This is a genomic window from Bradyrhizobium sp. CCBAU 45394 (assembly GCF_028128655.1).
Taxonomy (GTDB): Bacteria; Pseudomonadota; Alphaproteobacteria; order Rhizobiales; family Xanthobacteraceae; genus Bradyrhizobium; species Bradyrhizobium diazoefficiens.
Window position 1 is genome coordinate 1 of sequence record NZ_LBIX01000163.1, and the last position, 56555, is coordinate 56555.

Sequence of the window (56555 nt, forward strand, 5' to 3'; positions counted from 1 at the left end):
CGACACGCGCGGCGCAGGTGGCGGCGTGGGCCGCGCCACGGCCTGGGGCCGCGGGGGCGGTGCTGCTGGCTTGGCCGCCTGCGGCGGGGCCGGCGGGTGAGCCTGCGGCCTGATCGGCTCGTGCACTGCTGACGGAGGCGGTACGACCGGTTTTCCCGCGGCAGCAGGCGGCGGGCCGGCCGGCTCACGGGTTGCGGACTTGGCACGGTCGGCAGGCCCGGCCCCGGGCGGGGTCTGCGCGACCGGGGGCTTGGGCGGTTGGCCGGGCACAACGGCCGGATTTGTCGTGGTGGGCGCACCGGTGGTCGGAGCGGCGGCCGTTGGCGCACCAAGATGGGGCGGCGGCGTTGTGCCGGGCGCAGCCGTGGTCGGCGCCCCCGGATGCGTCGGCAGGGTCGTGCCGGGTGCAGTTGCCGTCGACGGCAAGGGCTTTCCGCCCGGCAGAGTCCCTGCTGCCCCTGCCGGCGGCGCCGGCGGCCCACCATGGGAGCCCGGAACCGGCAGCGTGTTGGCGGCAGGCAACCTGGTCTGCGGCGCGACGTTCGGTGCTGTACCTGGGAGGCCACCAGGTAGCGCACTTGGTCGCGCATTTGGCGCGACATTGGCCGGCGTCCCGGGAGGTATCCCGGGCCTCGCCGTCGGCTGGACCGTCGCGCTCAGCGGCATCGGCGCCTTGCCCTGCTGGATCAGAGCCGCGCGCTGCGTAGCGGCTTGCGGCAACATCGGTGCTACCGGGTTGGCGCGGCCGGCAATCGCCGGCGTCAGATTGCCAGGCCCGGTCCCTCCTCCTCCCCCACCCGCCGGCGGCGGGGCGGGAGGCCGGTTGATCACGGTGTTGATGACCGTGGTGTTATGGATGTTGTTGAAGATGATGTTGTTCGGCGGCGGCGCGACATAGACCGGCGGCCTGACGAACACCGGGATCGGCACGAACATCGGCTGCGGCAACACGAACAGGCCGACCACAGGCAGCGGCGGCTCGAGCACGACGAAATCCGGCGGCGGCGGCGGCAGATAGTAGACCGGCGGCGGTGGTGGCGGCGCGAAGCCAAAATCGGGATCGCTGAAGTACAGCACGGGACGGTCGACATAGACCACCTCCTCCGGCGGCGGCGGCGGCACGTCATAGTCGATCATCGCGAAGCTCGGCGGCGGCTCGGCCGGCGCGGTGAGGATCGCGAGGCGACGGCGCGCATCGCCTGCATGCGGCCCGCGCGGATAGCGGCGCAGATACGACCAATAGGCTTCCGGCGTGTCGGTGCGATAAGTCCGCCGCCAGGTGATCGCCTCGCGGCGCGCCGCAACGATCGCCATCACGCGCTTGGACATCGGATCGGTCGGATAGGCCGCGAGAAATTCCTCATAGGCCGGCAGCGTGTCGCGCTCCAGCGCGGCGGCGTAGGCGTCTTGCACACCGAGATCGCGGATCGGCTTGTTGCGGATCGCGGCGACCTGGGCGGCCGAGGCCTCCGGCGGCGGCGCGTCGGGCCCGCGATCGAAGAATGAGAATGGCGCCGATATCTTCTGCTCGTTCCAGGGCACCTGCGCGCCCTTGGAGGCCTCGTTGACGCGCAGGCGGACGCGATCGAACACGTCAGGCAGCGGCAGGCCGCCGGTGCGGATCATCTCCGCCAGCGACTGCGCATAGATGCCGTAGGGCCCCGGCTCCTCCGGCGCCACCGTGCCGGGCGCGGCATTGAAGGCGATCAACATGTTCTGATCGGGCTCGACCAGCGCCAGCCCGCTCGCGATCGGCTGGCCGCCCTCGATGAAGGGCTGCGCCCGCGCCGCGTCGAGCACCACGATGTTGGCCTTGAGCGGAATGGCCGCAAGCTGGCGCGCATAGTCGCTGATGCGCAGGGCCTCGGTCGGGATGTCGGTGTCGCGGGTGATGTTGGAATCGACCGGGATGAAATAGTTCTCGCCGGCAAGCTGCACGCCGTAGCCGGCGAGATAGACCATCGCGACGGTGCCGGGGCCGGAGGCCTGCGCCTTCTGGATGAAATCGCGAAAGCTCTTGCGCAGCGTGTCGCCGTCGAGATCGCGCGCGCCGACGACGTCGAAGCCCGCCGCCTGCAGCGTCTGCGCGATCAGGCCGGCATCGTTCGCGGTCGTCGCCAGCGGCGACTTGGCATAGGCGCCGTTGCCGACCACGAGCGCGATTCGCTTTTCCTGCTGCTGCGCGCGCGCCGGCTCCAGCGCGCCCGCGGCAAGGAACAAGATCGGCAAGAGGAAACAGAGGAAGGCCTTGTGGGTCCCACGCATGGCTTGCTTGCCCGCTTTGTTGTTGAGCTGCCAACACGCATCAGACGCGCGGCTGGCTGAATGGCGCTTGAACGAAAGGCCCGGATTGAGGCGGCGGCATGACGCAGGCCGCCGCCGAAAGGCGCCTGTCGTCCAGGCGCCTTTCGTCAGGCCCACGTCAGCTTCTCGACCGCCCGGCAACCGCGTTGCGGCCGTCTTGCTCAGCCTTGCGCGATCGGTCCTGCTTGCTCAGCCTAGCGCGATCAGCCTTGTGCGATCAGATCGACCGTTCCCGTCGTGAGCCGATAGATGCCACCCATCACCTTCAGCTTGCCCTGCTCCACGGCCGCATTGAGGATCGGTGCGGCCGACTTCAGCTTGGCGACGTTGTCGATCACGTTCTGCCGGGTCGCCTTGTCGAGCACGTCCCCGCCCTGCTGCATCGCAGCCTTGGCGGCGGGCGCGATCGCATCGATCAGCGAGGGGATGTGGCCGGGCGGCGAGGTGTTGTCCTTGATCGCCTTCAGCGTCGCATCGACCGCGCCGCAGCTGTCATGGCCGAGCACGAGGATCAGCGGCGCGCCGAGCACGGCAACGGCATATTCCATGCTGGCGATGGTCTCGGTGCCGGCAAAATTTCCGGCGACGCGGCAGACGAACAGGTCGCCGCGGCCGGTGTCGAAGGCGTATTCAGGCGCGATGCGCGAGTCGGCGCAGCTCAGCACGGCCGCGAACGGGTTCTGGCCGCCGGCCAGCGCCTCGCGCTCATGCTTGAAATCGTGCCGCCGCGACACGCCTTCGACATAACGCGCATTGCCCTCCATCAGCCGCTTCAACGCCGCATCGGGCGCCAGCACATTCTGCGGCTTGGGCGGCGCCTTGGACCCCTTGGCGAAGGCTGTGCCGGCGAAGGCCAGGCCGATCGCGGAGACGGTGAAGTGGATGAGCGATCTCCGCGAAGGGCGGATGTGGACGCCGCGAACACTGCCGCAATTCTCGCACATGCCGTGCTCCTGCCCATCGAGCCGCCGTCGTTGATGCAGCGGCAATCGTGCCGCGCATCTTACTCGACGGCCTGCAATTCCGCGAGCTTCGTTCGCGCGGTCGCCTCATCCAGCGCAACGAGCTCGGCGGGCCCGGGATTGGCCTCGCCAGCCGTCGCGACGGAAACCACCGCAAGCCCGGCCAGCCCGCCAAGCACCGCCCCGCCCGTGGCGGCATCGTGCCTGGCACTGCTCTTGATGAGGTAGAAGTGCGTTCGGCCGGATTCCATCACGATCTCGCGCTTGGTGTCGCCGGGAAACATCAGCTCGGTCACCAGCACGTCGTGACGGCCGGCCGGACGATCGGCGTAGGCATATTTGCCGGCGAGCACCTTACCCATCGGCGCACCGTCGAGCTTCACCTCGCAGGCGCAAAACGCCATGCTGAGGCCGTTGCGCTTGTCCTGCAGGAACACCACGCGCGACTGCCCCGCGCGCGGAGGTCCGATCTTCTTTGACACGGATGCGAAGTCCGTTCCGACCTGATCGCTCACGCACCCCGCCAACATGACGCCAGCGGTCACCACCAACGCGCCCCATCGCAGCATCGCACACCCCAGTCCATTCCCCGGGTGTATGCTAGCCAAAATCAGCGCAGGGTTGCAACAACATCCGACGACCACTGCGTGGATCGCGCGGACAAGCCACCGGAAAGACGCGCCACCAACCTCAGCCTTGGGCCAGCAATTCGACGGTCCCTGTGCTCAGCCGATAGATGCCGCCGACCACCTTGAGCTTGCCCTGCTCGACTGCCGCATTGAGGATCGGCGCAGCCGATTTCAGCTTGGCCACGTTGTCGATGACATTCTGACGGATGGCATTGTCGAGCGCATTCCCGCTCTGCTGAGCAGCGGTCTTCACCGCCGGTGCGATCGCGGAGACCAGCGAAGGGATATGTCCCGGCAGCGGCTTGTCGTCCTTGAGCGACTTGATCGTCGCGTCGACGGCGCCGCAATTGTCGTGGCCGAGCACCAGGATCAGGGGCGTGCCGAGCACGGCGACGGTGTACTCCATGCTCGCAACGGTCTCATCGCCGGCAAAATTTCCGGCGACGCGGCACACGAACAGGTCTCCGCGTCCGCTGTCGAAGGCATATTCAGGCGCGATCCGCGAATCGGCGCAGCTCAGAACGGCAGCGTAGGGATTCTGACCGCCGACCAATGCCTCGCGCTCGTGCGCGAAGTCGTGACGGCGCGACACACCCGATACGTAGCGCGAATTGCCGTCCATCAGCCGTTTGAGCGCCGCATCGGGCGACAGCACGTTCTGAGGTTTCGGCGGCGCTTTCGCCTCCTTGGCCACCGCAGGCCCGCCAAACGCTGCCACCCCGAGCGCGGAGGCGGCGAAAAGCATCATCGAGCGTCGGGAGGGAGCAACCGATTGATGCAGATTTTCGGAGCATTTGTCACACATGATTCTTCTTCCTTGGTCTCGCGCCGGGAAACAACTGATAGCTGCGCGCGGCAGACTTCGAAACCAGGTGTGAACTTGATAGTTAAGCTTTGGTTTGCGGCGGCGCGTGCAACGTCAGAGCTGCTGGACGTCCACCACGCCCGCGACCGCCTTGATCGCGCCGGCGATCTGCGGCGAGACCTTGAAGCGGCCGGGCAGCTTCATCTCCACCTCGGTCTCAAGGTCGAGCATCATCACCAGCGAGACCTCGCCGTCGCCGTTGGAGCGCGGCGCAATCCCCGGGCTGCCGACCTTTGGCGCGGCGCCGTTCGAGGACGCCATCTCGGGGCCGGCGAGACGCTTGGCGATCGATTCCAGCGCCTTGGTGTCGCGCAGGAAGATGCGCAGGCCCTTCTGCGTCTTGGCCGCGGCATCGTCGAGCGGCTCGGCATGCAGCACGCGGGCGCGCACGTCTTCGCCCTGGAGCTCGGCGCCAAGCTGGAGCAGCACGGCCGCCCCCGGCTCGAGCACGTCGCGATATTGCGCAAGGCCTTCCGAGAACAGCACCGCCTCGAAGTGGCCCGTGGGATCGGAGAGCCCCATGATGCCCATCTTGTTGCCGGTCTTGGTGCGCCGCTCCATGCGCGAGACCACGGTGGCCGCGACCTTGCCGGCGGTGGCGCCGGTCTTCACCGCGCGCGAGAATTCCGCCCAGCTCTGCACCCGCAGGCGCTTCAGCACGGTGGCGTAATCGTCGAGCGGATGGCCGGACAGGAAGAAGCCGATCGCGTCGTATTCGCGGCGCAACCGCTCGGCCGGCAGCCACGCCTCGATCTGCGGCAGCATGATGGTCGGCGCGTCCGCCGACATGCCGAACATGTCGTTCTGGCCGATGGTCGCGGCCTCATGCGCGCGCTGGCAGGCGGCGAGGATCGCGTCCGCGCCGGCGAAGACGCGCGCGCGGTTCGGCTCCAGCGTGTCGAAGGCGCCGGCGGCGGCGAGACTCTCGATGATGCGCTTGTTGATCGCACGCGGATTGACCCGCGCGGCGAAGTCGGCGAGCGAGGTGAACAGCCCGTTCTTGGTGCGCTCCTCGATGATCTGGTCGATCGCCTGGATGCCGACGCCCTTGAGCGCGGCGAGCGCGTAGTAGATGGTCTTCTCTCCGACCTCGAAGGTCGCACCCGACCGGTTGATGTTCGGCGGCTCGACCTTGATGCCGAGGCGCTGCGCCTCGGAGCGGAATTCGGAGAGCTTGTCGGTGTTGTTGAGATCGAGCGTCATGGACGCTGCGATGAACTCCACCGGATAATGCGCCTTCATGTAGGCGGTGTGGTAGGACACCAGCGCGTAAGCCGCCGCGTGGCTCTTGTTGAAGCCGTAGTCGGCGAACTTCGCCAGCAGCTCGAAGATGGTCTCGGCCTGCCCCTTCGGCACGCCGTTCTTCACCGCGCCGGCGACGAAGATGTCGCGCTGCTTGTCCATCTCGGCGCGGATCTTCTTGCCCATGGCGCGGCGCAGCAGGTCGGCGTCGCCGAGCGAATAGCCCGACATCACCTGCGCGATCTGCATCACCTGTTCCTGGTAGATGATGACGCCGAAGGTCTCCTTCAGGATCGGCTCCAGCACGGGATGCAGATATTCCGGCTCCTCGTCGCCGTGCTTGCGCGAGCAATAGGTCGGGATGTTCGCCATCGGGCCGGGGCGGTAGAGCGCCACCAGCGCGATGATGTCCTCGAAACGGTCGGGCCGCATGTCGACCAGCGCGCGCCGCATGCCCTGGCTTTCAACCTGGAACACGCCGACCACCTCGCCGCGCGCCAGCATCTGGTAGCTTTCGGCATCGTCGATCGGCAGCGTCGCGAGATCGACATGGATGTCGCGCGGCTTGAGCAGCTTGCACGCGACGTCGAGCACGGTCAGCGTCTTCAGGCCGAGGAAGTCGAACTTGACGAGGCCCGCCGGCTCGACCCATTTCATGTTGAACTGGGTCACCGGCATGTCGGATTTGGGATCGCGGTAGAGCGGCACGAGCTCGCTCAGGGGGCGATCGCCGATCACGATGCCGGCGGCATGCGTCGAGGCGTGGCGCGTCAGGCCTTCGAGACGCTGGGCGATGTCGAAGGCGCGCGCCACCACCGGATCCTCGTCGCGGAACGCCTGGAGCTTCGGCTCGCTCTCGATCGCGGCGGCCAGCGTCACCGGCGCGGCCGGATTCTGCGGCACCAGTTTCGTCAGCTTGTCGACCTGGCCGTAAGGCATTTGCAGCACGCGGCCGACGTCGCGCAGCACGCCGCGCGCCTGCAGCGTACCGAAGGTGATGATCTGCGCGACCTGGTCGCGGCCGTAGCGCTGCTGCACGTACTGGATCACCTCGCCGCGGCGGTCCTGGCAGAAGTCGATGTCGAAGTCCGGCATCGAGACGCGTTCCGGGTTGAGGAAGCGCTCGAACAGCAGGCCGAACTTGATCGGGTCGAGATCGGTGATGGTCAGCGCCCAGGCGACCAGCGAGCCTGCGCCGGAGCCGCGGCCCGGTCCGACCGGAATGCCTTGCGACTTCGCCCATTTGATGAAGTCGGACACGATCAGGAAGTAGCCCGCGTACTTCATGCGCATGATGACGTCGAGCTCGAACGCCAGGCGCTTGCTGTAGTCCTCTTCCGTGGTGCCCTGCGACAGGCCGTGCACGCGCAGGCGGTTGGCGAGCCCCTCCTCCGCCTGCCGCTTCAACTCGGCGGCCTCGACCGCGGCGGCATCGGAGCTTGCGGCGGCGCCGACCGTGAAGAACGGCAGGATCGGCTTGCGCGTCATCGGGCGGAACGAGCAGCGCTCGGCGATCTCGACCGTCGAGGCCAGCGCCTCCGGAATGTCGGCGAACAGCACCGCCATCTCGGCGCGGGTCTTGAAGCGGTGATCCGGCGTGAGCTGCACGCGATCGCTCTCGGCGATCAGTCGGCCGCCGGCGATACACAAAAGCGCATCGTGCGCCTCGTAATCGTCGGTCGCCGCGAAATATGGCTCGTTGGTCGCAACCAGCGGCAGCCCCTTGGCATAGGCGATGTCGATCAGGCCGCTTTCGACGCGCCGCTCCTTGTCGATGTTGTGGCGCTGCAACTCGATGTAGAGCCGGTCGCCGAACAGCGTGGCGAGACGCTCGCAGCGCGTCGCCGCGAGTTCGGCCATACCGCCGGCAAGCGCCAGCGAGATCGGCCCGTCAGGGCCGCCGGTGAGCGCAATCAGCCCCTCGGTCTCGCCGTCGAACCAGTCGAACTTGATGAACGGGGCATGGCTGTCGGGCGTCTCCAGGAACGCCCGCGAATTCAGCCGCATCAGGCTGCGATAGCCGCGCTCCTGCGCCGCCAGCAGCACCACGCGCGAGGGGCCAATGGCGTTGCGCGCGGTCGGATCCTGGTCGCCGAAGTCGATCGCGAGCTCGCAGCCGACGATCGGCTGAATGCCGGAGCCCGCCATCTTGTCGGAGAACTCCAGTGCACCGAACAGATTGTCGGTGTCGGTCAGCGCCAGGGCCGGCTGATGGTCCTTCTTGGCGAGCTCGGCGAGCTTGCCGATCTTGATCGAGCCCTTGAGCAGCGAATAGGCCGAGTGAACGTGAAGGTGGACAAATCCGGCGCTCGGCATGGTCGCGTGACGGCCTCTTGCAGATGGGATGGAACGGTCGCCGGCCCCAAGGGAATGCTGAGGGGATCATGGCGTATCCTGCACCCACCTCCCAGCCGCCTTTGCCGACTCGCCGCCCAATGGTGGGGCGTCGCCGCCGCGGAGTCCACGCCAGAGCGGCCGATCGGCCGCGTCGTCCCGCTTTTCCCCAGGCGCGCCGAGGAGTTCCCGGCAACGGTTGTCCAAACCCTGGACCTAGAGCTGCGGAATCACCTGCGCCCAGATTGCGATCATCCCGACGAACAGGGTGATCGATGCCAGTGCGGCGGCTTCTTCCACGAAAATCCTGAACATGGCCTGCTCCCTTGCTGGAACGTATGAAGAACATTGTTCTCATTTCGTTCTCGGGAGTCAAGCTGTCCGAACCGTCCCAAAAAGGAATGGTTAACTCGCTGACTTCAAACAACAAAAAAGCCCCGGCCGATGGCCGGGGCTTTCGACAACCGCTCGAAGATGAGCGATTGGTATCAGTAGCGGCCGATGATCGGGCCACCGAACTTGTAGTTCAGGCGGACGAGGCCCATGTCGACGTCCTGACGGATGCGGTCGGTACCCGCGAGACCCGCGAAGGTGACGTCCTTGTCCTGCAGGAAGATGTGGTTGTACTCGACGCCAACCGACCAGTTCGGGGCGAAACCGTACTCGAGGCCGGCACCCACCGTGCCACCCCAACGGGTCTGGTCGTTCGACGACAGCAGCGCGCCCGAGGCCGTGCTGAAGACTTCGTACTTGGTGCCGGCCACAGCCGCACCGCCCTTGACGTAGATAAGCACGTTGTTCCAGGCATAGCCGACCTGACCGGTGATCAGACCGAACGAGTCGATCTTCGATCGGTTGCGAGTCGCGAACAGCGCGCTGACGTTGTCGCCCGAGAAGTCGGCCCAGTTGCCCTGGCCTTCCACGCCGAACACCCACTGGCCGGACTGCCAGCGATAGCCGATCTGGCCACCGACCGTGCCGCCAGTCGCATCGTGCGAACCTTCACGGCCACCGCCGACCAGATCCCAGGTCGAGTGCGCCGAACCGCCGCCGCCGTTGATGCCGATGTAGAAGCCGCTCCAGTCGTAGATCGCGGCGACCATCGCAGGCGCCTTGGTGTACGGCCGAGCCGCGAGATCAGCAGCCACCGCCGGTGCAGCCGCGCTCAGTGCGACGAGGCTCACAGCGGCCAGCAACAAATTCTTCTTCATTTGAATCCCGTTCCAGTTTTCTTCAGTAGGCCCCCGGGCCGTGGGCATGGTCATAACAGTGATCGGCGGAATTGCTGTAACCGCGACGCAACAGTTCGCTCCAAAGGGCCGCGCTTCATTAATGAAGATTTATCGGCGCGCGCTGGAAACCCTTTGAAACAAGAGTTTTCAGCAATTTCAATGTCGACTACACGAGATACACTGCGTACGCGCGTAACATCGTCGCGCGCACATTCGCGTGATTGGAGATTCGAGATGCGTGCATTATTCACCCTCCCCATTTTCGCCACATTTTCGCTCGCAATCGCCACATTCACGCTTGCGTTCATCGCGAGCACACCGGCGCGCGCGTTCGGAACCAGTCATGCGTTCTGCCTGACCGGCGATGAATGGCCGGGGCTGAGCAATTGCAGGTTCGACACCTACGCGCAGTGTCAGGCGAGCGCATCGGGCCGCGCGCTGACCTGTATCGCGAACCCGTATTTCGCCGGCCAGAGCGATGATCTCTACGCCTACCAGAATCGCCCCCGCGGGTTGACGCCGGGCTATTCCTGGCCGCGTTGAGATGCGCCGCGCGTGCCTCACGCTCGTTGCGATCAGCACGCTCCTCATGAGCGGACCTGCGCGCGCGCAGACCTATGATCCGAGCTATCCCGTCTGCATGCAGATCTACGGCCCCGTCGGCTATTTCGACTGCCGCTACACCTCGCTCCAGCAGTGCCAATATCTCGCCGTCGGCCGCTCCGCGACATGCGTCGTGAACCCGTATTTCCCGCAGGAGCGGCCGAGGAGCCCTCGGAAGTCGAGGCGCGCCGATTAGGGCACGAGCTCACAACACCTGCCCCATCCATCGTTTCATCCCCCTGCCCTGGAGCTCAGGGCTATCGCATACGGATTTCACGAGGATCGTCCGGGCTTACTTCGCCTCTCCCGCTTGCGGGAGAGGCCGACGCGCCCCGGGCGATGCGAAGCATCGTCCCGAGCGCGGCGGGTGAGGGCTCTCACCACGCAGGGACATCCTCCGTAATCCTCAACAATCCCGCCGCGGAGACACCCCACCCCAGCCCTCCCCCGCAAGCGGGAGAGGGAGCCGAGTGCGGATGCCGCCGCATCGTTCACACGACATGCGATTGCCCTGCCCTGGAGCTGGACGTTCCGTTGCAGCCCGGCGCGGGTCTCGAACGATCTATTGCCACGGCGGCGCACCTGGCGCGGGCGCGATCTCGATCGCGCCCGCCTCACCGCGCTGCGCGATGCCATCACATTGCGACAGAGCTGCGTCGTCCAACACGCGATGTGGTTCGCGCGCGGCGCACCAATTATCCCATGCCGAGGTCTCGATCCTGGCGAGCGCGAGCAGATCGCGCGCGAGGTTGACCCGCGCAATGAACAGGCCGGTCGTCGTTCCGTGGCCAAGCTGCGCAGGATCGATGGCGCCGGTCCGGGATCATCAGAAGTTGCTCCAGGCGCCGGGCCACGGGCAGCGTATCACGGCTTTGACCGGCGAAGGCCGTGGGATTCGATCCTTGCCTCTCGATCCATGCTTCGTGGATCAGCAGGCCGTGCAAGGCGCGGCACACAATTGCAACATCCGCCGGCAGGTCGCTGATCAACGCGGCGTAAGGACCGGGATCGATGAGTGCGCGATGGCTGGCGTAGCTTGACGTCGCGGGTTCAGTCATCGGGGCATTCCGGCAAGGATGCGCAAATCCTCTCAGCCTCCTGTTCCCGCACAACGACGTGACCTGCGTGCCTGATGACCGTATGTGCGCGAGCAGTGGCACACCCAAATCGGGACACTGATATGCGGCCAGCCTTGCATCGCGTCTCCGGTGTTGACGCAGACCGCTCTCGGTTTAAGTACGACAGACAAATCTTGCAGGGGTGGCGACGTTCGCTGGGCTGGTTCCCGTTGACGCCACCAATGCAGGACACATGTCGATATCGCCTCAAGCGACCTCGCCCCGCGCGACCGCGGCCTCCGCGCCCCCTCACCTCGCCATCGTCCTGTTTTCGCTCGCGATGGGCGGCTTTGCGATCGGAACCACCGAATTCGCATCGATGAGCCTGCTACCGTTCTTCGCCGCCGACCTTCGGGTCGACGAGCCGACCGCGGGACACGCGATCAGTGCCTACGCGCTCGGCGTGGTGCTGGGCGCACCGCTGATCGCCGTGCTTGGCGCGCGCTTCGCCCGGCGCACGCAGCTCCTGGTCCTGATGGCCGTGTTCGCGCTCGGCAATGCGCTCACCTCGCTTGCGCCGGGGTTTGGCTGGATGATCGCGGCCCGTTTTCTTGCAGGGCTGCCGCATGGCGCCTATTTCGGCATCGCCGCGCTGGTCGCAGCCTCGCTCGTTCCTCAACATCGCCGCTCGCGGGCGATCGGCCAGGTGATGCTCGGCCTGACTGGCGCCACGATCATCGGCGTGCCCTTGGCCAACCTGGTCGGCCAGACGGTCGGCTGGCGCGCCAGCTTCGGCCTCGTGTCGCTGCTGGCCGTGCTCACGGTCCTGCTTTGCGCCCTGTTCGCTCCGCGCGACCAGGCCGGCAGGTCGAACCCGCTGCGAGAGCTCGGCGCCCTCAGAAGCGGCCGCGTCTGGATCACGCTGGCGATCGGCGCCATCGGCTTCGGTGGCATGTTCGCCGTCTACACCTACCTCGCAACGACATTGATCGAGGTCACCAAGGTCAGCCCCGCGGTGATTCCGTTCTTTCTCGCCGTGTTCGGCGTCGGCGCCACGCTCGGCAATCTGTTCGTGCCGCGCTTCGCGGACCACGCCTTGATGCCGACGGCGGGCGTCATTCTCTTGTTCTCGGCGGTCGCGCTGCTGGTGTTTCCGCTTGCGGCCGGCAATCCCTGGCTGCTGGCGATCGACATCTTCGCGATCGGCGCCGGTGTCTCGCTCGGCGCCATCCTCCAGACCCGGTTGATGGACGTCGCGGGCGACGCGCAGGCGCTCGCCGCCGCGCTGAACCATTCGGCGTTCAACACCGCCAATGCGCTCGGCCCGTTCCTCGGCGGCCTTGCCATTCGCGAGGGGCTGGGCTGGACCTCCACCGGGCCCGTCGGCGCTGCGCTCGCGCTTCTCGGCTTCCTGATCTGGATTGTCGCCTGGCGCGACGCCAGGTCTACGCCGGTCAGGGTCACCTCAGGACCCGACGCTGCTCCGCTGAAGAACGCTGCCGCAAGACCGTCGCCACCGCTGGCGCCGGATGACCAGCCGTTCGGCTTCTCACAGGGATCCGGTGGCATGACGTTATCTCTAGCCGGGTGACGCATGAGACGTCTCCGGCTCTGGCCTGGGCGGACTTAACCGGCCATCGTAACGATCAAAGGTCCATGTCGGGTGGCGACAACGGTGTGCTCGTACTGCACGGTTGGCGCCTCGGGACTGCTGTAGAGCGTCCACGGATCATCACCATTCTCCGCCCACTCGGCGGCAAAGGACAGGAATGGCTCGACGGTGAACACCAGGCCGTCGCTCATGATGCGACGTTCGGAAGAGTCAGGCCATGTTGCGATCTCTGTCGGCTCCTCATGGAGCGACAAGCCGACACCGTGACTGGCAAGGTTCCTGACAAGGCTGTAGCCGTTCTTCCGCGCAAAGGTTCCGATGGCTTGGCCGATGCCGGCGATCGGCTTGCCAGCCCCGACCTGCCGCAGGCCCGTCCACATGGCCCGCCGGCCATCCCTGCAAAGACGTTCGATCGCGCGGGTTACGGGCGGGACGGCGAACGAGGCTCCCGTATCCGCGAAGAGGCCGTTCTTCTCCGCTGAAACGTCGATGTTGACGAGGTCGCCACGCGCGATCCGTCGGTCACCGGGGATGCCATGAGCGATCTCCTCGTTCACGCTGATGCAGGTCGCCCCCGGGAAGGCATAGGCCAGCTCCGGAGCCGAACGCGCGCCGGCTGTCTCCAGGTATCTTCGTCCGATCTGGTCCAGCTCGGAGGTGGTCATGCCCGGTTCGAGCGCCTTCCCCATCGCCTCAAGGGTATTGGCGACGATGCGCCCGATCTCTTTCAGGCGCGTGAGGTCGTTGTCATCGGAGATTGTCATCTTGGGCGCTCTCGAAAGCCCGGACATAGCGCTTGCGAACTCGACTTGCAAACGTGCGAGCCCCGCGCGAATTCGTAGACCTCGCATGCGGAGCCGGATGAGGTTGCGTTCGTGGACGCAGAATAATCGGCGCTCCGACACGCCACCAAAGGTTGTGATCGCACCGATCTTCGGATAGCTTTCGCGTCTGTTTTCGCCGCGTGTGGTCCCGTCAGTTCATGCTCGCCCGTATTCTGCTCCTCGTAACCTTGCTGTCGATCCAGGGCGCTTTGCGTGCAGAAGGAACGCCGGCCGAGAAGGCCGGATTTGCATCCAGGCTGACGATCTATCTCGCCAAGGGAGCGCCCGACGCGTGCGGGCCGGGTTGCGACCGCTGGATTGCCATCGAGGGCCAGATCGATCAGGACGCCGCGCCGCGCATTCGCCGCTTCCTCGCCGGCGTCAAGGAGACGCAGCTTCCGATCTACCTTCATTCGCCCGGCGGCAACGTGGAGCAGTCCTACGTGATCGGGCGGTTGCTGCGCAGCCGCAAGGCAGTCGCCCGGGTTGGTCACACCACCGCGACCGCGTGCTCAGCGGGCACGCAGGTGGACGCCACCTGCCTGAAGGTGAAGAACGCGGGCGGCGAGGTCGAGGCCGAGCTCACCACGCGCAATGCGATGTGCAACTCGGCCTGCGGTTACCTGTTTCTCGGGGCGACATCCCGCGAGGTGGCGCCCGACGCGGCGCTGGCGGTCCATAACTCCAGGCTGGTCCTGCGCTTTCGTGGGGATCCGCCCCCGCAGGTGGTCGCCGAGGCGAGGCAGCGCCGCATGGCGAGCGCCGATCGCGACCGCACTGCGTTCATCGCGTCGATGGGGATCAGCCGTGAGCTCGACGCCCTCATCCGGACCGTGAAGTACGAGAACCTGCACGTGCTGACGCGCGCCGAGCTCTATCGTTTCGGAATCGACACCCGACCGCTTGCCGAGTCGATGTGGAAGCTGGAGAAGGAAGCGCGCCCGTTTGTCCGCAAGATCGCGGTCTTGAAGAAGGAGAACGGCGCTTCGTTCCGGATGATGGAGTGGCGCCTGTCTTGCGAAAGCAGGAAACGCGTGCCGCTGACGTTCGCGGGAGAAATCGACGAAGCAGCCACCGGCAAGAGCACGATCCTGGTGACGGCGGACGCCGGCACGGACAGGGAGGTCGGAGGGGCTCCGCTACGTTCCGGCAAGGTCGAGATCTGGCGCGGCAGCATCGACCCCGACATGGTCAAGGCGATCCTGGCGTCCCGCTCCCTGCATGTCCGCGAAACCATTTCGATGCCGGACGACAAGACGGACATGACGAAATTCGACATCGACTTGACGGGCCTGGCGTCGGTGTGGACACAGCTCAAATCATCCTGCGCTCTGTCGACGCTCAACCCGATAAGCCCTTGGCCAGCCACGCTGCCGAACGCCGGCACGACGCCTCCGGCCACGCCGTCGCCGTGAGCTCAGGCCTCGCGATGCATCAGCCTCTGCCCGTCACCGGCGTGTAGATCACGAGCTTCAGTGCGGGATCGTCATTGGCCTGGAAGCTGGTGTGCTCGAAATGCAGCACGCCGAGGGTCGGATGCGACATGGTCTTGAGGCCCGACGACGTGCTGCGGATCTCGTGGGCTTCCCACCATTTGACGAATTCCGGGCTGCCCTGCCGCAGCCGCGTCAGCAGTTCGGCGAACGCGGGATCGCCGGCCCAGACGTCGTGGGTGGCCCGGAACATCGCCACCATGCGCTTGGCCACGTCCGCCCAGCCCGCGCCGTAAGCCTTTCGCGTCTGCTTGTTGGTCATCACGAGGAGCAGCGTGTTGCGATCCTCCTCAGGCAATCGCCCAAACGCAAACACCTGCTCCGCGGCGGCGTTCCAGGCCAGCACGTCCCAGCGCCGTCCGACAATGTAAGCCGGCTGATTCAGGCTCTCGATCATCCGCAGGATCGGCGGCGGCACGATTTCGCGCGTGAAGGCGCGCTTGTCGCCGTCGCGCGCCAGCGCCTTCAGATGCGCATGCTCGGTCTTGCTGAGCCGTAGCGCGCGGGCCAGCGCGTCGACGGTGGTCACCGACGGGCTGACGGTGCGGCCCTGTTCGAGGCGAATGTACCAGTCCACACCGATGCCGGCGAGCTGGGCGACCTCCTCGCGGCGCAGGCCCGCGGTGCGCCGCCGCCTTCCCGCCGGGAGCCCGACGGTTTTCGGCGACAGCTTTTCGCGGCGGGACCTCAGGAAATCGCCGAATTCGACGCGGCGTGGGTCGGCCATGGTGTCGCTCCCGCGATGGAGGGTCTAAAGGATACTAGGATAATACCAGGCCTTCTTGTCCCCTCCAAGGCGGCGCATATGAGTTTCACCCCACTTTGAGGTGAACATCATGAAAGCCGCCGTACTCAAATCCTTCGGAACGCCGCTGGTGATCGAGAATGCCCCCGAACCGGTGCTCGGCACCGGCGAGGTCATCGTCGACGTCGTCGCCACGCGCGTGCTGTCCTACATGAACGAAGTCTTCAGCGGCGAACGCAACTATGCACTCGATTTGCCGATCATCCCGGGCCCGGGCGGCATCGGCCGGGTGCGCGCGATCGGCCCGGACGCAACGAAGCTCAAGATCGGCGACTGGGTGTTCTGCGACCCGACGGTGCGTTCGCGCGACGACGCGATCGCGCCCGACATCGCCCTGCAGGGATTAACGGCCGCCGGCGCCGGCGGCATGCTTCTGCAAAAGCATTTTCGCCATGGCTCGTTTGCCGAGCGGATGCGGGTGCCGACCGAGAACGTCAAACGCCTTGGCGCGATCACGTCCGAGGAAGCCGCACAATGGTGCGCGCTGGGGACACTGCTGGTGCCCTATGGCGGCCTCCTCGCCGCCAACCTGCAAGCAGGCGAAACCGTGCTGGTGAGTGGCGCCACCGGCAATTTCGGCAGCGCCGCCGTCTCTGTCGCGCTCGCAATGGGCGCAGCCTGCGTGGTCACGCCCGGGCGCAACGAGACGATTCTGGCCGACCTCGTCCGCCGTTTCGGCAGCCGTGTGAAGCCGGTCAAGCTCACAGGTAACGAGGACGACGACCGCGAGGCGATGAAGCGCGCCGCGACGGGGCCGATCGACTGCGTGTTTGACATCATGCCGCCCTCGGTGAGTCCGACTGTGGTGCGCGCGGCGGTCATGACGGTGCGCGCCTATGGCCGCGTCGTGCTGATGGGCGGCGTCGGCATGGCCGGCGGCGCGGGCCTCGAGCTGCCCTACCCCTGGATCATGCGCAACTGCATCACCATCCACGGCGTCTGGATGTACCCGCCGGATGCGGCCAGCCGCCTGATCGCGCTGGTGCGATCAGGACTCCTGCGGCTTGACGAGTACAAGACGACGGCGTTCGACCTCGATCACGTCAATGAGGCGGTGGCACACGCCGCGGCCAATGGCGGGCCGTTCAAATTGACGGTGATCTGGCCATAGAGCGCCATACACCGGGGCGATGCGCCGTCGCTGCCGTTTTGCTTGACCTGTCAAAGGGCTGCAAGGCGTCACCCCGATCGTAGCCGGCCAGGGCCGGCTACTGTGCATGGGGTTGTTTTCGCAGTTTTTTGTTATTCGAGCTCGACCACCTGGCCGTCCGACAGCGAGACCCGCCGGTCCATGCGGCCGGCGAGCTCCATGTTGTGGGTCGCGATCAGCATCGAGACCCGCGTCGCCTTGACGAGCTGCATCAGGGCCTGGAACACGTGGTCCGCCGTGTGCGGATCGAGGTTGCCGGTCGGCTCGTCCGCAAACAGCACGCGCGGCGCATTCGCCACCGCGCGCGCAATCGCGACGCGCTGCTGCTCGCCGCCCGACAGCTCCGCCGGGCGGTGGGTGATGCGGTCGCCGAGGCCGAGATAGCCCAGGATCTCCTTGGCGCGCTTGACACTCTCGGACTTCTTCAGGCCGCGGATCATCTGCGGCAGCATCACGTTCTCCAGCGCCGAGAACTCCGGCAGCAGCCGGTGCGACTGGTAGACGAAGCCGATGTCGGTGCGGCGAAGCTGCGTGCGCTCGATGTCGGGCAGTTGCGAGGTCGGCGCGCCATTGACGTAGACCTCGCCGGAATCGGGGGCCTCCAGCAGCCCCGCGATGTGCAGCAGCGTCGACTTGCCCGAGCCCGACGGCGCCACCAGCGCGACCGACTGTCCGGCCCACAGCGCAAGCTTGGCGCCGTCCAGGATCGTCAGCGGTACCTCGCCCTGCAAGTACTGCCGCTTTATCTCGTGGAGATAAATGACCGGGACATCCTCAGCCCCCTGTTGCTGCTCCATCAGCCCCTCACTCGTACCGGAGCGCTTCGACGGGATCGAGGCGCGCGGCGCGCCACGACGGGTACAGCGTCGCCAGGAACGACAGCGTCAGCGCCATGATGACGACGGCCGTGGTCTCGCCGACGTCGATCTCGGCGGGCAGTTTCGACAGGAAATAGAGCTCCGGCGAGAACAGCTCGGTGCTGGTGAGCCAGGACAGGAATTGCCTGATGGATTCGATGTTGAGGCAGATTACGAGGCCGACGAAGAAGCCGACCAGCGTGCCGACCACGCCGATCGAGGCGCCCGTGATCAGGAAGATGCGCATGATCGAGCCTTGCGAGGCGCCCATGGTGCGCAGGATGGCGATGTCGCTGCCCTTGTCCTTCACCAGCATGATCAGGCCGGACACGATGTTGAGCGCCGCGACCAGCACGATCATGGTCAGGATCAGGAACATCACGTTGCGCTCGACCTGGAGCGCGTTGAAGAAGGTCGAGTTGCGCTGCCGCCAGTCGACCAGGAACACCGGCCGTGCCGCGGCTTCCGTCACCGCCTTGTTAAAGGCGACGATGCGATCGGGATTGGTGGTGAACACCTCGATCGAGGTGACGTCGTTGCTGCGGTTGAAATAGGCCTGCGCCTCCGCCAGCGGCATGAACACGAAGCCGAGATCGTATTCGGACATGCCGATCTCGAACACGGCGACGATCTTGTACGGCTTGATGCGCGGCGTCGTGCCCATCGGCGTCACCGCGCCCTTCGGCGCCACCAGCGTGATGCTGTCGCCGGCGTGCAGCGACAATTGATCGGCGAGGCGCCGTCCGATCGCAACGCCCTGCCCGTCGTCAAAGCCTTCGAGCGAGCCCTGCTTGATGTTCTTGGCGATCGAGGTGAGGTTGTTGAGGTCGTCGGAGCGGATGCCGCGTACCAGCACGCCCGAGGCGTTCCACGGCGAGGACGCCAGCGCCTGGCCGTCCACCACCGGCGCGGCGAGCCGGATGCCCTGGACCTGGCTGATGCGGTCGGCGACGTCCTTCCAGTCGGTCAGCGGCGATTCCAGCGGCTGGACCAGGATGTGGCCGTTCAGCCCCAGGATCTTGTCGAGCAGTTCCTTGCGGAAGCCGTTCATCACCGCCATCACGATGATCAGCGTCGCCACGCCCAGCATGATGCCGAGGAAGGAGAACCCGGCGATGACCGAGATGAATCCCTCCTTGCGGCGCGCCCGCAAGTAGCGCGCCGACAGCATCCACTCGAATGGCGCAAAAGGCGCGGTTTGCACGGTTTCGGTCATGGTTTCATCCATCGCTCGATAATCCCATGATTCGGGGTCAATTGTGGCCGGATTGGCGGCCGCGATATCGCGCGATGAACAATATTCAGCCGACCAGGCTTATCAGCCCACAAGTCTTGCGACCGCGTCCGCTGGCGACATGGTCTCGCGTGAGCCGTCGCTGCGGCGCTTGAGCTCGACCTTGCCGTCCGCGAGCCCCTTCGGCCCGATCATGATCTGCCAGGGAATGCCGATCAGGTCGGCGGCGGCGAATTTGGCGCCGGCGCGCTGGTCGGTGTCGTCATAGAGCACGTCGACGCCCTTGGCCTGGAGCTCCGCATAGAGCTTCTCGCAGGCCGCATCCACCGCGGCATCGCCCTGCTTGAGGTTCAGCACCACCGCGCGGAACGGGGCGACGGCTTCCGGCCATTTGATGCCGGCGTCGTCATGGCAGGCCTCGATGATGGCGCCGAGCAGGCGCGAGACGCCGACACCGTAGGAGCCGCCATGGATCGGCACGTCGACACCGTCGGGGCCGGCCACCATCGCCTTCATCGGCTCGGAATACTTCGTGCCGAAATAGAAGATCTGGCCGACCTCGATGCCGCGGGTGTTGAGCCGCTTGGCTTCCGGCACTTCCTGCTCGAAACGTGCGGCGTCGTGCACGTCCTCGGTCGCAGCGTAGACCGACGTCCATTGCTTGATGATCGGCGTGAGGTCGCTCTCATAGTCGACGTCCTCGCCCGGCACCGGCAGGTCCAGCACGTCGCGATTGATGAACACGCCGGATTCGCCGGTTTCGGCGAGCACAATGAATTCGTGGCTGAGATCGCCGCCGATCGGCCCGGTCTCGGCGCGCATCGGGATCGCCTTCAGCCCCATCCGCGCGAAGGTGCGCAGATATGCGACGAACATCTTGTTGTAGGCGACGCGCGCCGCCGCCTCGTTGAGATCGAAGGAATAGGCGTCCTTCATCAGGAATTCGCGGCCGCGCATCACGCCGAAGCGCGGACGCTGCTCGTCGCGGAATTTCCATTGGATATGATAGAGATTCAGCGGCAGGTTCTTGTAGGACTTCACATAGGCGCGGAAGATCTCGGTGATCATTTCCTCGTTGGTCGGCCCGTACAGCAGCTCGCGCTTGTGGCGATCGGCGATGCGCAGCATCTCCGGACCGTAGGCGTCGTAGCGGCCGCTCTCGCGCCAGAGGTCGGCGAGCTGGAGCGTCGGCATCAGAAGTTCCAGTGCGCCTGAGCGGTCCTGCTCCTCGCGCACGATCTGCTCGATCTTCTTCAGCACGCGGAAGCCGAGCGGCAGCCAGGCATAGATGCCGGCCGCCTCCTGCCGGATCATGCCGGCGCGCAGCATGAGCCGATGCGAGACGATCTCCGCCTCTTTCGGATTTTCCTTCAGGATGGGCAGAAAGAACCGCGACAACCGCATGGCAACACTCGGGGAATCAGTGAGGGGTTGCAGTGAAACCGGATTGGGAGCGAAAACACAAGACCGGGAATGAGGAAAAGCCGCTAACACGGCGGGATTCCTTGTCAATTTTCCGTCGACTTCAGGTTCTGCTTGAGCCGCAGCGGCGCCCCTTACGGCGTCACCTCAAGCTCGTCCTCGAGCGTGATCTTCTCGAAGTCGGTCACCAACGCATCGATCCGCACATGCCAGCGGCCGGCAAAGGGCAGCTCCACCTTGCCTACATGCCAATAGCCATCCGGCCCGAGCGAGGCGTCCCGCTCCATCGGCTCGATACCGCGCTCGGGCAGGCTCAGGGTCAGCGTCACCTCCTTGGCCGCCAGCGGCGTTGCTTCACCGGTCATGAGCTGGAGCACGAAGTCATCTACACCGGCCTTGCCCGGCGAAACCAGGACCTGGAACATCGCCTTGTCGGTATGGATGTGGACCACCACGGGCGTCTCCGGGACGATGGTCCGCGGCGGCGGCGTGAAGCGCCAGCCGGCGACAACGGCAAGGATCGCGAGTGCAATCGCGCCTTCCAGCAGGATCGAGCGCTTGAGCGCGGGCGTTCCTTTCTCGCCCCGGGCGAGGGCCGGCGTCAACCGGAACCGATTCAGCGCGGCGAGCGCCAGCAATCCTGTGACCAACGCAAGCTTGGTCGAGAGAATCAGTCCGTAGCGGGTCTCGACCAGCGCTGCCGGCTTTTCGAGCTGAACGATCGCGAGTGCGAGGCCGGTCAAGGCCAGCACGCCGACCGCCAGCGCAGCGATGCGCGAAAAGCGGTTCACGACGGGAAGAGTCGCGATCGTCGGCTTCGACACCAGCGCGATGAGCGGCGCGAGAGCACCGATCCAGATGCTGACGCCGAGGCCGTGGAGAAAGATCGCCGGCCGGGTCAACGCCTCCGGCGGCGCCGTTGCAGCGTGCCCCGTCATGGCGAGCGACAGACCGACGCCGACGAGCGCGATGCTCGCAAGAGCACGCGCATACCAAGCGCTGCGCAACGCCATCAAGGCGAGCAGCATCGCGCCAATGGCAACCAGCAGCGCGGGGCCGGCGCTGGTCGCGAATGCGACCTTCCAGGGAGCAGCCGTCGAGAGAGCCGCTGGCGGCAGCCCGAGGAGATCGAGGCCCAACGCGCCAAGCGACGCCGTGGCACTCGGAATACCGATGGCGAGCGCTACGCGCGGAACGGTCATCCCGATCATCGACCACGCGATCCAGCGCGCAAAGAACACGCCGCCGACGCCGACGAACAGCCCGAGATAGAGACCGACCCGCGCCAGCCAGATCAGCGCGTTCAGCCCGCTATCCGTAGAGGTCGGAGGCTTCGTCGCCGTCGGCGTGCCAATCGAAAAGACCACCGATCCCGAGACGGGATGGCCGTCCTGCGAGATCACGCGATAGCTGACCACCGCCGTTCCCTGCGGCAGGTCCGGCGGCAGCGCGACCGAGATTGTCTCGCCCGATGCGCTGACGCTGGCATCGTCCCGCGCCCTGCCCGCGCCGTCGATCAGCAGAATCGCGCCCGGCGTCACCGCCTCGTTGAAGCGCAGCTCCACCGCCTTCGGCGCCGTTTTCAGGATGCTGCCACTCGCCGGCTCGACCGAGACGAGCGCGGCATGCGCCGACGCGCCGGTCGCGAAGCCGACAATCAGGAGCAGCGTCGCGAGCGCGGCGAGAACGCGCATCAGGGTTTTGGCAACAGCTTCACGCCAGGCGCGGGCGACTTGCCCTCGTGCGAATGCCCTGCCCCCTCCGCCGGAATTTCGATCCAGCGGCTGACGCCGGCCTCGCACTCCTGGACGACGGGAAAGTACAGGGTCGTGTTCGGCTTCAGCTTGTCGGTCAGCACCGTGTGCATGACGAACTCGTCATAGTTCTTGTCCGGCAGCTTGCCGCCGGACCACGACACCTCCTTGACGCCCGAGGCGAGCTTGTTGCCGTGATAGTCGTACTCGCTGGCATATTGGCCCTCGACGACATCGACGCTCCAGCCCGCCTTCGGCATCGGCTTCACCGCGATCACCCCTTCGGGGATCTGGACGCGGATCTTCACCGTGGGCGAGCCCGCGCAGCCGTGCGGCACGGCGAAGACGGCCTTGTACGACGCCCCCACACTCGCCTGCTTGCCCTCGAGGAAGACGTGCGCATTTGCCGGCGCTGCCGCAAGCACGCCGAGAAGGATCAGCCAGGTTCGCTTCGACATGTTCGGTCTCCCGAAGGTCCTGATCATGCTCGTCACATCTTCATTCCCGAATGGTCCGGCATTTTCTTCATCATGTGCCCGCCGTCGCCGGGCGCCTGCGCGCCGACGCCCTGGACGTCCAGGGAAACGGCGACCTTGCCGGCCTTCTCGAACTGAAGCGTCACCGGCACCTTGTCGCCCTGCTTGAACGGACCCTTCAGCTCCTGGAGCATCAAATGATAGCCGCCGGGCGCGAACTTCACGGTCTTGCCCGGCTCGATCACGAGCCCCTTGTCAAGCTGGCGCATCTTCATCACGCCATTGTCCATCGCCATCTCGTGGACCTCTGCCTTGCCGGCGATATCGGCGGAAACGCTGACCAGCTTGTCTGCCACTGTGCCCTTGTTCTCGATGGTGAGATAGCCGCCCGCGACCTTGGCGCCGCCCGGCGTCGCCCGGCTCCACGCCTGCGAGATGACGAGATCGCCGGCCTTGACGTCGTCGGCCGACGCGGGTGCGGCGAACACGACGGCCGAGAGCGCCGCCAGTGCGAAGATGCGTGAGAGCTTGTTCATGTCGTTACCTTTCTTGTCGTCGTTAACATCGCCCCACCCTTCAGAACGTGTACTTGCCGGCGAGAACGAAGGTTCGCCCCGGGAACGGATGGAACAGGAAGTACTGCTCGTTGAAGAGATTATCGATGCCGAAGTCGAACGCGAAATTCTTCGTCGCGTTATAGTGCATCTTCAAGTCCACAACGAAAAAGTTATCGAACGCGCCGTAAACGTGGGAGATGCGATCGGTGTTGTCCAGCGTCGAGTACTGCTTGCCGCTGTAGCGGGCCGCGACCGTATAGGCCCAATTCTCATTCGGCCTGTAGGTGACACCGAACTTGGCGCGCCAGTCGGGCACGTAAGGCACGCGCTTGCCGACGACGGTGGTCGCGCCCTTCCAGCTCGGGTCAGAGATGATCCGCGAGTCGACGTAGGTCACGCTACCAAACACCTGCAAGCCCGCGATGAGAACGTTATCCTTGTCGGCAGACAATTCTACGCCCTGCATCCGGATCGCGGCGACGTTGCTGATCGCTGTCTGCACAGACTGCGCCCCACTTGCGTCGGTCACCGTGGTCGACTGTGAGATCAGTGCATTGTTGGTCCGCTCGCCGAATACCGTGAGCCGCACCCGACCATCCACCCAGCGCCGCTCAAGATTGAGCTCGCCGGTGAAATCCTGCTCCGGCGACAGCAGCGGATTGGCAAGATAGGTGACGCCGTTGACGGTGATGTTTTGATAGAGTTCGGTGACCGTCGGATAGCGGTACGCCTCACCGAAATTCGCCGAGATATTCCAGTCCTTGTTCGGATCGAACGACAGCGACGCCTTCGGCGAGAAGTTGGTCGAGGACAGCCCCGGTTGCCATGTCGGCACAACGGACGTGATGACGCCGGCGCTGGTGGCCATGGTGTTGAGATTGAAGCCTTCAACTGCCTGCCAGCTCTCCAGCCGTCCGCCGAGTGTCAACTTGACAGTCGGGATGATCTTCCAGGCGTCCTGCACCCACAAAGCCCCAGTGCGCGTCTCGCCGACGCCGGTCGAATAGAGCTGGCCGTTGCCCGTCGATGGCGTGTTATACCAGACGCTCGAAGCATAGACCGGGTTTTCGAGCCGGTACCGGTCGCCGTGGATGCCAAAGCTGACCTCGTGCGCGCCGTCATAGCCCAGCGGACGCCAGATGCCCTTGGCGTCGGCGTTCTGCCAGTTGGTGCCATCCATCCGCGTCACCTTGCCGTTCAGGGAATAGCCAAGGCCCGGCGACGGCGAGACCGTATAGGGACTGACCTGGATGTCCTGGAGATAGTTGTAGCTTGAGGCCGCGAGGTCGAAGTCGAAGACACCCTTGGTATCGCTTTTGAGCGAGACGGCATTGCTCACATGGATCTGATCCCAGGTGTATTTGCTGTTGGCAAAGCTGCTGACGCCCCCGAAAGTCGGCAGACCCGTCACAGTCGACCTCAGATAGGTCTGCGGATCGGAGGTCTGGTGATTGTTCCAGATGCCGAACGAGTACGTCGCCTGCACCAGCGGCGTGATGTCGTAGGCGAGCCGCAGATTGCCCGAGGTCTGCTGCGAATGCGCCAGCGCGCCGGTGCCGACGACATTGGCGACACCACCTGCCTTGTTCTGGGCGGCGATCGTTCCCGTCGTGCCGGCAGGTCCCACCCCAAGCGTGGTGCCGAAGGTTGTGTAGCTCAACGGTTGCTGAAAACTGTCGAGGTAATTGGCGCTGACAAGCCAGGACAGCGCGCCGTCGCGATTACCCGCGGCCGCACTGGTCTGACTGGTCACGTAGGTGTCCTTGGTGCCGTACTGATTCCACGGCATCACCGAGACCGTTTCCTTGGCGACCGCAAACGGCTTGTCCGGCATTTTTGACGTGATCAGCAGCACGCCGCCAATCGAATTGCCGGGATAGGCGGCCGCGAACGGACCGTTGAGGTAATCGACCCGCCCGATCGCTTCCGGCGAGATCAGGTTCCATCTTGGCGAGGAGTTCGTGTTGTTGTTGCCGATCAGCGCCGAGATGAGGAGGTCATCGTAGTAGACCAGCGTGCGCGCACTGGAGTTCAGCCCCCAGCTTCGCGTCGCGAGCACCGCCTGATTGTCGCCGTCGTTCCGCTTTCGCACGAACAGGCTCGGCATGTATTTGACGGCGTCCTCGGGGTCCTTGAGGTTGATCGTCTCATCGACCTCCTTCGCCGTGACGCTGAAGGAGCGCTGCGGCAATTGATAGCGCGCCACGGCGGCCGGCGGATCCAGCGACGCTCGGGCGCTGGCCGCTCCCTGCTCGCTGGCAACAGCAGGAGCCGCGCGCTCGCCGGCGGGCTTTGCCGACCGGTTCCTGGCGGCAGCCGTATTAGCGGCCGGCTTGCGTGGCTTGGGCTTCACTGCAGCGGGCGCGTCGACGGTCACCGGCGGCAGCACTGCGCTGCTGCTTTGGGCGAAGGCTCCGCTCGACGACGCAAGCAGCGCGGCCTGAACGGCAACGACGCTCACGCCACGGCGGGCATGGCAACGTAACATGAGGCATTCCTGACGCCGGCTTTCTTCCCGGCTGTTCGACAGCATCAGTCGCCAGCGGACGGACCGCGGCGACACCGAGGGTCGTCAGGAAAATCGAGGAGGCGCGCGCGCCTGAGCACTTCCGTCCTTATGGACGGAAACAGCGGATGCGTCCGCCACGTGCCACGCCACACATTCGGCATGGCGGAAGGGAATGGCGAGCGCAACCTCTGGCGGCGAATCGAGCGACGCATTGGCCTGGGCCAGGCAGCAGAGCGCGCACGCAGCACCATGCGCGGTTGGCGTGCCCGTCTGATCGTTCAGGCCGCCCTGTTCATTCGCACTGTGGCAGATGACGGCGGCCGACAGCGGATCGGCCACGGCCTGGCCGGCCGCCCAGCAGGCGGCGATCGGCGCCAGCACCTGCATCGCCAGGGCGAGCAGGACCAGGGGTAGGAATTTTTGCAGCCGTGCGCGCATCCGCCGAACCATTCGTTCGTGCGCTAACTAAACACCGCGCCGGGACCTGAGTCGAGGTCAGTTCCGCCGCCTTCTTGATCCAGCGCAAATTTGCCGAAAACCGTGGTCGGGGGCGCCCCATCCGGGGGCGGGTCCGGCATTTGAGGCAACCGATCCGCCCCGCCCATCCACAGATTTCTTATATTTGTCATATGCTTACATGGCTAAAAGCCCGATCGTTTCGTTAACTGCTCTTATTTTGAACAATCGTTGCCGAAAATGATGACAAGTGAGAAAAGTTGATCTAGCATCCCTCTTGCTCAGGCTGGCCGAGAGGTCGAAGTCTGGTGGTCCAAGTCTCGGGAGGAGCCCCTGGCGCGCAAAACGCAGCGTCGCCCCGTCAATCAAGAGCAAATCTTAGAATCGGGGATAATAGGGTCGACACAATTTTTGAGCGGGGCTAGGGCCCCGCTCTTTTTTTGTCTGCATGGCGCCTACGCCGATGACTATCTCCCCCAATCCGATCGAACAGAGCTTTGAACGCGCGGCCTCGCGCTGCGCGGATCTCACGCCGCTGGTCTACCGGCGTCTTTTCGACGAACACCCGGAAACGCGGACGATGTTCCGCTCGCAAGGCAGCGATCTCGTCAAGGGATCGATGCTTGCGCTGACGATCGAGGCGATCCTCGATTTCGCCGGGACACGCAGCGGACATTTCCGGCTGATCGCCTGCGAAATCGTCTCGCACGATGCCTATGGCACGCCGCGCGAGCTGTTCATCGCCTTCTTCGCCATCATCAGGGATACGCTACGCGACCTGCTCGGCGATGCATGGTCGGCCGAGATCGCGCAGGCCTGGGATACGTTGCTGACCGACATCGAGGCATACGTCGCCGTTCCGGCCTGACGCTTTGCGCTGCACCACCACGGCTCGCCGCGACGTTGCGCGCAATCGCAGATTGGGTGGCGTGAACTCCTCGATTGTGAGACACTTTCCGCCTCGGTCGCGCAATCAATGACGCGCCGACGCCAAAATCTATGGGAGCGAGCGATGTCCGGGACGAAAGATTTCTCGACGACGAGGCGCGATCTTCTTCAGGCGGCAGCGACCGCCGGCGCCGCAACTGCCATCCTCGGCAGCATGGGCATAAAGCCCGCATTGGCAGCCGAAGTCGGACGATCGGAGAAGCCGCTGAAGGCGGCGTTCTCCAACGCCGGCCTCCAGGCCACCTGGTGTGCGCAGGGCAAGCAGGCCGCGGAATTCTGGGGCAAGCTGTTCAACGTCGAAGTCACCTGGTTCGACGGCCAGCTCGATGCGGTGAAGCAGCGCGCCGCGATCGACAACATGGCCTCGCAGAAATGGGATTTCGTCGCGATCCAGGCCTTCGGCATCGGCACCCTCACCCAGCCCGTGCAGAAGATGATCGACGCCGGCACGCCCGTGATCGACATGGACACGCTGATCGCTCCGCTCGACCAGATCAACGTCCACTCCTTCCTCGCTCCCGACAACGAGTTCATGGGCGCCTCGGTGACGCAGGCGCTGTGCAACGCCATGGGCGGCAAGGGTAAGATCATCATGACGCAGGGCGCGCTCGGCCATACCGGCGCGCAGGGCCGCGCCAAGGGCTTCAACAACGTCGTCAAGCAATTTCCCGGCATCGAGGTGCTCGACACCCAGCCGGCCGATTGGGACGTCTCGAAGACCGCGCGCCTCTGGGAAACCTATCTGACGAAATATCCGCAGATCGACGCGGCGTTCTTCCACAATGACGACATGGCGCTGGCCGCTGCCAACATCATGAAGGCGCGGGGCCGCACCAACATCCTGATCGGCGGCGTCGACGCGATGCCGCCGGCAATCCAGGCGGTGAGCGAGGGCCGCATGTTCGCGACCGTGCGCAATCCGTCCTGCCGCATCCATGGCGGTGCGATCATCGCGGGCGTTTCCGCCGTCGTCGGCGGCGAGAAGAGCGGACAGGGCATCCCGAAGAACGTCGTCACCGACGGCCCGGTCGTGACCAAGGCCAACGCCGCCGGGATGCAGTGGATGCAGGATCACTTCCTGATCTGAGCCTCCAAGATCTGATCTGCAATGCGAGAGGATCGTTCGCCCATCCTGGAACTGCAAGGCATCACGAAGAGCTTCGGCGGCGTCGAGGCGCTTCGTGGTGTCGACTTCGCGCTTCATCCCGGCGAGATTCACGGTCTCGTCGGCGAGAACGGCGCCGGGAAAAGCACGCTGATGAAGATCATCGCCGGCGTGCACACCGAATTCTCCGGCCGTTTCCTGCTCGACGGGAAGGAGACCCATTTCCGCTCGACGCGCGACGCGCATGCGGCCGGCATCGCCATGGTGCACCAGGAGCTCTCTGTCGCGCCCGACCTCACGGTCGCGGAGAACGTCTTCCTTGGCAACCAACCGACCAACGCCCTCGGTCTGGTGCAGTGGCGGCGCATGGCGCGCGAGGCCGGCGAGCAGCTTGCCCGCTTCGGCATCGACGTCGATCCGATGAGCCGGCTCGGCGACCTCCCGATCGGGCTCCAGCAGCTGATCGAGATCGCCCGCGTGCTGTTCTCCGGCGCCCGCATCGTCATCCTGGACGAGCCGACCTCCGCCCTCTCCCCGCCCGAGGTCGAGCGGCTGTTCGCGACGCTCCGGCGCCTGCGCGAGGAAGGCACCGCAATCGTCTTCATCTCGCATTTCATCGAGGACATCTTGCTCGTGTCGGACACGGTGACCGTGTTCCGCAACGGACGGAAGATCGCGGAGACAGCGAGCGCGGCGACCAGCAAGGGCGCGCTGATCGAGGCCATGATCGGCCGCGGCGGCGAAGCGCTCGAGCATAGCTACACCGACGATCTGATGCTGCCCCAGCCGAGCGGCAGCTCGGTGGTGCTGAAGGTCGACCAGCTCTCGCTGGCGCGCAGCCTGAAGGACATCTCCTTCGAGGCGCGCGCCGGCGAGGTGCTCGGCATCTACGGCTTCATGGGTTGCGGGCAGCAGGAGCTGTCGCGCATCCTGTTCGGCAAGCTGAAGCCGGACGGCGGCACGCTCGCCGTCGAGGGCAAACCCAAGACCTTCGCCAGCACGGCGGCTGCGCGCCGCGCGGGCGTCGCGCTGGTGCCGGAGAGCCGGCGCGACATGCTGTTTCACCAGGAGCCGGTCTACAAGAACATCTCGATCAGCATTCTGGATCGCATCTCGTCGCTGCTGCTCAAGCCGGCACAGGAGCGCGACATCGCCAGGCGCCAGGTCGAGCAATTGCAGATCAGGCCGCCGGTGGTCGGCCTCGATCTCGGCATGCTCTCCGGCGGCAACCAGCAGAAGGTCGCGCTGGCGAAATGGCTGACCTATCCGCCGAAGCTGCTGGTGCTGTGCGAGCCGACCCGCGGCATGGACGTGGGCGCCAAGAACGACGTCATCAACATCGTCCGCGACCTTCGCGCCAGGGGGCTCGCGATCATCGTGCTGTCGACCGAGCCGGAGACGGTGCTGTCGCTGGCCGACCGCATCCTCGTGCTCAAGCGCGGCGCACTGGTGCGGGAATTTTCGAACGAGCCGGTCAGCAAGGACCGCCTGCTGGAAGCGGCGTGACGGAGAAGCACCATGGCGAGCAGTGAGACGGCCTTTGCTGAAGCTCATCGGGCGCGTGGTCTGGCGCCCTTCCTGCGCTCGCAGATGCGCAACATCGCGCCGTTCCTGACGCTGATCTTCCTGTCCGCCTTCTTCGCCTTCGCCAGCCCCTCCTTCGCCACGCTCGACAATCTCGGCAACATCCTGACGCAGGTGTCGGTGACAGGCATCATCGCCGTCGGCCTCACCTTCGTGATCCTCTGCGCCGAGATCGACCTGTCGATCGCCAGCATCGCCAACGTCACCGGCATCGCGGTTGCCTATTTCACGCTGCAAGAATCCTACGTCAACATCGCCAACATCCCCCTGCCCGGCGCGGTTGCGATCATCCTGTCGATCCTGCTCTGCGCCCTGCTCGGCCTCGTCAACGCGCTGGGCCTGACCGTGATCGGCATCCCTTCCTTCATCATGACATTGGCGATGATGCAGATCGCCGCCGGCATCTCGGCGCTGCTGGTGCGCGGCCAGATCGCCTACAAGGTGCCCGGCCTGATCACGACGCTCGGCTCCGGATCGATCGGCGGCATCCCCTGGATCGTCATCGTCGCGGCCATCATGCTGCTCGGCGGCCATCTGGTGCTGACCTACACGCGCTTCGGCCGCTACGTCTACATGGTCGGCGGCAACCGCGAGGCCGCCGAATATTCCGGCCTCAACGTCAAGTTCATCCTCGGCGCGGTGATGGTGATCTCGGCGGTGTGCTCCGGCATCGGCGGCATGCTGGGCGTCGCCCATTTCGGCAGCGCGCAGCAGAACGAGTTCGACACCTATTTGCTCGACTCCATCGCCGCCGTCGTGGTCGGCGGCACCAGCCTGTTCGGCGGCCGCGGCGGCATCGGCAACACCATCGTCGGGCTCTTCGTCCTGGGGGTCCTGAATAACGGCCTCGACCACGTCAACATCGACAGCTTTTTGAAGATCCTGATCCGTGGCCTGATCCTGCTGGCGGCCTTGATCATCAACGTCTACGCCCAGCGGTTGAGGGAGAAGGCGGCGGAGTAGCCAGCCCTCAAAACAAAAAGCGCGAAAACAACCCCATGCACAGTAGACACTGTGAGGAAGTTCAGTCGCTTACCAAACTCGCGACTGCGCGAGTGCGACCGCACCGACATTTGACCCGTCGGGCAAAACAGGTGCAGGATGTCATCGTTGCAACTGGTACGTCCGTGCAGCTTTCCAAGACCGCAGGAACAATGATCCGTCATCCCCGCGCAACGGCGAAGCCGTTGTCGCTGGAGGTGCGAGGCAGGCGATGCGAAGGAATCGCACGCGGAGCCTCGAAGGATGAACGGCCGAGATGCAGCCGGGCCGTCGCCCTTCGAGGGCGGCTGAAGAAGCGGCCACCTCAGTGTGACGGTTCTACTCCGACGGCAGCCGCGAGAATCGGAAATTGCAGTGGCTCGCGCCGCCAGCCAAGGTTTGTGTCCTCTCCAGGCGGATGCCTCGCGTTGCATAGGCGTCGAAATCAAGTCCACAGATGTTCGGCAGGATGTCCTTGTCGCCATGGCGAGCCGCGAATTTGCAGAAGCCGCAAGCCTTGTAGTTGATGCCGAACTCGAAATTGTCATCCGGCCCCGGCTCGACGAAATCGTAAACGAAATCCTCCGGAAACTCTTCCTGATGGCTTTCAGTAACACTTCCTGCAGCCTGCGCGCGCAGCAAAGCCTGGTTCTCCGGCGACATGAACTGACGGCCCGAGGCGAGACGTTCCGTTTCGGGGTCGGTGAGCAATTGCGCCTTGTAGGTTTCGCGCTCGATCTCGCCGATCACGGCCAGCGGCACGCCGTGTCGCCGCAGCACCCGGCTGATGGCCATGAAGCCCATGAGACGCATGAAGAAATCGCTCATGCGGCTTGCCGCGCCCCCGACATAGGGCATTTGGGTGAGCACGATCTCGAATTCGTCCATCACCTCCCGTCTGATCCCGCCGATGTCGGTGAGATGCGCGCGCTCGCGCAACATCGGCTCGGCAAGGTCGAGTCGATTACGCATGGCGGCTTCCATTGCGCCCCGATGCGTCTCGTAGAAGGGATGGATGTTCTCGGCCATTGGGCACCTGACATAATTGGCTGTTTGCAAGGTCGGCGAAGCCGGCCTCATTCCGCAGCGATCGCCTCGATCTCCAGCAGCCATTTGCTGTCAACGGTCTCGACGATCACGACCGTGAGCGCAGGCCGGTGTTCGCCGAGCACCGTGCGGCGAATGGCGCGGTTGGGCACGACTTGATCCCGTTCGGTCAGGAACGTGGTGACCTTGACCAGATGCTCGACGCCAAGGCCCGCGGCGGCGAGCACCTCGATGACGTTGCGCCAGGCCTGCTCGCATTGCGCCTCGAAACCTTCGGGCACGGTGCCGTCGGATCTCTCGGGCACTTGGCCGCTGATGAACAAGAGGCGGCGATGCTGCGTCAGTTCAAGTCCCATGCTGTAACCGCCGGCGGGAGGGTGGACCGCTGCGGGATTGTGGCTGACGATTTGAGCTGAGGGCATGGGGTTTCTCCGGATTGCGGGCTGACCGTAACCGGCGACATCGCCTCGGCGCAAAGCATCATTCCTGCGGTTCAGCGCAAGAAAATCTATTGCAAGGCCACGGCCCATCGGTGTCAAACTGCGGCGCAATGACCTACGCCCTTCCCCCGCTCAACGCGCTCCGCGCCTTCGAGGCCGCCGCACGGCATCTCAGCTTCAAGCTCGCCGCCCACGAGCTACACGTGACACCCGCCGCCGTGGGGCAGCAGGTGAAGGCGCTGGAGGCACGCCTCGGCGTGCAGCTGTTCGAGCGGCTGCACAAGCAGCTCATCCTCACGGCGGCCGGTCAGGCCTATCTGCCCGGGGTCTCCGAAGGCTTTCGCCACATTGCGGAGGCGACTTCGCAATTGAAACCGTCAGGTACTGTGCTGCTGCAACTGGGAGTCCATGGCAGCTTCGACCTGCGCCGCCTCGATCTGGCGGAGTTTCGCAGCGCGCATGCGGACATCGGTTTGCGGGTGCTGCAGCCCGCCGGCCTGCACGAATTGGTCGAGGGCAAGGTGGACCTGCTGATTGCCCGCGGCCTCAGCCGCCATCCGGGCTATCGCTGCGACCGGCTCAACGAGGGGTCGGGCCTCGGCGATTGGCTGATCGCGCCTGAAGGCACCGCGGATTGTCCCGAGATCGTCAGTTTTCGCGAATGGCTGCGCGCCCTGCCGGCCGAGAACCCGCTCGCAAACCGCCGCCCTCGCCTGGTCGGCATCAGCGGGAGCTGAGACGACCGTGAGGCATGGCTTGAGCCCTCGCCGCCAGGACGTTCGACACGTCGGGCAAAACACCGGCGCAATTCCATCACGGCGCCAATCCGTAGAGAGCGTCGAGCTCAGCGGAGCGGTTCGACCTTTGCCGCCATGTCGGGAACGCGCGAGATCCTGTACATGGCGTTGCTGCATTTCAGAACCCAAACGTCGCGATCAGGTCGAGACAACTTCGCATCCTTCCTTGCGCCGAGTGGCTTTTCGCAAGTGAAGCCTTGTGTGCGGATCTGGGCCGCCAGCATTCCCTGAATCGTTTCGGCCGGAAGTTGCTGCGCGCGCGCTTGCGGACCAAGAAGAATAAAAGCGATGGCAAACAGTAATGATCCAGATGCTCTGTGCATGATTTCAACCCTTGAAGCGGCCGCCCCGCGAGTTCGAATGTCGCACTATAGCAGAAACACCGGCGTTGTCCGCGCCCGCCCCCCACCTTAGCGCGGCGTGCTCCGGTTCGCCTCCACGCCGGCCCATAGCGCGACGAAGTAGAGGCACAAAATAACGACCAAGGCTGGTCCTCACTGGGCGGTTGTGCTAGCGTTTCATTCGCAAGGAGCTTTCCAGAACTATCTATAATCGCCTCGTTGCAACGTTTCCACCACGCCTCGTTTCGATTTCCGAATACGCCGTCAGGCGTTTGATGCATTGCACATTGCCTCGCAATGGCGCGCCCAAGCACGAGTGTTTCAAGTCGTTCCGTAGTTTTTTGTACAAGGAATGATGTCATGCGTAACACAATACTGAATCAGATTTTCGGAATGCTCACCGTAACCGCGCCGTTGCGCGGGACCGAAACAGCGTTCGCCCAGAACGCGGCAGCCCCGCCTCCACCCTGTCATTGAGACGAACGAAGACGCGGGGAACGCGCGCGACGCGTGGGTCGAGGTCCCGGCGATATGATGTGGATCAAATGATCGAAAATTCGCCGGGCTCGACCGTCACGAGAGGCGAGACGATTCCGACGTTGGACAAGGAGAATTGAACGAAGGCGTAAATCCAAATCAATCATCAGCAGAGGAGGTTCGAGATGTTTCGAGGATTCCTGCCACTGACATTGTCTCTCTGCCTTGGTGCGGCGACGGCACCCGCAGCGCTGGCTCAATCGGCGCCGCCGATCACCGAACAGGAGGCGCACGCCATCGCGGTCGACGCCTATGTTTACTTCTACTCCATCATGTCGATGGATGTATCCCGCAAGCAATTCACCAACGGCACGACCGATTTCAGGGGACCGATGAACACGTTCGTCAACGTGCCCGAATACCCGCCGGCGGATTTCAAAGGCGTGGTGCGGTCCAACTTCGATACGCTGTATTCGGCCTCCTGGCTCGACATGACCAAGGAGCCGGTTGTCATCTCAGCACCGGATACCGATGGGCGCTACTATCTGCTGCCGATGCTCGACATGTGGACGGACGTCTTCGCATCGCCGGGCTGGCGCACGACGGGCACCAAGGCCGGGACGTTCCTGGTGGCGCCGGCGAACTGGCGGCCGGATCTGCGGGACAGATTCGCCGAGGAGTTCAAGCTTCCAAAAGACACCCAGCGCATCGACGCGCCAACGCCCTACGTCTGGCTGATCGGCCGGACTAAGACCGACGGGCCGCCGGATTATGATGCGGTCCACAAGATCCAGGCCGGCTACAAGGTCACCCTGCTTTCCGAGTATGGCAAAACGCCCAGGCCGGTCGAATTCAAGCCGGACCCAAGCGTCGACATGAAGACGCCGCCAAAGACGCAGGTCGATACCATGACGGCGGGGGTGTATTTCGCCTATGCCGCGGAATTGCTGAAGCTGCATCCGCCTCACGTCACCGACGAACCGATCCTCGCGCAGATGAAGAAAATCGGCATCGAGCCCGGCAAGAGCTTTGACATCGGCAAGCTCGACCCGGCCGTGCAAAGAGCGCTGGAGACCGCACCGCAGGACGCGCAGAAGCTGATGGCCTGGAAGGTGCCGACGCTGGCGCGGGTTGCCAACGGCTGGGGGATGAACACCGACACGATGGGTGTTTACGGCAACTACTACCTGAAGCGGGCCATTGTCGCGCAGCAGGGGCTTGGCGCCAACGTGGTCGAGGATGCCATCTATCCGCTCAATCTCGCCGACGACACCGGTAAGCCGCTCGATGGCGCGAACAAATACACCGTCACCTTCGAGAAGGGCGCCACGCCGCCTGTCAACGCGTTCTGGTCGATCACGCTCTACGATCAGGACGGCTTCCAGGTCGGCAACACGCTGAACCGTTTTGCGGTCTCCAGCTGGATGCCGTTCAAGTACAATGCGGATGGATCGCTCGACCTCTATTTCCAGAACGCGAGCCCCGGCAAGGAGCTCGAAGCCAACTGGCTTCCTGCACCGAAGGCGCCGTTCAATCTGACCATGCGCCTGTACGCGCCGAAGTCGGAAGCGCTGACCGGCAAATGGAATCCGCCGCCGGTTGTGAAGTCGCAAACAACGGTGGGCATTTCTGCCCAATAAAAGTTGGCGGCACGCCGGCGCTTCGGCGCCGGCGTCCGACCGCGCGAACGCGAAGCAGGCGGTGAAGGGTCAGCACTCCTTCCATAGTTCTCCAAGTACGAACATAGTTCCGCCCTCCTCGGCTGCGTTAAAAATCAACACCGAGCGGCTGGCAAGAAACAATCCTCGCAGGCCCAAGAACCGATGCGTTGAGTGTTCGCTCGCCGTAGCGCGGATCGCTCTCACGCGATTGCCATTGCATTTTGATACGGAGCATCAAATGAACTCCATGCTAGACGACAGGCTCGTGGAAGGGCAGATCGCAAGCTTGGAGGAGCAACTGTCGAACCTGGCACGCGAAGCAGGAGTCAGTTCTTCGGCCGCGCCGATCAGCATCGAGCGGTCCTCCATCACCCTCGCAACGCTTCAGGCGGATTGGCGATATGTGGCTTCCGTCGGATTCCTGTTGGCGGCATCCCTTGGTGTGGTTGCCTGGTGGTGGTCATTCTCCGCTGATGCAGCAAAGATGCCTCCCTCCGACCCAGCACCTCTGGCTCGCGCCGCGCCGGAGGCGGTCGTGCCGAGCGCCGTTGTCCTGCGTTCCGAGTTGTCGCAGCAGTTTCAACCGATGGCGCGTGATCTCGCTGCCTTGAGCCAAACGGTCGAACAGCTTAAGGCGAGGCAGGAACAATTGATCCGCGACAATGAAAATCTGGCAAGCCAACTCAGGGCGAGTCGAGAGGAATCGGAGCGCAACAACGGCATCATCTTCCAGATCAAGGCCGATCAGATGCAAATGGCGCGCGAAAGCCAGACGCTCACCGAGCGGCTCAACGCAAGTCAGGACCAACTCGCCCGCGTCATCGCCAACGCTTCACAGCCAAAGGCAATCCCCGAAACGTCACCAACGACGAGCCCCGAAGAACCAAAGACGATGCCCGAAGCGCCACCAACGCTGAGCTCTGAAGAGCCCAAAGCGGTGCCTGACATACCGCTGCCACGTCCGCGGCAGTCGGCCAATGTCGTCCAAGCGCAAAGGCCGGCGCGAACCCCGGAGCGGCCCGAGGCCAAGAAGCCGCGACCGTCAATCTCATGGCCATGGTCAGCGCACTAAAGCGGGCATCGACGTTCCACAGAAATTGACGCTGCTAGCGCTGGCAGCCGGCGAACTTGGGATCCGGCAACGGACGCGCCCTCCATTCTAGGGATGTCCGCTTTCGGTCGAGGCCAATGCCGCCTGCCCCGCAATCTCGTCAGCCCGCCAGCACCGCACCGCGTGCCCGTCGGGACGCGTCTCCAGCGACGGACCGGGCTCCTGGCGGCACACGGCTTCGGCGTGACGACAGCGCGGGCTGAACGCGCATCCATTCGGCGGATTGAGCGGATTGGGAAGATCGCCCCCTGTCGTCGCGAGCGGTGCGTGGCGCAGCGGATCGGGGATGGCTGCGATCAGGGCTTGCGTATAGGGGTGCGCCGGCCGTTCGAAGATCTCGCGCCAGTCGCCATTCTCCACGATGCGGCCGAGATACATCACGGCGACGCGGTCGCTCATGTGCTCGACCACGCCGAGGTCGTGGCTGATCATGATGTAGGACAGGCCGAGCGTCTCCTTTAGTTCCAGCAGCAGGTTGATGATCTGGGCGCGGATCGAGACATCGAGCGCCGACACGGGTTCGTCGCAGATGACGATCTTGGGGTTGAGGATCAGGGCACGCGCAATGCCGATGCGCTGGCGCTGGCCGCCCGAGAATTCATGCGGGTAGCGGCCCGCCTGTTCGGGGCGCAATCCCACATGCTTGAGCATGGTCGCAACGCGGTCCTCGATCTCGCTTGCGGCGGTGACGCCATGCACCCGCAGCGGATCTTCAAGCGTGCGACGAACGGTCTGGCGCGGGTTGAGCGAGGCGTACGGATCCTGGAAGACCATCTGCACGATGCGGGCCAGCGCCTTGCGATCGCCGGATTGCCTGTTCGTCACGACCTGTCCGTCCAGCACGATGCGGCCGCGCGTCGGCCCCAACAGACCAAGGATCGACAATGCGACCGTCGATTTGCCGGAGCCGGACTCGCCGACGAGGCCGAGACATTCGCCGCGCTTCAGCCTGAGATCGACACCGTCGACGGCACGGAGCAGCCGCCGGCCGCGGCCCAGCAAGCCGCCTCCCAGCGGAAAATGAACCGCGAGATCCTCGACGCTGAGAATGACATCGTCATCCGGCCTCCCCTCACCAGGCCTTTCTTGCGGTTCATGCATGGTGGTGACACCTCACCAGACCGCCCGCGTCCAGCCGTGTCGTCTCCGGCGCCGCGGTCCGGCAAATATCGGTCGCCCGCGCGCAACGCGGATTGAACCTGCAGCCATCAGGGAAAGCCGTGATCGCCGGCACGACGCCCGCGATCTCCTGGAGCCTGGTACGGCCAAGCGCCGCGCGGCTGCCCAGCCGCGGCAGCGAGTCGACCAGGCCTTGCGTATAGGGGTGCGAGGGCGCCCGGAAGATATCGGCCGAGCCGCGCTCCTCGACAATGCGGCCGGCATACATGACGGCAACGCGGCGACAGACATTGGCGACCAGGCCGAGATCGTGGCTGATCATCAGGATGGCCGTTCCTCGCTCGGCGCACAGATTCCGCATCAGCTCGATGATTTCGGCCTGCACGGTCACGTCGAGCGCGGTGGTCGGCTCGTCGGCGATCAGAAGGTCCGGACCGCATGCGAGCGCGATGGCGATCATCACGCGCTGTCGCATGCCCCCCGACAGCTGGTGCGGGTAATCCTTGACGCGTCGCTCGGGCGCGGGGACGCGGACGCTCGCCAGCGCCTCGACCGCCAGCCGGTCTGCTTCCCGCCAGCTCTTGCCCTGGTGCAGCACGAACATCTCGGCGATCTGCCGCCCCACAGGCGAGACCGGATTGAGCGCCGTCATCGGCTCCTGGAAGATCATGGCGATGCGATTGCCGCGCAGCTCCCGCTGCCTGGCCGCGGAAAGGTGCTGGATCTCCCGCCCCTCAAACCGGATGGCGCCGCCGCCGATCGACAGCGGCGGCCGCAACAGGCCGATCAAGGCGAGCGCCGTGATGCTCTTGCCGCATCCGGATTCGCCGACCAGGCCGAACGTCTCGCCACGATCAATGCGGAACGAGATGCCCTCGGCCGCCGCAACGCGCCGCGATCCGTCGTCGAGATCGATGCGCAAATCCTCGACTTCGATCAGCGGCGGGCCCGTCATGTGCGCCGGCTCCGCGATTGCGGATCGAGAATGTCGCGCAGGCCGTCGCCGAGCAGGTTGAGGCCGAGCACCGTCAGGAAGATGGCAAGGCCCGGAAAGACCGAGAGCCACGGCGCCGTCGTGATCTGGTCGCGGGCTTCCGACAGCATGCTGCCCCAGCTCGGAAAAGGCGGGCGGACGCCGAGGCCGAGGAACGAAAGGGCTGCTTCGGACAAGACCGCGCTGCCCATCCCAAGCGTGCCGATGACGATGATGGGTCCGAGCATGTTCGGCAGGAGCTGCGTGATCATGATCCGCAGATCGCCGTAGCCGAGCACGGTTGCCGCCTGCACGTAGCCCTGGCTCCTCAGCGACAGCGCCGAGGCCCGCGCGATCCGGCAGGTAAAGGACCAGTTGGTCAGCCCAAGTGCGATGAGCAGGCTGGTCAGGCCCGGTCCAAGCACCGCCATGATGGCCAGCGCGAAGATCAGCGAGGGGATCGCGAGCATCAGATTGGTCAGTCCGTTGACGACATCGTCCCACCAGCCGCCCCAATAGCCGGCGCTCAGGCCCAGTGCCACGCCGATGACGCTGTTGATGAGCTGCGAGACGATGCCGACCGTCAGCGAGATGCGCGCGCCGTAGACGACGCGGGAATAGATGTCGCGGCCCTGCCCGTCGGTCCCGAACCACCAGGTCCAGCTCGGGGGCTCTTCCGCATTCATCAAATTGGCGTCCAGGACGGGATCGGTGTGCGCCAGCCAGGGTGCGAGCAGGCCGACCAGGATCGCAAGCGCGAACAAGGCACCACCGATGACGAGATTGGCGCGGAGCTTCATGCGTATCTGATCCTGGGATCGATCACGCCGTAAAGCAGGTCGATCAGCAGATTGATCGCGAGAAAGAACAGCACCACCACGAGGATGGAGCCCTGGACGGCGGGAATGTCGCGTTGCAGGACGCTGTCGACGAGCAGCGAGCCGATGCCGGGCCAGGAGAACAGTTTCTCGACGACGACCGCCTGCCCCATCAGCGCGCCGAATTGCAGGCCCATTGTCGTGAGAATCAGGACGAGCGCGTTGCGCATCACGTGCCACTTCACGACGCGCGTCTCGCTCATGCCCTTCGATCGCGCCGTGCGGACAAAGTCGGCGTGCATGATCTCGAGGACTGCGGCGCGCGTCGTTCGCGCCAGCAGCGCCATCGGCGAAACGCCGAGTGTCACGGCCGGCAGGATCAGATTTTTGAGGCCGCCATCGCCATAGCCAAAACTCGGCAGCCAGCCGAGCTTCAACGCGAACAGGTACATCAGCAGCAGTCCGAGCCAGAACTTGGCCATTGAAAGACCCGACACCGCCACGACCATCGCCGCGCTGTCGACGACACCACCAGGCCGCAACGCCGCGACGAAGCCGAGCGGCACGCCGATCGCGACCGCAAATGCCATGGACGCGAAGATCAATTGCAGGGTCGGCCCCATCCGCTTGGCAATCATGGTCGTGACCGGCTCGCGCGTCCGGAACGAGGTCCCGAAGTCACCGGTCGCGAGCTTCGCGATATAGGAGCCGAAGCGCAGGTAGACGGGCTCGTCGAGGCCGAGCTGCTTCTTCATGCGCGCCTCGACCTGCGGATCGACGTCGTCGCTCATGGTCGAGGCGATGCTGCCGGGAACCACGCTGAACAGCACGAAGACCAGCATCACCACGGCAAGCACGGTCGGAATGGTTTGCAGGAGGCGACGGATCAGGAAGGAGAGCATCGGCACTTTTCCTCGCTCCCTCCATCGCTTGTCGCGAGGGAGGGAGCGCGAGAGCGGGTGTCACTTCGCGGGCGAGGTTTCGTCGACCCAGAGGTCTTCGACGTTCTGGTGGGTCAGCTCGGTCGCGTTCAGCTGGACCCCCTTGAGCCACGGCTGCACCGCCATGACCGCCTTGTTGTAGTTGAAGAACCAGACCGGCGCCTCTTCGTAGAGCAGCGCATTGGCCTTTTGCAGCAGCTGGCCGCGCTTTGCGGCGTCGTCGGTCTGCCCGGCCTCGTCGATCAGCTTGTCGAAATCGGCGTTCTTGAAGTTCATGTAGTTGCACGCCGATTGCGGCGTCGACGAGTGGAAGCATTTCAGCGCGGCCTGGGGATCCGGGCCGGTCTGCTGGGAATAGATGAAGGCCTGGTAGTCGCCGCTGCGAACCACCTCCGCCAGCACCGCCGTCTCGACCTGCTTGACCTTCGCCTTGATGCCCACCTTGTCCAGCATCGGGATGACGGCCGTGACGATCGGCAAACCCCAGCTCTCGTTCTGGCTGGTGGTCCATTCGAACTCGAAGCCAGAGGGATAGCCGGCCTCAGTCAGCAGCTGCTTGGCCTTGGCCGGATCGAAGGCATAGGGCTTCATGGTCTTGTCGTAGAGCGGCGAGGTCAGCGGCAGCCAGCTGGTGGCGCGATAGGCCTTGTTCTTGACCAGCTTGTTGATGATCAGGTCGGTGTCGATCGCATAGTTGATCGCCTGCCGAACGCGCTTGTCGGCGAACGGCTTGAATGCAGTATTCATCCCCATGTAACGCGTGAAGACCTCGGCGACCTCGACGATGGTGCCCTTGAGGTCGGCGTCGGACTGGTAGGCGACATACTGCGCAGGTCCCAGCACCGAGGTGTCGATCTCCTTGTTGCGGAAGGCGACATCGCGCGCCGCGGCCTCGCCCATGACCGACACGATGACCTTGTCGGCGTAGGGCTTGCCGGGTTTGTAGAAGCGGTCCCACCGCTCCAGGACGATGCGCGATCCCGGCACGTGCTCGACGAACTTGAACGGTCCAAGACCGATCGGCTTCTGGATGAAGCTATCCTTCGCGGCCTCGTCGGCGGGATAGATCGAGGTCAGCGCGGTGAAGAAGTAGAAGCCCGGATCGACCTTCTCGGTCAGCTTCATCTCGAGGGTGAAGTCGTCGATCTTCTTCAGGCCGGAGATTTCCTTGGCCTGGCCCTTCTCGACCGCGGCGGCGCCCTCGATCACGCGGACAAAGCGCGCGCCGGGATAGGCCTTGGCGCCGTCCATGATGCGGTTGTAGGACCAGATGACGTCGTCGGCCGTCATCTTGCGGCCATTGTGGAAATAGGCGTCATCGCGCAGCTTGAAGGTGTGAACGAGGCCTCCGCCCGAGACCACGTCCTCCTTGGCAAGTTCCAGGACGGGTTTTCCTTCCGCGGAATTCCAGATGTAGAGCGACCGATGCAGCGCCTTGGCGTAGATCTCGTCCTGGGCGCGCTGCGTGGTGTGAATGTCCAGGCTGGTGAAGCTGGAACCGTAGGGCGCCGTCATCCGGATGGTTCCGCCTTTGCGCGGAGTCTGAGCCTCCACCGATCCGGCGAGCGCCAGTCCCAACCCAGCGACGATCGCCACAATCCTGAACATCATGTCCCCTCCGGCACCGCAGGCTTATTCCAGTCACAGAGTTGACCACTCGCGGCACGTCGAGTGCAAGCTCCTCTTTTCGCCTTCGATGCCGCAGTTCCTTGCAACGCTTCGTTCGAGACGCCCGCCCGGGGGGCGAGCCCTCAGGTGAAGCCGTAGCTTGCGGCGACCCTCTCAACCCGTCGAGAATCGGAAGCGGAAACAACGATCTACGAGCGGTGAACGTCCGGCGTGATCGATGCGACCAAGCTCAGGACAAGGGCCTTCAGCCCAGTGATCTCGTCGAGATGGGAATCCGCACATGAAAAGCCGAACGCTCGGTGCTTTGCTTATCGGCGGACTGGTCGCCGCTACGGCCGTGCTGGCAAGCCCGGTCGCGGCCAGCCTCGGCCGGTACAGCGAGGCGGACAGCATCCGGTTCGGCTGGAGTCGCACCACCGGCGTGAACGACTATCTTGACGAAACGGGGTGGGCGGTCCGGGGCCATGACACTCCGGATAATTTCGTCGAACGACTGCTCAGCATCCCCGTCGGAGCGGTCGCACGGGGCGCAGGTGCGGGTTTCGAAGCCAGGGTTTTCCAGGGCACCGGTCTGCCACTGCCGGAGAGCTGGAGCATCGCTACGGCGAAGAATTCGCCGTTCATCACGTCGGTCTACGCCGAGACCCCGCGCGATCTCGCGGCGGTGCTCGGCTTCTATCGCGCCGAGCTCGGCAAGCGTGGCTGGATCGAGACGGTGGTCGAACCAGACCGGGCGGTGATCACCTTCACGACGCCCCGTGGACCGGTCCTGCTCCGGCTTTCCCGTCAGAACGACAGGACAATCGCCGAGCTTTCGCTGCGCAAGCCGGGTATCGCGAATGCCGGCCTCCTGCCGAGGCCGAGGCAGGCAAAGCTGATGCTCGGCAACGAGTCGGACGAGGGGGCGGTCATCACCGTCGCCGACCAGACCATCAAGCTGGCGGCGCACGCCGGCGAGAACTTGACGAACTCCGACGGTGCCGCAGCCGAAATACCGGACAGTCAGAAGATCGATCTGCCGCCCGGCAAATACAAGGTCACGCTCAAGGTCGACGGCGGTGCGGCAGCGAGCCGGGAGTTCGAGGTCGCGGCCAACGAGACCTGGGGTCTGCTGGCCGGCACAGACGGCGTCCTGCTGCCGATGCGGCTTTATTGAAGCGCATCGGCCTCTAGCCGTTCGCAAACTCCGGCATCCAGTCGCGCAGCTTTCGCGCGGCGCCTGTCACGTCAGCGATCGTCCGAAACGCCCCCGTCTCCACCATCATCGCCCTCGCCAGCCGCACCGCGCGGGCCTCGCTGATCGCCCGCTTCTTCGGGTCTTCGATCAGCTCGAAATCGATGTTGTGGGCGAGGCCGAAGATGCGGCGAATGGTCTTGGCCGCGGCGAAGCCAATCGTGTCCGCGAACAGGCGCTGCATATAGGCCTGCCGCTCCGCCTCCAGGCGCGCGGCGCCCTTCTCGCCGGCGAAGAGCGAGACCGGATAGGCATCGCCCGAAGCACCGGCGCGCCAGAAGTCGAGGAATTTGCCGGCGAATTCGGTCCAGACCCGCTCGACCGTCTCCAGCACCCAGCCCTCGAACGCGGCCCGCTCGCCCGGCGCGCGCTCGTGACCGGCGGAGGCGAAATAGGCCATCAGCAGATTGGCGAGCACGGCGCCGACGTCGAACCCCATCGGGCCGTAGAATGCGAATTCCGGGTCGATCACCCGCGTCTGGCTGCCCGTGACCATGATCGAGCCGGTGTGGAGATCACCGTGGAGCAGCGCCTCCGGGCTTGCCATGAACTTCAGCTTCAGCCGGGAGATCGCGACATGCAGGTCCATGTCGTCGCGCAACGAGGCGGCCAGGCCGTCGAGGTAAGGCGCGGTCCAGCGGTTCTGCTCGGCGATGCGGTAGGGATCGGTGAAGATCAGGTCCTCGGTGATCTTGCACAGCGCATGGTTGCCGGCGAACGCGGCGATGCCCTCTTTCTTCTCGGCCGCGGACAGCGCGAGGTCTGAGGTGAAGAACAGCGTGCGCGCCATGAAGGTGGTGATGTCGCCCGCGAAGCGCGGGTATTGCGTCGCCGCGACCAGCCCCTTGCGCATGATGATGTGGGGCTCGAGCAGCTCCATCACCGTCAGCGCCAGCTTCTCGTTGTGATGCAGCAGCGCCGGCACGAGGCCGGGCGCGAGCTCGGCCTGCCGCGACAAAGCGAGATATTCGTAATGGGCCCGCGACAGCGGCAGCGGCCAGCTCTCGCCGACGAGACGGACATAGGGCAGCGCCTGCTTCACGGCGACGCCGCCGCGGTCGCCCTTGACGATGAAGACGAGATTGAGATTGCCGTCGCCGACCTCGGTGATCGACCAGGACACCGGCTCGGCGCCGAGCAGCGCCGCGATGTCCGGCAGGCCCGCGAGATAGTCCCGCAGCGCCGCCTCATGCAGAATCCGATAGTCCCCTGCCCGGTCCCCGGTCATGACGATCCTACCCCATAACTATGGGCCGGATCGTTACTCCCGCTCCAGGAAGCTCGAGCCGATCCCGGCCTTTCTCTTGATCGGATCGTAATCGCAATAGACGCCGTCCGCCACCAGCGTGTAGCTGGCGCTGACGTTGTATTTGTCCAGCTTGACCGAGTTCAGCCCGATCACCGAGGTGCTCTTGCCGCCGTTCCACTTGAACGGCGTCGAGCTCTTGGCCTGCTCGCAGGCCATCACGGCCTCGTTGAAGACATAGCCCTCGACGAACGCCTTCAGCGTTCGCACCTGGACGGCCATCTTCCACTCGAAATAGCCGATGGCACCAAGACCGGCGACGATCAGCACTAGAAGCGCAACGACGATCCTCTGAAAAGTCATTCGTTCCCCCAAAACAATATCGTCAGCAAAGAACGTCTAGAACGGCATGCCCATCAATTTCGACAGGCGTTCGATCGAGAGATAGCCGGCGTGATAGGCGGCAAGGCCCGCGCCGTAGATGATCGCCGAGATGATCGTGGTCCAGATCAGCTTGCGTCCCATCCGCGTCAGGATCGGCGCACCGGGATCGGTGCCGGGCGCGCCCACGCCGTCCTCGTGCTGGCTGCGCACGCCGAACGGCAGCGTCAGGAACAGCGCGACCCACCAGATGACGAAGTAGATCGCGATCGCGGTCGATATCTGGATGGCCATGGGACGGCCTTACGCCTGCTCGATTTCGACCAGCGCGCCGGAAAAGTCCTTCGGGTGCAGGAACAGCACCGGCTTGCCGTGGGCGCCGATCTTCGGCACGCCGTCGCCGAGCACCCGGGCGCCCTCCTTCACCAAGGTGTCGCGCGAGGCGATGATGTCCACGACCTCGTAGCAGACATGGTGGATGCCGCCGTCCGCGTTGCGCTCCAGGAACTTTGCGATCGGAGAAGCTTCGCCGAGCGGCTCGATGAACTCGATCTTGGTGTTGGGCAGTGTCGCGAACACCGTGGTGACGCCATGCTCGGGCAGCGCGACCGCCTCCGAGATCTGCGCCCCGAACGCGGCGCCGTAGATTTTTGCAGCCTTGACGGCATCCTTGGTCGCGATCGCGACATGGTTGAGCCGACCCAGCATGTTTCTCTCCCTCAGAGCACGATCCGGAAAAGCGTGAAGCGCCTTTCCGAAAAGACCATGCCTCAATCAGACTGTCAGCACATGTACCAGACAGGCGGGCTTTTTGCCCCAATGTTCGTTGATCACGGCCCGGACCGCGCGTCGCACCGACTCGGCCAGCGCGTCCGGATCGCGGCGGCGCGCTTTCGGCAGCCCCTCGATCGTGGACATCACGGCCTCGAAGACCAGGTCGTCAAAGGCCTCGCCCGCCCTGTTCTTCTCGGGAACGCCGACGAGATCGACCTCGGGTTCGTCGACAAGCTCGCCTTGCGCGGTCATGGCGATGGCGACGAAAGCGCAGCCGGAAAAGGCCATGCGGCGGCGTTCGACCACCGCGCGGGACTTGGAATCCTCCAGGATCGTGCCGTCCTTGTAGAGACGGCCCGAGGGCACCTCGCCGACGATGCCGGGATCGCCGGGACCGAGCTTGACGAGGTCGCCGTTGCGGCAGACCAGGACGCGCGGCACGCCGGCGGCGCGCGCGAGCTTGGCGTGCTCGTGCAGGTGCAGGGCCTCGCCATGGACGGGGATCAGGAGCTGCGGACGCACCCAGGCGATCATGTCGCGCAGCTCGTCGCGGCGGGGATGGCCGGAGACGTGGACCAGGGCGTCGCGATCGGTGATGACCTCGACGCCCTGGAGCACCAGGTTGTTGATGATCGAACCGACCGCCTTCTCGTTGCCGGGAATGGTGCGCGAGGAGAAGATCACGCAGTCGCCGCGGTTGAGCGTGATCTCCGGATGGTCGTCATTGGCGATGCGCGCCAGCGCCGCGCGGGCCTCGCCCTGGCTGCCGGTGCAGAGCGCCAGCACCTTGTCCTGCGGCAGATGGCCGTAGACGTCGATCGAGCGGAAGTTCTGCACCCCGTCGAGATAGCCGGTCTCGCGCGCGACCTGCGACACGCGGTCCATGGCGCGTCCGACCACGACGACCTCGCGATCGGCGGCCCGCGCCGCATCCGCCACCGCCTTGATGCGCGCGACGTTGGAGGCGAAGGTCGTCACGGCAACCCTGCCCTTGGCGGCCTTGACCAGCCCGGCGATGGTCCTGGCAACCTCGGCTTCGGAGGGCGAGCGGCCGTCGCGCACCGCGTTGGTGGAATCGCCGATCAGGGCGAGCACGCCCTCGTCGCCCAGTTCGCGCAGCCGCTTTTCGTCGGTCGGGCGGCCGATGATCGGGGTCGGGTCGATCTTCCAGTCGCCGGTGTGCAGCACGATGCCGGCTTCGGTATGGATGGCCAGCGCGTGCGACTCCGGTATCGAATGCGCGACCGGGATGAACTCGACGTTGAACGGGCCGATATCGACGCGCCCTCCCGACGGCACCACCGTCACCGGGATCTTCGGCGCGTTGCGCTCGGCGGCACATTTGGCCTCGAACAGCGCGGCGCTGAACTGGGTCGCATAGATCGGGCATTTCAGCTTCGGCCAGAGGTCGATGATGGCGCCGAAATGGTCCTCATGGGCGTGGGTCAGCACCAGGCCCATCAGGTTCTTGCGTTCCTTCTCCAGGAAGCTGATGTCGGGCATGATCAGGTCGATGCCCGGCAGATGCTCCTCGTCGCCGAAGGAGACACCGAGATCGACCGCGAGCCACGCGCGCTGCTGGCGGTTGCCGAGGCCGTAGATCGACAGGTTCATGCCGATCTCGCCGACGCCGCCGAGCGGCGCAAAGACCAGTTCGTCAGGCTTCGCCATCACGCAGCTCCCACTGAGGCGGCCGAGCCGAAGAACACCTCGCCGGCCGCCACCGGCAGGCGTCGGCCGTCAGCAGTGCGGACGATCAGGCAACCGGCGTCGTCGATCGTGTCGAAAATGCCTTCGAGCGTCGTCGTTCCCGTGTTGATCGCAACCCTCTCGCCGAGACCGGCGGCCCGCACCAGCCAGAGCTTGCGGATCTCGGCAAAGCCGCGGCCATTGTCCCAGATGCCGCGGAACTCGACCCAGGCATCGGACAGGGCGGAAAACAGCTCCTCCGCGCTGATCTGGACGCCAAGCGCGGCCAGCGACACCGCGGGCGTCGGCGTGCCCTCCGGCGCGGCGACGACGTTGGTGCCGATGCCGACGACGACGGCGAGGCGGTCTCCGATGACTTCGGCCTCGAGCCCGATCCCGACGAGCTTCTTGCCGTCGGCAAGCACGTCGTTCGGCCATTTTAGGGCGTAGCGGGGACGGCCCTCGCCGAGGCGCAGCGCGGCCTCCAGGCTCACCTTCTCGAGGGCCGCCTCCTCCGCGAGCCCCGCCGCAAAGCCGAGCGTGGCCGCGACGGCTGGCGGAACAGTCATGACTTCGAGGATGCTGGCGGCAAGATTGCCGCGCGGCGCGATCCAGGCGCGCTGGCGCCGGCCGCGGCCGGCGGTCTGCTCCGATGTGACGAACCACATCGGGCCGGGTTCGCCGCCCCTGGCGTGCTCGATCGCTTCGGTATTGGTCGAGCCGGTCCGCTCGAAAGCCGCGAGCTTGTAGCCCGCCGAGAGTGCGCGAGGACCGAGCGCGAACCCCATCCTAGAACAGCGACTTTGCGGCGGCGGAGGCGACGCTCACCACCGGGCCCGCGAACAGCGCGAACAGGATGTTGAACAGGCCCGCGACCGCCAGCACCGTCTTCACCTCGACGCGCACCGGGTCGACCTGGCCGGCCGGCTCGTCGAAATACATCGTCTTGACGATGGCGAGATAGTAGTAGGCGCCCACCACGCTGGAGAGCACGCCGATCACGGCGAGCGTGAACAGGTTCGCCTTGATGGCCGCGACGAAGACGTACCATTTGGCGAAGAAGCCGGCGAGCGGCGGAATGCCGGCGAGCGAGAACAGCAGCATCGCGAACATGAAGGCGAGCAGCGGATTGGTACGCGAGAGACCGGCGAAATCGCTGATCTGCTCCACGGCCTGGCCGTTGCGCTTCATGGCGAGGATGATCGAGAACGAGCCGAGCGTCATCGCGACATAGATCACGATGTACATCAGGACGCCCTGCGCACCCTCGACGGTGCCGGAGGCAAGGCCGACCAGGGCAAAGCCCATGTGGCCGATCGAGGAATAGGCCATCAGGCGCTTGATGTTGCTCTGGCCGATCGCGGCGAAGGAGCCGAGCGCCATCGAGGCGATCGCCACGAACACCAGGATCTGCTGCCACTGCGAGACGATGCCCGGGAAAGCGGTGAGCGTGACACGGGTGAAGACGGCGAGCGCGGCCACCTTCGGCGCCGAGGCGAAGAAGGCGGTGACCGGCGTCGGGGCGCCCTCGTAGACGTCGGGCGTCCACATGTGGAACGGCACGGCCGAGACCTTGAAGCAGAGCCCGGCGAGCAGGAAGACGAGACCGAAGACGAGGCCGACATTCGCGGTCGTCGCGGTTGCCGCGATGCCGGTGAAGCTGACCGTGCCGGTGAAGCCATAGACCAGCGAGGAGCCGTAGAGCAGCATGCCCGAGGACAGCGCGCCAAGCACGAAGTACTTCAGGCCGGCTTCGGTCGACTTGGCGTTGTCGCGGTTCGAGCTCGCCACGACGTAGAGCGCCAGCGACATCAATTCGAGGCCGAGATAGAGCGAGATCAGATCGCCGGCCGAGATCAGCACCATCATGCCGAGGGTCGAGAGCAGTACCAGGATGGCGTATTCGAAGATGCGGCGCGACGGGTCGGACAGGAACTCGGTCGACAGCACCAGCGTCACCGCCGAGCCGATCAGGGCCAGGATCTTCATGAAGCGGGCGAAGTCGTCGACGATGAAGCTGCCGCCGAAGGTCACCTGCTTGCCCGCGGGCAGCATGTATTCGAGCACGCCGACCACGATCAGGAGCAGGATCGCCAGCGTCGTGACCGTCTTTGTGGTCTCCTGCCCGCGATACGCGCCGAGCATCAGAAGCGCCATGGCGCCGACCGCGAGCACGAGCTCGGGCAGCACCGGCGCCAGTTGATAACCTGCAGTCTCAAAGCTCATGGCGATATCCTGACCTGCCCGATCAATGGAGCAGTGCGGCGGCCTTCACGGCCGTCACAGCGGTGTTGTAATTGTTGACGAGTTGCTGGACCGAGGCCTCCGACATGTCGAGCACCGGCTTCGGATAGACGCCGAACAGGATCGTCAGCGCGATCAGCGGGAACAGCGTCAGGCACTCCCGGAAGGTGAGATCCTTGATCGTCATCAGCGACGGCTTGACCAGCGTCCCGAACACGACCTTGCGGTAGAGCCAGAGCGCGTAGCACGCCGACAGGATCACGCCGGTCGAAGCGAAGAACGCGGTCGGGATTGAGGTCTTGAAGGTGCCGAGCAGCGTCATGAACTCGCCGACGAAGCCGGACGTGCCGGGCAGACCGACATTGGCCATGGTGAAGACCATGAAGGTCAGCGCGTAGAGCGGCATCCGGTTGACGAGGCCGCCATAGGCCGCGATCTCGCGGGTGTGCATGCGGTCGTAGACGATGCCGACGCAGAGGAACAGCGCGCCGGAGACGATGCCGTGCGAGATCATCTGGAACACGCCACCGGCGACGCCCTGCAAGGTGCCGGCGAAGATGCCCATGGTGACGAAGCCCATATGCGCCACTGAAGAGTACGCGATCAGCTTCTTCATGTCCTCCTGCATCAGCGCCACCAGCGAGGTGTATATGATGGCGATGACCGAGAGCGTGAAGATCAGCGGCGCGAAGTCGTGCGACGCGAGGGGGAACATCGGCAGCGAGAATCGCAGGAAGCCGTAGCCGCCCAACTTCAAGAGGATCGCGGCCAGGACCACCGAGCCGGCGGTCGGCGCCTCGACATGCGCATCGGGCAACCACGTGTGCACCGGCCACATCGGCATCTTCACCGCGAAGGATGCGAAGAAGGCGAGCCACGCCCAGGTCTGCAGCGACCGCGGCACGGCTGTGTGCATCAGGGTCGGGATGTCGGTGGTGGCGCCGTTCCAGTACAGCGCCATGATGGCGAGCAGCATCAGGACCGAGCCGAGCAGCGTGTAGAGGAAGAACTTGAACGACGCGTAGACCCGGCGCGGGCCGCCCCAGATGCCGATGATCAGGAACATCGGGATCAGGCCGCCTTCGAAGAACAGGTAGAACAGCACGAGATCGAGCGCGGCGAAGGTGCCGACCAAAAACGTTTCCAGGATCAGGAACGCCATCATGTATTCACGCACGCGGCTCGTGACCGATTTCCAGCTCGCGATGATGCAGATCGGCATCAACGCGGTGGTCAGGATCACGAAGGGCAGCGAAATGCCGTCCACGCCCATGTGGTAGGTGATGCCGGTGGCGAGCCAGTTCGCCTTCTCGACGAACTGGAAGTCCGCATTCGAAGGATCGAAGCGCATGACCAGGATCACCGACACCGCGAAGGTGATCAGCGTGGTCCACAGGGCGATCCAGCGCGAGTTGCGCCGCGCCGCCTCGTCGTCGCCGCGGGTGAGATAGACGATCAGCGCGCCGACCAGCGGCAGGAACGTGGTGACCGATAGAATGGGCCAGGTCGTCATTTACTGGCCTCCAAAGCCGAACATGAACCAAGTGATCAGGCCGGCGACGCCGATCAGCATGGCGAATGCATAGTGATAGAGATAGCCGGTCTGGATCTTCACGACGTTGCGGGTGACGTCCAGCACGCGGGCCGAGACGCCGTCGGGACCGAGGCCGTCGATGATGAAGCCGTCGCCCTTCTTCCAGAGCTGGTAGCCGATCCACTTCGCCGGACGGACGAAGATGACCTCGTACAGCTCGTCGAAGTACCATTTGTTGAGCAGGAACTGGTACAGCATCGGCTGCGTGTTCGCGAGCTCGACCGGCAGATACGGCCGGCGGATGTAGAACAGGTACGAGACCAGGAAGCCCAGCACCATCATCACCGTCGGCAGCAAGGCGATGGTCTCGGGGATGTGGTGCATCTCCTCGATGATGTGCGGGTTCATCTTCACGGACTCGCGGAAGAACTCCTCGACGCCGTGACCGGCGAACAGCTCCTTGAACGGGAAGCCCGCGACGATCGAGCCGACCGCGAGCACGCCGATCGGGATCAGGATCCAGAGCGGGGCCTCATGCGCGGCTTCATAGTGATGCTCGTCATGCGGCTCGCCATGGAAGGTCTTGAAGATCAGGCGCCAGGAGTAGAACGAGGTCAGGCCGGCGGCGACGACCGTCATCAGGAAGCCGTAGATCGCGAACGGATTGTGCGAGGCGTAGGCTGACTCGATGATCGCATCCTTGGAGAAGTAGCCGGCAGTGAGCGGGAAGCCGGTCAGGGCCAGCGTGCCGACCACCATCACCGCGTAGGTGTAGGGGATCTTCTTCCAGAGGCCGCCCATATTGCGGATGTCCTGCTCGTGGTGCATCGCGTAGATCACCGAGCCGGAGCCCAAGAACAGCAGTGCCTTGAAGAAGGCGTGCGTGAACAGGTGGAACATGCCGACCGAATAGGCCCCTGCTCCCATCGCCACGAACATGTAGCCGAGCTGCGAACAGGTCGAGTAGGCAACGATGCGCTTGATGTCGTTCTGGACGAGGCCGATGGTCGCGGCGAAGAACGCCGTGGTGGCGCCGAAGAACATCACGACGGCCTGCGCGTTCGGGGCGAGCTCGAACAGCGGCGACAGGCGTGCCACCATGAACACGCCGGCGGTGACCATAGTCGCGGCGTGGATCAGCGCGGAGACCGGGGTCGGGCCTTCCATCGCGTCCGGCAACCAGGTGTGCAGCAGGAACTGCGCCGACTTGCCCATCGCGCCCATGAACAGCAGGAGGCACGTCAGGGTCAGCGCATCGGCGTGCCAGCCGAGGAAGTTGATGGTCTTGCCGGTGAGGCCGGGCGCGGCGTGGAAGATCGTCTCGAAATCGGTCGAGCCGACCAGCATGAAGATCGCGAAGATGCCGAGTGCGAAGCCGAAGTCGCCGACGCGGTTGACCACGAAGGCCTTGATGGCGGCGGCGTTCGCCGACGGCTTCTGGTACCAGAACCCGATCAGCAGGTAGCTGGCGAGACCCACGCCCTCCCAGCCGAAGAACAGCTGCACGAGGTTGTCCGCCGTCACCAGCATCAGCATGGCGAAGGTGAACAGCGAGAGATAGCCGAAGAAGCGCGGCCGGTACGGATCCTCGTCCATATAGCCGATGGAATAGAGGTGCACGAGCGAGGACACGGTCGTCACCACCACCAGCATCACGGCGGTGAGCGTGTCGACCCGCAGCGTCCAGTAGACCTGGAGGTCGCCGGAGAGGATCCACGGCAACAGCGGGATCCGCATGTCGTGGTGCATGAAGCCGACATCGACCAGCGTCATCCAGGACAGCACCGCCGACACGAACAGCAGTCCCGTCGTGATCAGCTCCGCCGCGCGCGAGCCCGCCGCTGCAGGCTCGACCGGTCCGTGGTCATCGTGAGCGTGATCGTCGTGGCCATGGTCGTCATGGGCCGCGGACGCATGCGCATCGCCGTGACCGTGGTCGCCGTGATGCTCGACCTCGTCGCCTGAGGGGTTGCGGGCATGAGCGCCGAACAGCGCAATCAGGCCGGCCAAGATGGCGCCCAGGAGCGGCAGGAATACGATTGCCTGAACCATGACTGAGCTCAGCCCTTCATCAGATTGACGTCCTCAACCGCGATTGAGCCGCGGTTGCGGAAATAGACCACCAGGATGGCGAGACCGATCGCGGCTTCGGCAGCAGCGACCGTCAGCACCAGAAGCGCGAAGACCTGGCCGACGATATCGCCGAGGAAGGTCGAGAACGCCACGAGATTGATGTTGACCGAGAGCAGGATCAGCTCGATCGACATCAGGATGACGATGATGTTCTTGCGGTTCAGGAAGATGCCGAGGATCCCGAGTGTGAAAAGGATCGCGCCGACCGCCAGATAGTGTCCGAGCCCGATCGTCATTTCACCCACTCCGCCGCATCGGCATCCGAGAGCCCCTGCCCCGGCGCCACCTTGCGCATCGCCATCGCCATGTCGGGCGTGCGCGCGTTCTGAACGTTGATGTCCTGCCGCTTCACGCTCACCTTGTGCCTGAGCGTCAGCACGATGGCACCGATCATGGCGACCAGCAGCACCATCCCCGCGAGCTGGAAGTAGTAGACGTACTTCGTATAGAGCACGAGGCCGAGCGCCTCGGTGTTGGACACGTTGGTCGGGATCGCCGCCGTGATCGTCTTGGAGACGCCGGGGTTGATGACCCAGAAGCCGACGGTGAGCAGCAGCTCGAACAGGAAGATGCCGCCGATGACGAGGCCGACCGGCAGGTACTCGATGAAGCCCTCGCGCAGCTCGAGGAAGTCGACGTCGAGCATCATGATCACGAACAGGAACAGCACCGCGACCGCGCCGACATAGACGACGATCAGCATCATGCCGAGGAACTCGGCGCCCATCAGCACGAACAGGCCGGAGGCGTTGACGAAGGCCAGGATCAGGTACAGCACGGAGTGCACGGGATTGCGCGAGACAATCACCATCACCGCCGAGGCGACACAGATGCCGGCGAAGAGATAGAAGAACAGCGCGGGAAGGATCATTGGACATTCCCCGTCATTCCGGGGCGCGGGCAAAGCCCGCGAACCCGGAATCTAGAGGTTGTGGCGCGAGATTCCGGGTTCGCGCTTTGCGCGCCCCGGAATGACGAGGAGGTGGCGGGAAGGATCATGCTCTCATCTCACCGGTACGGCGCGTCGAGCTCGATCGCTTTCGCGATCTCGCGTTCCCAGCGGTCGCCGTTGGCGAGCAGCTTGGCCTTGTCATAGAACAGTTCCTCGCGGGTCTCGGTCGCGAACTCGAAGTTCGGACCTTCGACGATGGCGTCGACCGGACAGGCCTCCTGGCAGAGGCCGCAATAGATGCACTTCACCATGTCGATGTCGTAGCGCACGGTGCGGCGGGTGCCGTCGTTGCGGCGCGGACCGGCCTCAATGGTGATGGCCTGGGCCGGGCACACAGCCTCGCACAGCTTGCAGGCGATGCAGCGTTCCTCGCCGTTGGGATAGCGGCGCAGCGCGTGCTCGCCGCGGAAGCGCGGCGAGATCGGGCCCTTCTCGAAGGGATAGTTCAGCGTCGGCTTCGGCTGGAAGAAATAACGCATGGCGAGGAAGAACGCCGAGACGAATTCCGACAGCAGAAGCGAGCGTGCAGTGGCGTTGATGTTGATACCCATGACGGCCCTCACTTCGGCGCGATGCCGGCGAAGTGCAGCACACCGGCCACCACGATCACCATCGCCAGCGACAGCGGCAGGAACACCTTCCAGCCGAGGCGCATCAGTTGATCGTAGCGGTAGCGGGGCACGATCGCCTTCGCCATCGCGAACAGGAAGAACATGAAGAAGACTTTGAGCGAGAACCAGATGATCCCCGGCACCCAGTTGAAGGGCGGCAGGTCCACCGGCGGCAGCCAGCCTCCGAGGAACAGGATCGTCGCCATCGCGCACATCGTGACGATCGCGACGTACTCGCCGAGCATGAACAGCAAATACGGCGTCGAGCCATACTCGACCATGAAGCCGGCGACGAGCTCGGATTCGGCTTCGACGAGGTCGAACGGCGGACGGTTGGTTTCCGCCAGCGCCGAGACGTAGAACACCACGAACATCGGGAACAGCGGCCAGACGTACCAGTTCAGGATGGTGAGCTGCGGCAGCCCGATCAGGCTGGCGAGGCCGCGGACATGCTGGGCCTCGACCACGGCCGACAGGTTCAGCGTGCCGGCGCAGAGCAGCACCGTGATGATGACGAAGCCGATCGAGACCTCGTAGGACACCATCTGCGCGGCCGAGCGCAGCGCGGCCAGAAACGGATACTTCGAGTTCGACGACCAGCCGGCCATGATGATGCCGTAGATCGACAGCGACGAGATCGCGAAGATGAAGAGGATGCCGACATTGATGTCGGAGATCACCCAGCCGAGATTGGTCGGGATCACCGCCCAGGCGGCAAGCGCGAGCACGCATGAGACCAAGGGAGCAAGGAGAAACACGCCCTTGTTGGCGCCTGCCGGGATGATCGGCTCCTTCAGCACGAACTTCAGAAGGTCGGCGAAGGACTGCAGCAGGCCCCAGGGGCCGACCACGTTCGGGCCGCGGCGGATCTGCACCGCCGCCCAGATCTTGCGGTCGGCAAGCAGGATATAGGCGATCGCGACCAGCAGGACGACGAGCACCAAGACGCTCTCCGCGACCATGATGATCAGCGGCCAGAGGAAACCGGTCCAGAATGCGCTTTCGAAGAATTCCATCAGATCACGCTCACTCCGCTGCGGTCAGCATCTGCCCGGAGGCAAGCCGCGAGCACTCCGCCATCACGGCGGACGCACGCGCGATTGGGTTGGTCAAATAGAAGTCGTCGACCAGGGGCTTGAACGGCGCCTTCTCGGGCGAACCGCCCTTGCCCGCCAGCTTCTTGATCTGGTCGGCGCTGCCCGCCTCGATCTGGTCGAGCCGGATCAGATGCGGCACCGCCTTGAAGATCGCCTGGCGCAGCGCGGCAAGCGAGTCGTAGCCCAGCTTCTTGCCGAGCGCTTCCGACAGCGCGCGGACGATCGCCCAGTCCTCGCGGGCTTCGCCCGGCGGGAACGCGGCGCGGCCGGTCATCTGCACACGGCCTTCGGTGTTGACGTAGATCGCGGA

52 protein-coding genes (1 of these 52 running past the window's edge) are annotated in these 56555 nt (G+C 64.8%); 13 read left to right on the forward strand and 39 right to left on the reverse strand.

Translation table 11 applies throughout. From position 1 onward, the window contains the following. The 6 genes from WN73_RS20705 to WN73_RS20730 form a co-directional block, all read right to left on the reverse strand. The coding region (locus tag WN73_RS20705) for a caspase family protein (RefSeq protein ID WP_271554598.1) at positions 1-2265 on the reverse strand (2265 nt) is incomplete at its 3' end. Between the two features lie 242 nt (positions 2266-2507). After that, positions 2508-3248: a carbonic anhydrase gene (locus WN73_RS20710; RefSeq protein ID WP_028171747.1), complete on the reverse strand. Its 741-nt coding sequence runs from the start codon at positions 3246-3248 to the stop codon at positions 2508-2510. A 59-nt stretch (positions 3249-3307) separates the two neighbouring features. Beyond that, positions 3308-3748: a DUF2846 domain-containing protein gene (locus WN73_RS20715; RefSeq protein ID WP_231166491.1), complete on the reverse strand. Its 441-nt coding sequence runs from the start codon at positions 3746-3748 to the stop codon at positions 3308-3310. Positions 3749-3956: 208 nt separating this feature from the next. After that, positions 3957-4700 carry a carbonic anhydrase gene (locus WN73_RS20720; RefSeq protein WP_011087633.1) on the reverse strand — a complete coding sequence of 248 codons (744 nt, stop codon included), beginning with the start codon at positions 4698-4700 and terminating at the stop codon, positions 3957-3959. Between the two features lie 114 nt (positions 4701-4814). Next, positions 4815-8318, reverse strand: coding sequence for a DNA polymerase III subunit alpha (gene dnaE, locus WN73_RS20725; protein WP_028171745.1), 3504 nt, complete (start codon positions 8316-8318; stop codon positions 4815-4817). A gap of 506 nt (positions 8319-8824) precedes the next feature. Beyond that, positions 8825-9547, reverse strand: coding sequence for an outer membrane protein (locus WN73_RS20730; RefSeq protein ID WP_028171744.1), 723 nt, complete (start codon positions 9545-9547; stop codon positions 8825-8827). Positions 9548-9802: 255 nt separating this feature from the next. Between WN73_RS20730 and WN73_RS20735 the strand changes: the two genes are divergently transcribed. Next, entirely contained in the window at positions 9803-10111 is a 309-nt protein-coding gene (locus WN73_RS20735; RefSeq protein ID WP_028171743.1) for a DUF3551 domain-containing protein, read from the forward strand. 1 nt (position 10112) lies between these two features. Then, a complete protein-coding gene (locus WN73_RS20740; RefSeq protein ID WP_028171742.1) occupies positions 10113-10367 on the forward strand; it encodes a DUF3551 domain-containing protein in 255 nt (84 codons plus the stop codon). A 499-nt stretch (positions 10368-10866) separates the two neighbouring features. Here the strand turns inward: WN73_RS20740 and WN73_RS20745 are convergent, their stop codons facing one another. Then, entirely contained in the window at positions 10867-11229 is a 363-nt protein-coding gene (locus WN73_RS20745) for a hypothetical protein (protein WP_162185838.1), read from the reverse strand. A 253-nt stretch (positions 11230-11482) separates the two neighbouring features. Between WN73_RS20745 and WN73_RS20750 the strand changes: the two genes are divergently transcribed. Then, complete coding sequence (locus tag WN73_RS20750) at positions 11483-12820, forward strand: MFS transporter (RefSeq protein ID WP_049832401.1); 1338 nt, start codon at positions 11483-11485, stop codon at positions 12818-12820. A gap of 35 nt (positions 12821-12855) precedes the next feature. On the opposite strand, the gene map is transcribed toward WN73_RS20750, so the two are convergent. Then, complete coding sequence (gene map / locus WN73_RS20755) at positions 12856-13605, reverse strand: type I methionyl aminopeptidase (protein ID WP_028171740.1); 750 nt, start codon at positions 13603-13605, stop codon at positions 12856-12858. 218 nt (positions 13606-13823) lie between these two features. Between map and WN73_RS20760 the strand changes: the two genes are divergently transcribed. Beyond that, the gene (locus tag WN73_RS20760) at positions 13824-15080 is read left to right on the forward strand and encodes a hypothetical protein (protein WP_039184594.1); all 1257 of its coding nucleotides are present in this window, start codon (positions 13824-13826) and stop codon (positions 15078-15080) included. 19 nt (positions 15081-15099) lie between these two features. On the opposite strand, the gene WN73_RS20765 is transcribed toward WN73_RS20760, so the two are convergent. Next, positions 15100-15885, reverse strand: coding sequence for a helix-turn-helix transcriptional regulator (locus WN73_RS20765; protein WP_011087640.1), 786 nt, complete (start codon positions 15883-15885; stop codon positions 15100-15102). Positions 15886-15994: 109 nt separating this feature from the next. Between WN73_RS20765 and WN73_RS20770 the strand changes: the two genes are divergently transcribed. After that, positions 15995-17074, forward strand: coding sequence for a zinc-binding dehydrogenase (locus tag WN73_RS20770; RefSeq protein WP_028171738.1), 1080 nt, complete (start codon positions 15995-15997; stop codon positions 17072-17074). Positions 17075-17205: 131 nt separating this feature from the next. On the opposite strand, the gene WN73_RS20775 is transcribed toward WN73_RS20770, so the two are convergent. From WN73_RS20775 to WN73_RS20810, 8 genes are all read right to left on the reverse strand, one after another. Then, positions 17206-17910, reverse strand: a complete 705-nt coding sequence (locus WN73_RS20775) for an ABC transporter ATP-binding protein (protein WP_011087642.1) — start codon at positions 17908-17910, stop codon at positions 17206-17208. A gap of 7 nt (positions 17911-17917) precedes the next feature. Continuing rightward, a complete protein-coding gene (locus WN73_RS20780) occupies positions 17918-19198 on the reverse strand; it encodes a lipoprotein-releasing ABC transporter permease subunit (RefSeq protein ID WP_011087643.1) in 1281 nt (426 codons plus the stop codon). A 90-nt stretch (positions 19199-19288) separates the two neighbouring features. Then, positions 19289-20608, reverse strand: coding sequence for a proline--tRNA ligase (gene proS / locus WN73_RS20785; protein ID WP_011087644.1), 1320 nt, complete (start codon positions 20606-20608; stop codon positions 19289-19291). Between the two features lie 152 nt (positions 20609-20760). After that, positions 20761-22320 carry a copper resistance CopC/CopD family protein gene (locus WN73_RS20790; RefSeq protein WP_271554608.1) on the reverse strand — a complete coding sequence of 520 codons (1560 nt, stop codon included), beginning with the start codon at positions 22318-22320 and terminating at the stop codon, positions 20761-20763. After that, a complete protein-coding gene (locus tag WN73_RS20795; protein ID WP_028171736.1) occupies positions 22320-22838 on the reverse strand; it encodes a YcnI family copper-binding membrane protein in 519 nt (172 codons plus the stop codon). Before WN73_RS20795 ends, WN73_RS20790 begins: the two co-directional genes overlap by 1 nt. A gap of 32 nt (positions 22839-22870) precedes the next feature. Then, positions 22871-23392: a copper chaperone PCu(A)C gene (locus WN73_RS20800; RefSeq protein ID WP_028171735.1), complete on the reverse strand. Its 522-nt coding sequence runs from the start codon at positions 23390-23392 to the stop codon at positions 22871-22873. Positions 23393-23432: 40 nt separating this feature from the next. After that, positions 23433-25901: a TonB-dependent receptor gene (locus tag WN73_RS20805; RefSeq protein WP_063623007.1), complete on the reverse strand. Its 2469-nt coding sequence runs from the start codon at positions 25899-25901 to the stop codon at positions 23433-23435. Between the two features lie 84 nt (positions 25902-25985). Then, a complete protein-coding gene (locus WN73_RS20810) occupies positions 25986-26360 on the reverse strand; it encodes a DUF2946 domain-containing protein (RefSeq protein WP_028171733.1) in 375 nt (124 codons plus the stop codon). A 481-nt stretch (positions 26361-26841) separates the two neighbouring features. Between WN73_RS20810 and WN73_RS20815 the strand changes: the two genes are divergently transcribed. From WN73_RS20815 to WN73_RS20830, 4 genes are all read left to right on the forward strand, one after another. Further along, the gene (locus tag WN73_RS20815; RefSeq protein WP_028171732.1) at positions 26842-27246 is read left to right on the forward strand and encodes a globin; all 405 of its coding nucleotides are present in this window, start codon (positions 26842-26844) and stop codon (positions 27244-27246) included. Positions 27247-27390: 144 nt separating this feature from the next. Beyond that, entirely contained in the window at positions 27391-28413 is a 1023-nt protein-coding gene (locus WN73_RS20820) for a sugar ABC transporter substrate-binding protein (RefSeq protein WP_028171731.1), read from the forward strand. 21 nt (positions 28414-28434) lie between these two features. Further along, entirely contained in the window at positions 28435-29937 is a 1503-nt protein-coding gene (locus WN73_RS20825) for a sugar ABC transporter ATP-binding protein (protein WP_011087652.1), read from the forward strand. Between the two features lie 12 nt (positions 29938-29949). After that, positions 29950-30978: an ABC transporter permease gene (locus WN73_RS20830; RefSeq protein WP_028171730.1), complete on the forward strand. Its 1029-nt coding sequence runs from the start codon at positions 29950-29952 to the stop codon at positions 30976-30978. 357 nt (positions 30979-31335) lie between these two features. Here WN73_RS20830 and WN73_RS20835 read toward each other — a convergent pair whose 3' ends face one another. Both WN73_RS20835 and WN73_RS20840 read right to left on the reverse strand, forming a co-directional pair. Then, positions 31336-32025, reverse strand: a complete 690-nt coding sequence (locus WN73_RS20835) for an L-2-amino-thiazoline-4-carboxylic acid hydrolase (protein WP_028171729.1) — start codon at positions 32023-32025, stop codon at positions 31336-31338. 47 nt (positions 32026-32072) lie between these two features. Beyond that, entirely contained in the window at positions 32073-32465 is a 393-nt protein-coding gene (locus WN73_RS20840) for a RidA family protein (protein WP_028171728.1), read from the reverse strand. 128 nt (positions 32466-32593) lie between these two features. On the opposite strand from WN73_RS20840, the gene WN73_RS20845 reads away from it, so the two are divergent. Beyond that, on the forward strand, positions 32594-33220 hold the full coding sequence (locus WN73_RS20845) for a LysR family transcriptional regulator (RefSeq protein ID WP_011087656.1): 627 nt from the start codon (positions 32594-32596) through the stop codon (positions 33218-33220). 107 nt (positions 33221-33327) lie between these two features. Here WN73_RS20845 and WN73_RS20850 read toward each other — a convergent pair whose 3' ends face one another. Beyond that, entirely contained in the window at positions 33328-33603 is a 276-nt protein-coding gene (locus WN73_RS20850; RefSeq protein ID WP_028171727.1) for a hypothetical protein, read from the reverse strand. A gap of 680 nt (positions 33604-34283) precedes the next feature. Between WN73_RS20850 and WN73_RS20855 the strand changes: the two genes are divergently transcribed. Then, positions 34284-35738 (forward strand): DUF1254 domain-containing protein, encoded by a 1455-nt coding sequence (locus tag WN73_RS20855; RefSeq protein WP_011087657.1) that lies wholly within the window; start codon positions 34284-34286, stop codon positions 35736-35738. 259 nt (positions 35739-35997) lie between these two features. Next, positions 35998-36831 carry a hypothetical protein gene (locus WN73_RS20860; RefSeq protein WP_028171726.1) on the forward strand — a complete coding sequence of 278 codons (834 nt, stop codon included), beginning with the start codon at positions 35998-36000 and terminating at the stop codon, positions 36829-36831. Between the two features lie 87 nt (positions 36832-36918). On the opposite strand, the gene WN73_RS20865 is transcribed toward WN73_RS20860, so the two are convergent. The 5 genes from WN73_RS20865 to WN73_RS20885 are packed head-to-tail and all read right to left on the reverse strand — an operon-like array spanning position 36919 to position 42332. Then, on the reverse strand, positions 36919-37971 hold the full coding sequence (locus WN73_RS20865; protein WP_028171725.1) for an ABC transporter ATP-binding protein: 1053 nt from the start codon (positions 37969-37971) through the stop codon (positions 36919-36921). Beyond that, the gene (locus WN73_RS20870) at positions 37964-38944 is read right to left on the reverse strand and encodes an ABC transporter ATP-binding protein (RefSeq protein WP_028171724.1); all 981 of its coding nucleotides are present in this window, start codon (positions 38942-38944) and stop codon (positions 37964-37966) included. The genes WN73_RS20865 and WN73_RS20870 overlap by 8 nt, the downstream gene beginning before the upstream one ends. Further along, positions 38941-39762: an ABC transporter permease gene (locus WN73_RS20875; protein ID WP_011087661.1), complete on the reverse strand. Its 822-nt coding sequence runs from the start codon at positions 39760-39762 to the stop codon at positions 38941-38943. Before WN73_RS20875 ends, WN73_RS20870 begins: the two co-directional genes overlap by 4 nt. Further along, positions 39759-40682 (reverse strand): ABC transporter permease, encoded by a 924-nt coding sequence (locus tag WN73_RS20880; RefSeq protein ID WP_028171723.1) that lies wholly within the window; start codon positions 40680-40682, stop codon positions 39759-39761. The genes WN73_RS20875 and WN73_RS20880 overlap by 4 nt, the downstream gene beginning before the upstream one ends. A 60-nt stretch (positions 40683-40742) precedes the next feature. Then, positions 40743-42332 carry an ABC transporter substrate-binding protein gene (locus tag WN73_RS20885; protein ID WP_028171722.1) on the reverse strand — a complete coding sequence of 530 codons (1590 nt, stop codon included), beginning with the start codon at positions 42330-42332 and terminating at the stop codon, positions 40743-40745. Positions 42333-42630: 298 nt separating this feature from the next. Here WN73_RS20885 and WN73_RS20890 point away from each other — a divergent pair, with 298 nt between their 5' ends. Beyond that, complete coding sequence (locus tag WN73_RS20890) at positions 42631-43506, forward strand: hypothetical protein (RefSeq protein ID WP_028171721.1); 876 nt, start codon at positions 42631-42633, stop codon at positions 43504-43506. A 13-nt stretch (positions 43507-43519) separates the two neighbouring features. Here WN73_RS20890 and mtnK read toward each other — a convergent pair whose 3' ends face one another. From mtnK to nuoG, 14 genes are all read right to left on the reverse strand, one after another. Further along, positions 43520-44812 (reverse strand): S-methyl-5-thioribose kinase, encoded by a 1293-nt coding sequence (gene mtnK, locus WN73_RS20895; RefSeq protein ID WP_028171720.1) that lies wholly within the window; start codon positions 44810-44812, stop codon positions 43520-43522. Positions 44813-44845: 33 nt separating this feature from the next. Next, positions 44846-45193, reverse strand: a complete 348-nt coding sequence (locus WN73_RS20900) for a hypothetical protein (protein ID WP_011087666.1) — start codon at positions 45191-45193, stop codon at positions 44846-44848. A gap of 36 nt (positions 45194-45229) precedes the next feature. Further along, entirely contained in the window at positions 45230-45505 is a 276-nt protein-coding gene (locus WN73_RS20905; RefSeq protein ID WP_011087667.1) for a DUF1467 family protein, read from the reverse strand. A gap of 9 nt (positions 45506-45514) precedes the next feature. Further along, on the reverse strand, positions 45515-45919 hold the full coding sequence (gene mce / locus WN73_RS20910; protein ID WP_011087668.1) for a methylmalonyl-CoA epimerase: 405 nt from the start codon (positions 45917-45919) through the stop codon (positions 45515-45517). A 66-nt stretch (positions 45920-45985) separates the two neighbouring features. Next, positions 45986-47656: a ribonuclease J gene (locus WN73_RS20915; RefSeq protein ID WP_028171719.1), complete on the reverse strand. Its 1671-nt coding sequence runs from the start codon at positions 47654-47656 to the stop codon at positions 45986-45988. Next, positions 47656-48462: a biotin--[acetyl-CoA-carboxylase] ligase gene (locus tag WN73_RS20920; RefSeq protein ID WP_028171718.1), complete on the reverse strand. Its 807-nt coding sequence runs from the start codon at positions 48460-48462 to the stop codon at positions 47656-47658. The genes WN73_RS20915 and WN73_RS20920 overlap by 1 nt, the downstream gene beginning before the upstream one ends. Before the next feature lies 1 nt (position 48463). Continuing rightward, a complete protein-coding gene (gene nuoN, locus WN73_RS20925) occupies positions 48464-49900 on the reverse strand; it encodes an NADH-quinone oxidoreductase subunit NuoN (RefSeq protein WP_011087671.1) in 1437 nt (478 codons plus the stop codon). A gap of 22 nt (positions 49901-49922) precedes the next feature. Further along, complete coding sequence (locus WN73_RS20930; protein ID WP_028171717.1) at positions 49923-51431, reverse strand: NADH-quinone oxidoreductase subunit M; 1509 nt, start codon at positions 51429-51431, stop codon at positions 49923-49925. Continuing rightward, positions 51432-53504: an NADH-quinone oxidoreductase subunit L gene (nuoL, locus tag WN73_RS20935; protein ID WP_161534773.1), complete on the reverse strand. Its 2073-nt coding sequence runs from the start codon at positions 53502-53504 to the stop codon at positions 51432-51434. Between the two features lie 8 nt (positions 53505-53512). Continuing rightward, positions 53513-53821 (reverse strand): NADH-quinone oxidoreductase subunit NuoK, encoded by a 309-nt coding sequence (gene nuoK, locus WN73_RS20940; RefSeq protein ID WP_008547737.1) that lies wholly within the window; start codon positions 53819-53821, stop codon positions 53513-53515. Beyond that, positions 53818-54456: an NADH-quinone oxidoreductase subunit J gene (locus WN73_RS20945; RefSeq protein ID WP_028171715.1), complete on the reverse strand. Its 639-nt coding sequence runs from the start codon at positions 54454-54456 to the stop codon at positions 53818-53820. The genes nuoK and WN73_RS20945 overlap by 4 nt, the downstream gene beginning before the upstream one ends. Positions 54457-54593: 137 nt before the next feature. Continuing rightward, positions 54594-55082, reverse strand: a complete 489-nt coding sequence (gene nuoI / locus WN73_RS20950; protein WP_026232873.1) for an NADH-quinone oxidoreductase subunit NuoI — start codon at positions 55080-55082, stop codon at positions 54594-54596. A gap of 14 nt (positions 55083-55096) precedes the next feature. Then, the gene (nuoH, locus tag WN73_RS20955) at positions 55097-56164 is read right to left on the reverse strand and encodes an NADH-quinone oxidoreductase subunit NuoH (protein WP_074076914.1); all 1068 of its coding nucleotides are present in this window, start codon (positions 56162-56164) and stop codon (positions 55097-55099) included. Between the two features lie 10 nt (positions 56165-56174). Continuing rightward, on the reverse strand, positions 56175-56555 hold the 3' end of the coding sequence (gene nuoG, locus WN73_RS20960) for an NADH-quinone oxidoreductase subunit NuoG (protein ID WP_028171713.1). It continues 1695 nt past the right edge of the window; the window shows 381 of its 2076 coding nt (coding positions 1696-2076); its start codon lies beyond the right edge, outside the window — the gene reads right to left on this strand; the stop codon is at positions 56175-56177.

Excerpts from the sequence above, each read along its gene's own strand:
- WN73_RS20880 (WP_028171723.1), bottom strand. The coding sequence starts at position 40,682 with ATGCTCTCCTTCCTGATCCGTCGCCTCCTGCAAACCATTCCGACCGTG.
- nuoN (WP_011087671.1), bottom strand. The coding sequence starts at position 49,900 with ATGAGCTTTGAGACTGCAGGTTATCAACTGGCGCCGGTGCTGCCCGAG.
- WN73_RS20835 (WP_028171729.1), bottom strand. The coding sequence starts at position 32,025 with ATGGCCGAGAACATCCATCCCTTCTACGAGACGCATCGGGGCGCAATG.
- WN73_RS20865 (WP_028171725.1), bottom strand. The coding sequence starts at position 37,971 with ATGCATGAACCGCAAGAAAGGCCTGGTGAGGGGAGGCCGGATGACGAT.
- WN73_RS20810 (WP_028171733.1), bottom strand. The coding sequence starts at position 26,360 with ATGCGCGCACGGCTGCAAAAATTCCTACCCCTGGTCCTGCTCGCCCTG.
- mce (WP_011087668.1), bottom strand. The coding sequence starts at position 45,919 with ATGCTGGGTCGGCTCAACCATGTCGCGATCGCGACCAAGGATGCCGTC.
- nuoL (WP_161534773.1), bottom strand. The coding sequence starts at position 53,504 with ATGGTTCAGGCAATCGTATTCCTGCCGCTCCTGGGCGCCATCTTGGCC.
- WN73_RS20720 (WP_011087633.1), bottom strand. The coding sequence starts at position 4,700 with ATGTGTGACAAATGCTCCGAAAATCTGCATCAATCGGTTGCTCCCTCC.
- WN73_RS20930 (WP_028171717.1), bottom strand. The coding sequence starts at position 51,431 with ATGACGACCTGGCCCATTCTATCGGTCACCACGTTCCTGCCGCTGGTC.
- WN73_RS20710 (WP_028171747.1), bottom strand. The coding sequence starts at position 3,248 with ATGTGCGAGAATTGCGGCAGTGTTCGCGGCGTCCACATCCGCCCTTCG.
- WN73_RS20775 (WP_011087642.1), bottom strand. The coding sequence starts at position 17,910 with ATGGAGCAGCAACAGGGGGCTGAGGATGTCCCGGTCATTTATCTCCAC.
- WN73_RS20790 (WP_271554608.1), bottom strand. The coding sequence starts at position 22,320 with ATGCGCGTTCTCGCCGCGCTCGCGACGCTGCTCCTGATTGTCGGCTTC.
- WN73_RS20915 (WP_028171719.1), bottom strand. The coding sequence starts at position 47,656 with ATGGCGAAGCCTGACGAACTGGTCTTTGCGCCGCTCGGCGGCGTCGGC.
- proS (WP_011087644.1), bottom strand. The coding sequence starts at position 20,608 with ATGCGGTTGTCGCGGTTCTTTCTGCCCATCCTGAAGGAAAATCCGAAA.
- WN73_RS20850 (WP_028171727.1), bottom strand. The coding sequence starts at position 33,603 with ATGCACAGAGCATCTGGATCATTACTGTTTGCCATCGCTTTTATTCTT.
- WN73_RS20780 (WP_011087643.1), bottom strand. The coding sequence starts at position 19,198 with ATGGATGAAACCATGACCGAAACCGTGCAAACCGCGCCTTTTGCGCCA.
- WN73_RS20825 (WP_011087652.1), top strand. The coding sequence starts at position 28,435 with ATGCGAGAGGATCGTTCGCCCATCCTGGAACTGCAAGGCATCACGAAG.
- WN73_RS20845 (WP_011087656.1), top strand. The coding sequence starts at position 32,594 with ATGACCTACGCCCTTCCCCCGCTCAACGCGCTCCGCGCCTTCGAGGCC.
- WN73_RS20730 (WP_028171744.1), bottom strand. The coding sequence starts at position 9,547 with ATGAAGAAGAATTTGTTGCTGGCCGCTGTGAGCCTCGTCGCACTGAGC.
- WN73_RS20945 (WP_028171715.1), bottom strand. The coding sequence starts at position 54,456 with ATGATCCTTCCCGCGCTGTTCTTCTATCTCTTCGCCGGCATCTGTGTC.
- dnaE (WP_028171745.1), bottom strand. The coding sequence starts at position 8,318 with ATGCCGAGCGCCGGATTTGTCCACCTTCACGTTCACTCGGCCTATTCG.
- WN73_RS20885 (WP_028171722.1), bottom strand. The coding sequence starts at position 42,332 with ATGATGTTCAGGATTGTGGCGATCGTCGCTGGGTTGGGACTGGCGCTC.
- WN73_RS20805 (WP_063623007.1), bottom strand. The coding sequence starts at position 25,901 with ATGTTACGTTGCCATGCCCGCCGTGGCGTGAGCGTCGTTGCCGTTCAG.
- map (WP_028171740.1), bottom strand. The coding sequence starts at position 13,605 with ATGACAATCTCCGATGACAACGACCTCACGCGCCTGAAAGAGATCGGG.
- WN73_RS20870 (WP_028171724.1), bottom strand. The coding sequence starts at position 38,944 with ATGACGGGCCCGCCGCTGATCGAAGTCGAGGATTTGCGCATCGATCTC.
- WN73_RS20860 (WP_028171726.1), top strand. The coding sequence starts at position 35,998 with ATGAACTCCATGCTAGACGACAGGCTCGTGGAAGGGCAGATCGCAAGC.
- WN73_RS20770 (WP_028171738.1), top strand. The coding sequence starts at position 15,995 with ATGAAAGCCGCCGTACTCAAATCCTTCGGAACGCCGCTGGTGATCGAG.
- WN73_RS20920 (WP_028171718.1), bottom strand. The coding sequence starts at position 48,462 with ATGGGGTTCGCGCTCGGTCCTCGCGCACTCTCGGCGGGCTACAAGCTC.
- WN73_RS20820 (WP_028171731.1), top strand. The coding sequence starts at position 27,391 with ATGTCCGGGACGAAAGATTTCTCGACGACGAGGCGCGATCTTCTTCAG.
- WN73_RS20760 (WP_039184594.1), top strand. The coding sequence starts at position 13,824 with ATGCTCGCCCGTATTCTGCTCCTCGTAACCTTGCTGTCGATCCAGGGC.
- WN73_RS20795 (WP_028171736.1), bottom strand. The coding sequence starts at position 22,838 with ATGTCGAAGCGAACCTGGCTGATCCTTCTCGGCGTGCTTGCGGCAGCG.
- WN73_RS20855 (WP_011087657.1), top strand. The coding sequence starts at position 34,284 with ATGTTTCGAGGATTCCTGCCACTGACATTGTCTCTCTGCCTTGGTGCG.
- mtnK (WP_028171720.1), bottom strand. The coding sequence starts at position 44,812 with ATGACCGGGGACCGGGCAGGGGACTATCGGATTCTGCATGAGGCGGCG.
- WN73_RS20830 (WP_028171730.1), top strand. The coding sequence starts at position 29,950 with ATGGCGAGCAGTGAGACGGCCTTTGCTGAAGCTCATCGGGCGCGTGGT.
- WN73_RS20765 (WP_011087640.1), bottom strand. The coding sequence starts at position 15,885 with ATGGCCGACCCACGCCGCGTCGAATTCGGCGATTTCCTGAGGTCCCGC.
- WN73_RS20875 (WP_011087661.1), bottom strand. The coding sequence starts at position 39,762 with ATGAAGCTCCGCGCCAATCTCGTCATCGGTGGTGCCTTGTTCGCGCTT.
- WN73_RS20890 (WP_028171721.1), top strand. The coding sequence starts at position 42,631 with ATGAAAAGCCGAACGCTCGGTGCTTTGCTTATCGGCGGACTGGTCGCC.
- nuoH (WP_074076914.1), bottom strand. The coding sequence starts at position 56,164 with ATGGAATTCTTCGAAAGCGCATTCTGGACCGGTTTCCTCTGGCCGCTG.
- WN73_RS20750 (WP_049832401.1), top strand. The coding sequence starts at position 11,483 with ATGTCGATATCGCCTCAAGCGACCTCGCCCCGCGCGACCGCGGCCTCC.
- WN73_RS20745 (WP_162185838.1), bottom strand. The coding sequence starts at position 11,229 with ATGACTGAACCCGCGACGTCAAGCTACGCCAGCCATCGCGCACTCATC.
- WN73_RS20900 (WP_011087666.1), bottom strand. The coding sequence starts at position 45,193 with ATGACTTTTCAGAGGATCGTCGTTGCGCTTCTAGTGCTGATCGTCGCC.
- WN73_RS20905 (WP_011087667.1), bottom strand. The coding sequence starts at position 45,505 with ATGGCCATCCAGATATCGACCGCGATCGCGATCTACTTCGTCATCTGG.
- WN73_RS20815 (WP_028171732.1), top strand. The coding sequence starts at position 26,842 with ATGACTATCTCCCCCAATCCGATCGAACAGAGCTTTGAACGCGCGGCC.
- WN73_RS20735 (WP_028171743.1), top strand. The coding sequence starts at position 9,803 with ATGCGTGCATTATTCACCCTCCCCATTTTCGCCACATTTTCGCTCGCA.
- WN73_RS20840 (WP_028171728.1), bottom strand. The coding sequence starts at position 32,465 with ATGCCCTCAGCTCAAATCGTCAGCCACAATCCCGCAGCGGTCCACCCT.
- WN73_RS20800 (WP_028171735.1), bottom strand. The coding sequence starts at position 23,392 with ATGAACAAGCTCTCACGCATCTTCGCACTGGCGGCGCTCTCGGCCGTC.
- WN73_RS20740 (WP_028171742.1), top strand. The coding sequence starts at position 10,113 with ATGCGCCGCGCGTGCCTCACGCTCGTTGCGATCAGCACGCTCCTCATG.
- nuoK (WP_008547737.1), bottom strand. The coding sequence starts at position 53,821 with ATGACGATCGGGCTCGGACACTATCTGGCGGTCGGCGCGATCCTTTTC.